Annotated in this window: 59 protein-coding genes and 1 pseudogene (2 of these 60 only partly in view); 33 read left to right on the forward strand and 27 right to left on the reverse strand. The window is 71.6% G+C overall.

Going from position 1 to position 55,015, the window contains the following annotated elements:
- A protein-coding gene (locus Q9R26_RS04615; protein ID WP_311226663.1) for an NAD(P)-dependent oxidoreductase crosses the window boundary here: on the forward strand, positions 1-17 show its 3' end. It extends 955 nt beyond the left edge of the window; only the last 17 of its 972 coding nucleotides appear in the window; the start codon falls outside the window, past its left edge; it ends in the stop codon at positions 15-17.
- A 9-nt stretch (positions 18-26) separates the two neighbouring features.
- On the opposite strand, the gene Q9R26_RS04620 is transcribed toward Q9R26_RS04615, so the two are convergent.
- From Q9R26_RS04620 to Q9R26_RS04635, 4 genes are all read right to left on the reverse strand, one after another.
- Positions 27-1,220 (reverse strand): MFS transporter, encoded by a 1,194-nt coding sequence (locus Q9R26_RS04620; RefSeq protein WP_311226664.1) that lies wholly within the window; start codon positions 1,218-1,220, stop codon positions 27-29.
- A 152-nt stretch (positions 1,221-1,372) separates the two neighbouring features.
- A complete protein-coding gene (locus tag Q9R26_RS04625; protein WP_182064482.1) occupies positions 1,373-1,576 on the reverse strand; it encodes a hypothetical protein in 204 nt (67 codons plus the stop codon).
- 67 nt (positions 1,577-1,643) lie between these two features.
- A complete protein-coding gene (locus tag Q9R26_RS04630; RefSeq protein ID WP_111028872.1) occupies positions 1,644-2,522 on the reverse strand; it encodes a helix-turn-helix transcriptional regulator in 879 nt (292 codons plus the stop codon).
- Between the two features lie 55 nt (positions 2,523-2,577).
- Positions 2,578-3,738 carry a PQQ-dependent sugar dehydrogenase gene (locus Q9R26_RS04635; RefSeq protein ID WP_311226665.1) on the reverse strand — a complete coding sequence of 387 codons (1,161 nt, stop codon included), beginning with the start codon at positions 3,736-3,738 and terminating at the stop codon, positions 2,578-2,580.
- A 110-nt stretch (positions 3,739-3,848) separates the two neighbouring features.
- Between Q9R26_RS04635 and Q9R26_RS04640 the strand changes: the two genes are divergently transcribed.
- From Q9R26_RS04640 to Q9R26_RS04650, 3 genes are all read left to right on the forward strand, one after another.
- The gene (locus Q9R26_RS04640) at positions 3,849-4,247 is read left to right on the forward strand and encodes a cupin domain-containing protein (protein WP_311226666.1); all 399 of its coding nucleotides are present in this window, start codon (positions 3,849-3,851) and stop codon (positions 4,245-4,247) included.
- Positions 4,244-4,915, forward strand: a complete 672-nt coding sequence (locus Q9R26_RS04645) for an SDR family NAD(P)-dependent oxidoreductase (RefSeq protein ID WP_311226667.1) — start codon at positions 4,244-4,246, stop codon at positions 4,913-4,915. Before Q9R26_RS04640 ends, Q9R26_RS04645 begins: the two co-directional genes overlap by 4 nt.
- A gap of 178 nt (positions 4,916-5,093) precedes the next feature.
- Positions 5,094-5,735, forward strand: coding sequence for a hypothetical protein (locus tag Q9R26_RS04650; RefSeq protein ID WP_311226668.1), 642 nt, complete (start codon positions 5,094-5,096; stop codon positions 5,733-5,735).
- A gap of 90 nt (positions 5,736-5,825) precedes the next feature.
- On the opposite strand, the gene Q9R26_RS04655 is transcribed toward Q9R26_RS04650, so the two are convergent.
- The 7 genes and pseudogenes from Q9R26_RS04655 to Q9R26_RS04685 all read right to left on the reverse strand — a co-directional run bounded on the left by Q9R26_RS04655 (position 5,826) and on the right by Q9R26_RS04685 (position 12,654).
- Positions 5,826-8,648: an ABC transporter permease gene (locus tag Q9R26_RS04655; RefSeq protein WP_311226669.1), complete on the reverse strand. Its 2,823-nt coding sequence runs from the start codon at positions 8,646-8,648 to the stop codon at positions 5,826-5,828.
- The gene (locus Q9R26_RS04660; RefSeq protein WP_027466859.1) at positions 8,645-9,373 is read right to left on the reverse strand and encodes an ABC transporter ATP-binding protein; all 729 of its coding nucleotides are present in this window, start codon (positions 9,371-9,373) and stop codon (positions 8,645-8,647) included. The genes Q9R26_RS04655 and Q9R26_RS04660 overlap by 4 nt, the downstream gene beginning before the upstream one ends.
- Positions 9,370-9,957: a PadR family transcriptional regulator gene (locus tag Q9R26_RS04665; RefSeq protein WP_182064477.1), complete on the reverse strand. Its 588-nt coding sequence runs from the start codon at positions 9,955-9,957 to the stop codon at positions 9,370-9,372. Before Q9R26_RS04665 ends, Q9R26_RS04660 begins: the two co-directional genes overlap by 4 nt.
- Before the next feature lie 178 nt (positions 9,958-10,135).
- Positions 10,136-11,017, reverse strand: a complete 882-nt coding sequence (locus Q9R26_RS04670; RefSeq protein ID WP_182064476.1) for an aldo/keto reductase — start codon at positions 11,015-11,017, stop codon at positions 10,136-10,138.
- Between the two features lie 90 nt (positions 11,018-11,107).
- A pseudogene (locus Q9R26_RS04675) lies at positions 11,108-11,680 on the reverse strand (YdeI family protein); the annotation flags it as partial.
- 65 nt (positions 11,681-11,745) lie between these two features.
- Positions 11,746-12,291: an acyl-CoA thioesterase gene (locus tag Q9R26_RS04680; protein WP_209132450.1), complete on the reverse strand. Its 546-nt coding sequence runs from the start codon at positions 12,289-12,291 to the stop codon at positions 11,746-11,748.
- 126 nt (positions 12,292-12,417) lie between these two features.
- Positions 12,418-12,654 (reverse strand): hypothetical protein, encoded by a 237-nt coding sequence (locus Q9R26_RS04685; protein WP_259578763.1) that lies wholly within the window; start codon positions 12,652-12,654, stop codon positions 12,418-12,420.
- A 111-nt stretch (positions 12,655-12,765) separates the two neighbouring features.
- Between Q9R26_RS04685 and Q9R26_RS04690 the strand changes: the two genes are divergently transcribed.
- Positions 12,766-13,752: an aldo/keto reductase gene (locus tag Q9R26_RS04690; RefSeq protein WP_071248528.1), complete on the forward strand. Its 987-nt coding sequence runs from the start codon at positions 12,766-12,768 to the stop codon at positions 13,750-13,752.
- Positions 13,753-13,823: 71 nt separating this feature from the next.
- On the opposite strand, the gene Q9R26_RS04695 is transcribed toward Q9R26_RS04690, so the two are convergent.
- Together Q9R26_RS04695 and Q9R26_RS04700 are read right to left on the reverse strand one after the other, a co-directional pair.
- Positions 13,824-14,306 (reverse strand): FBP domain-containing protein, encoded by a 483-nt coding sequence (locus Q9R26_RS04695; RefSeq protein WP_311226670.1) that lies wholly within the window; start codon positions 14,304-14,306, stop codon positions 13,824-13,826.
- A 168-nt stretch (positions 14,307-14,474) separates the two neighbouring features.
- Positions 14,475-15,215 carry a methyltransferase domain-containing protein gene (locus Q9R26_RS04700; protein ID WP_311226671.1) on the reverse strand — a complete coding sequence of 247 codons (741 nt, stop codon included), beginning with the start codon at positions 15,213-15,215 and terminating at the stop codon, positions 14,475-14,477.
- A gap of 38 nt (positions 15,216-15,253) precedes the next feature.
- On the opposite strand from Q9R26_RS04700, the gene Q9R26_RS04705 reads away from it, so the two are divergent.
- Positions 15,254-15,457: a hypothetical protein gene (locus tag Q9R26_RS04705; RefSeq protein ID WP_182064469.1), complete on the forward strand. Its 204-nt coding sequence runs from the start codon at positions 15,254-15,256 to the stop codon at positions 15,455-15,457.
- Positions 15,458-15,502: 45 nt separating this feature from the next.
- Here Q9R26_RS04705 and Q9R26_RS04710 read toward each other — a convergent pair whose 3' ends face one another.
- The 3 genes from Q9R26_RS04710 to Q9R26_RS04720 form a co-directional block, all read right to left on the reverse strand.
- Positions 15,503-16,414, reverse strand: a complete 912-nt coding sequence (locus tag Q9R26_RS04710; RefSeq protein ID WP_182064468.1) for a helix-turn-helix transcriptional regulator — start codon at positions 16,412-16,414, stop codon at positions 15,503-15,505.
- A gap of 427 nt (positions 16,415-16,841) precedes the next feature.
- Positions 16,842-18,116 carry a hemolysin family protein gene (locus tag Q9R26_RS04715; RefSeq protein ID WP_182064467.1) on the reverse strand — a complete coding sequence of 425 codons (1,275 nt, stop codon included), beginning with the start codon at positions 18,114-18,116 and terminating at the stop codon, positions 16,842-16,844.
- A gap of 160 nt (positions 18,117-18,276) precedes the next feature.
- Positions 18,277-19,389: a M23 family metallopeptidase gene (locus Q9R26_RS04720; RefSeq protein ID WP_209132444.1), complete on the reverse strand. Its 1,113-nt coding sequence runs from the start codon at positions 19,387-19,389 to the stop codon at positions 18,277-18,279.
- A gap of 162 nt (positions 19,390-19,551) precedes the next feature.
- Here Q9R26_RS04720 and Q9R26_RS04725 point away from each other — a divergent pair, with 162 nt between their 5' ends.
- Positions 19,552-20,046, forward strand: a complete 495-nt coding sequence (locus tag Q9R26_RS04725) for a hypothetical protein (RefSeq protein ID WP_071406257.1) — start codon at positions 19,552-19,554, stop codon at positions 20,044-20,046.
- 3 nt (positions 20,047-20,049) lie between these two features.
- Here Q9R26_RS04725 and Q9R26_RS04730 read toward each other — a convergent pair whose 3' ends face one another.
- On the reverse strand, positions 20,050-20,415 hold the full coding sequence (locus tag Q9R26_RS04730) for a hypothetical protein (protein ID WP_311226672.1): 366 nt from the start codon (positions 20,413-20,415) through the stop codon (positions 20,050-20,052).
- A gap of 193 nt (positions 20,416-20,608) precedes the next feature.
- Here Q9R26_RS04730 and Q9R26_RS04735 point away from each other — a divergent pair, with 193 nt between their 5' ends.
- A complete protein-coding gene (locus Q9R26_RS04735) occupies positions 20,609-22,819 on the forward strand; it encodes an NADP-dependent isocitrate dehydrogenase (RefSeq protein ID WP_311226673.1) in 2,211 nt (736 codons plus the stop codon).
- Between the two features lie 175 nt (positions 22,820-22,994).
- Here the strand turns inward: Q9R26_RS04735 and Q9R26_RS04740 are convergent, their stop codons facing one another.
- The gene (locus tag Q9R26_RS04740) at positions 22,995-23,450 is read right to left on the reverse strand and encodes a DUF3817 domain-containing protein (protein ID WP_182064463.1); all 456 of its coding nucleotides are present in this window, start codon (positions 23,448-23,450) and stop codon (positions 22,995-22,997) included.
- 79 nt (positions 23,451-23,529) lie between these two features.
- Positions 23,530-24,969 carry a DUF4832 domain-containing protein gene (locus tag Q9R26_RS04745; RefSeq protein ID WP_311226674.1) on the reverse strand — a complete coding sequence of 480 codons (1,440 nt, stop codon included), beginning with the start codon at positions 24,967-24,969 and terminating at the stop codon, positions 23,530-23,532.
- Positions 24,970-25,110: 141 nt separating this feature from the next.
- Between Q9R26_RS04745 and Q9R26_RS04750 the strand changes: the two genes are divergently transcribed.
- Positions 25,111-25,887 (forward strand): ThuA domain-containing protein, encoded by a 777-nt coding sequence (locus tag Q9R26_RS04750; RefSeq protein ID WP_259362657.1) that lies wholly within the window; start codon positions 25,111-25,113, stop codon positions 25,885-25,887.
- Positions 25,884-27,041 (forward strand): GAF domain-containing protein, encoded by a 1,158-nt coding sequence (locus tag Q9R26_RS04755; RefSeq protein ID WP_311226675.1) that lies wholly within the window; start codon positions 25,884-25,886, stop codon positions 27,039-27,041. The genes Q9R26_RS04750 and Q9R26_RS04755 overlap by 4 nt, the downstream gene beginning before the upstream one ends.
- A gap of 42 nt (positions 27,042-27,083) precedes the next feature.
- On the opposite strand, the gene Q9R26_RS04760 is transcribed toward Q9R26_RS04755, so the two are convergent.
- On the reverse strand, positions 27,084-27,527 hold the full coding sequence (locus tag Q9R26_RS04760) for a disulfide bond formation protein B (protein ID WP_311226676.1): 444 nt from the start codon (positions 27,525-27,527) through the stop codon (positions 27,084-27,086).
- 326 nt (positions 27,528-27,853) lie between these two features.
- On the opposite strand from Q9R26_RS04760, the gene Q9R26_RS04765 reads away from it, so the two are divergent.
- The 7 genes from Q9R26_RS04765 (at position 27,854) to Q9R26_RS04795 (ending at position 33,997) form a co-directional block, all read left to right on the forward strand.
- Positions 27,854-28,729: an aminoglycoside phosphotransferase family protein gene (locus Q9R26_RS04765; protein WP_182064459.1), complete on the forward strand. Its 876-nt coding sequence runs from the start codon at positions 27,854-27,856 to the stop codon at positions 28,727-28,729.
- 58 nt (positions 28,730-28,787) lie between these two features.
- A complete protein-coding gene (locus Q9R26_RS04770; RefSeq protein ID WP_209132432.1) occupies positions 28,788-29,399 on the forward strand; it encodes a hypothetical protein in 612 nt (203 codons plus the stop codon).
- The gene (locus Q9R26_RS04775; protein ID WP_311226677.1) at positions 29,396-30,118 is read left to right on the forward strand and encodes a DinB family protein; all 723 of its coding nucleotides are present in this window, start codon (positions 29,396-29,398) and stop codon (positions 30,116-30,118) included. Before Q9R26_RS04770 ends, Q9R26_RS04775 begins: the two co-directional genes overlap by 4 nt.
- Before the next feature lie 208 nt (positions 30,119-30,326).
- Positions 30,327-30,974 (forward strand): ABC transporter permease, encoded by a 648-nt coding sequence (locus tag Q9R26_RS04780; protein WP_182064456.1) that lies wholly within the window; start codon positions 30,327-30,329, stop codon positions 30,972-30,974.
- Positions 30,961-32,232 (forward strand): ATP-binding cassette domain-containing protein, encoded by a 1,272-nt coding sequence (locus Q9R26_RS04785; protein ID WP_311226678.1) that lies wholly within the window; start codon positions 30,961-30,963, stop codon positions 32,230-32,232. The genes Q9R26_RS04780 and Q9R26_RS04785 overlap by 14 nt, the downstream gene beginning before the upstream one ends.
- Positions 32,229-32,993, forward strand: coding sequence for an ABC transporter permease (locus Q9R26_RS04790; RefSeq protein ID WP_311226679.1), 765 nt, complete (start codon positions 32,229-32,231; stop codon positions 32,991-32,993). The genes Q9R26_RS04785 and Q9R26_RS04790 overlap by 4 nt, the downstream gene beginning before the upstream one ends.
- Positions 32,990-33,997, forward strand: coding sequence for a glycine betaine ABC transporter substrate-binding protein (locus Q9R26_RS04795; protein ID WP_311226680.1), 1,008 nt, complete (start codon positions 32,990-32,992; stop codon positions 33,995-33,997). The genes Q9R26_RS04790 and Q9R26_RS04795 overlap by 4 nt, the downstream gene beginning before the upstream one ends.
- A gap of 81 nt (positions 33,998-34,078) precedes the next feature.
- Here the strand turns inward: Q9R26_RS04795 and Q9R26_RS04800 are convergent, their stop codons facing one another.
- On the reverse strand, positions 34,079-34,708 hold the full coding sequence (locus Q9R26_RS04800) for a TetR/AcrR family transcriptional regulator (RefSeq protein ID WP_311226681.1): 630 nt from the start codon (positions 34,706-34,708) through the stop codon (positions 34,079-34,081).
- Positions 34,709-34,788: 80 nt separating this feature from the next.
- Here Q9R26_RS04800 and Q9R26_RS04805 point away from each other — a divergent pair, with 80 nt between their 5' ends.
- The 7 genes from Q9R26_RS04805 to Q9R26_RS04835 all read left to right on the forward strand — a co-directional run bounded on the left by Q9R26_RS04805 (position 34,789) and on the right by Q9R26_RS04835 (position 40,832).
- A complete protein-coding gene (locus Q9R26_RS04805; protein WP_311226682.1) occupies positions 34,789-35,535 on the forward strand; it encodes an ABC transporter ATP-binding protein in 747 nt (248 codons plus the stop codon).
- Positions 35,532-36,809, forward strand: coding sequence for an ABC transporter permease (locus Q9R26_RS04810; protein WP_311226683.1), 1,278 nt, complete (start codon positions 35,532-35,534; stop codon positions 36,807-36,809). The genes Q9R26_RS04805 and Q9R26_RS04810 overlap by 4 nt, the downstream gene beginning before the upstream one ends.
- A gap of 27 nt (positions 36,810-36,836) precedes the next feature.
- The gene (locus tag Q9R26_RS04815) at positions 36,837-37,364 is read left to right on the forward strand and encodes a GNAT family N-acetyltransferase (protein ID WP_182064450.1); all 528 of its coding nucleotides are present in this window, start codon (positions 36,837-36,839) and stop codon (positions 37,362-37,364) included.
- A 54-nt stretch (positions 37,365-37,418) separates the two neighbouring features.
- Positions 37,419-38,087, forward strand: coding sequence for a hypothetical protein (locus Q9R26_RS04820; protein WP_311226684.1), 669 nt, complete (start codon positions 37,419-37,421; stop codon positions 38,085-38,087).
- Between the two features lie 118 nt (positions 38,088-38,205).
- Positions 38,206-38,898 carry a hypothetical protein gene (locus Q9R26_RS04825; RefSeq protein ID WP_311226685.1) on the forward strand — a complete coding sequence of 231 codons (693 nt, stop codon included), beginning with the start codon at positions 38,206-38,208 and terminating at the stop codon, positions 38,896-38,898.
- A gap of 39 nt (positions 38,899-38,937) precedes the next feature.
- A complete protein-coding gene (locus Q9R26_RS04830; RefSeq protein WP_311226686.1) occupies positions 38,938-40,383 on the forward strand; it encodes an NAD(P)/FAD-dependent oxidoreductase in 1,446 nt (481 codons plus the stop codon).
- Positions 40,384-40,388: 5 nt separating this feature from the next.
- The gene (locus Q9R26_RS04835; protein WP_182064447.1) at positions 40,389-40,832 is read left to right on the forward strand and encodes an SRPBCC family protein; all 444 of its coding nucleotides are present in this window, start codon (positions 40,389-40,391) and stop codon (positions 40,830-40,832) included.
- Positions 40,833-40,903: 71 nt separating this feature from the next.
- Here Q9R26_RS04835 and Q9R26_RS04840 read toward each other — a convergent pair whose 3' ends face one another.
- Positions 40,904-41,722 carry a shikimate 5-dehydrogenase gene (locus tag Q9R26_RS04840; RefSeq protein ID WP_182064446.1) on the reverse strand — a complete coding sequence of 273 codons (819 nt, stop codon included), beginning with the start codon at positions 41,720-41,722 and terminating at the stop codon, positions 40,904-40,906.
- 95 nt (positions 41,723-41,817) lie between these two features.
- Here Q9R26_RS04840 and Q9R26_RS04845 point away from each other — a divergent pair, with 95 nt between their 5' ends.
- From Q9R26_RS04845 to Q9R26_RS04855, 3 genes are all read left to right on the forward strand, one after another.
- Complete coding sequence (locus Q9R26_RS04845; RefSeq protein WP_311226687.1) at positions 41,818-42,744, forward strand: NADP-dependent oxidoreductase; 927 nt, start codon at positions 41,818-41,820, stop codon at positions 42,742-42,744.
- A gap of 108 nt (positions 42,745-42,852) precedes the next feature.
- Entirely contained in the window at positions 42,853-43,047 is a 195-nt protein-coding gene (locus Q9R26_RS04850; protein ID WP_027466823.1) for a PspC domain-containing protein, read from the forward strand.
- Positions 43,048-43,104: 57 nt separating this feature from the next.
- Complete coding sequence (locus Q9R26_RS04855; RefSeq protein ID WP_311226688.1) at positions 43,105-44,511, forward strand: L-serine ammonia-lyase; 1,407 nt, start codon at positions 43,105-43,107, stop codon at positions 44,509-44,511.
- Positions 44,512-44,586: 75 nt separating this feature from the next.
- Here the strand turns inward: Q9R26_RS04855 and Q9R26_RS04860 are convergent, their stop codons facing one another.
- The 5 genes from Q9R26_RS04860 to Q9R26_RS04880 are packed head-to-tail and all read right to left on the reverse strand — an operon-like array spanning position 44,587 to position 49,328.
- Positions 44,587-45,423 (reverse strand): class II fructose-bisphosphate aldolase, encoded by an 837-nt coding sequence (locus tag Q9R26_RS04860; RefSeq protein ID WP_311226689.1) that lies wholly within the window; start codon positions 45,421-45,423, stop codon positions 44,587-44,589.
- A complete protein-coding gene (locus Q9R26_RS04865; protein ID WP_311226690.1) occupies positions 45,420-46,427 on the reverse strand; it encodes a PfkB family carbohydrate kinase in 1,008 nt (335 codons plus the stop codon). The genes Q9R26_RS04860 and Q9R26_RS04865 overlap by 4 nt, the downstream gene beginning before the upstream one ends.
- Entirely contained in the window at positions 46,424-47,542 is a 1,119-nt protein-coding gene (nagA, locus tag Q9R26_RS04870) for an N-acetylglucosamine-6-phosphate deacetylase (RefSeq protein WP_311226691.1), read from the reverse strand. Before nagA ends, Q9R26_RS04865 begins: the two co-directional genes overlap by 4 nt.
- Positions 47,539-48,450: an ROK family protein gene (locus Q9R26_RS04875; RefSeq protein ID WP_311226692.1), complete on the reverse strand. Its 912-nt coding sequence runs from the start codon at positions 48,448-48,450 to the stop codon at positions 47,539-47,541. The genes nagA and Q9R26_RS04875 overlap by 4 nt, the downstream gene beginning before the upstream one ends.
- A complete protein-coding gene (locus Q9R26_RS04880) occupies positions 48,450-49,328 on the reverse strand; it encodes an SIS domain-containing protein (RefSeq protein ID WP_262139515.1) in 879 nt (292 codons plus the stop codon). Before Q9R26_RS04880 ends, Q9R26_RS04875 begins: the two co-directional genes overlap by 1 nt.
- Positions 49,329-49,461: 133 nt before the next feature.
- Between Q9R26_RS04880 and Q9R26_RS04885 the strand changes: the two genes are divergently transcribed.
- The 6 genes from Q9R26_RS04885 to Q9R26_RS04910 all read left to right on the forward strand — a co-directional run.
- Complete coding sequence (locus Q9R26_RS04885) at positions 49,462-50,250, forward strand: DeoR/GlpR family DNA-binding transcription regulator (protein ID WP_027466817.1); 789 nt, start codon at positions 49,462-49,464, stop codon at positions 50,248-50,250.
- A 148-nt stretch (positions 50,251-50,398) separates the two neighbouring features.
- Positions 50,399-51,640, forward strand: a complete 1,242-nt coding sequence (locus tag Q9R26_RS04890; protein WP_311226693.1) for a Gfo/Idh/MocA family oxidoreductase — start codon at positions 50,399-50,401, stop codon at positions 51,638-51,640.
- Positions 51,641-51,663: 23 nt separating this feature from the next.
- Positions 51,664-52,989, forward strand: coding sequence for a sugar ABC transporter substrate-binding protein (locus Q9R26_RS04895; RefSeq protein ID WP_182064438.1), 1,326 nt, complete (start codon positions 51,664-51,666; stop codon positions 52,987-52,989).
- Between the two features lie 9 nt (positions 52,990-52,998).
- Positions 52,999-53,976: a carbohydrate ABC transporter permease gene (locus Q9R26_RS04900; protein ID WP_111028912.1), complete on the forward strand. Its 978-nt coding sequence runs from the start codon at positions 52,999-53,001 to the stop codon at positions 53,974-53,976.
- Positions 53,973-54,833, forward strand: coding sequence for a carbohydrate ABC transporter permease (locus tag Q9R26_RS04905; protein ID WP_247737303.1), 861 nt, complete (start codon positions 53,973-53,975; stop codon positions 54,831-54,833). The genes Q9R26_RS04900 and Q9R26_RS04905 overlap by 4 nt, the downstream gene beginning before the upstream one ends.
- Positions 54,830-55,015, forward strand: the beginning of a protein-coding gene (locus Q9R26_RS04910; RefSeq protein ID WP_311226694.1) for a hypothetical protein. Its footprint extends 588 nt past the window's final position; only the first 186 of its 774 coding nucleotides appear in the window; the start codon lies at positions 54,830-54,832; its stop codon lies off the right edge, out of view. Before Q9R26_RS04905 ends, Q9R26_RS04910 begins: the two co-directional genes overlap by 4 nt.

The raw sequence follows: 55,015 nt of genomic DNA on the forward strand, positions 1-55,015 counted from the left end.
ACCCCCTGCTCCGCTGATCCCCGTGGTCAGGCCCGCTCCAGCTCGACCACGAGCCCTCGGTTGCGGTGCACGACCCAGACCGTCGCGGCGAACCCGGCCAGCACCGCGGCGCCGATCGTGACCGCCGTCCAGCCCCCGGCGTTCCACAGGACCGACGCCATCGCGGAGCCGATCGCCCCGCCGATGAAGTTCGAGGTGACGAAGGCGGTGTTGAGCCGGCTGCGCGCGGCAGGGTCGACCGAGAAGAGCCGGGTCTGGTTGAGCACGTTCGCGGCCTGCACGGCGACGTCGAGCAGCAGCACGGCGAGCAGCACCACGACGATCGAGTGCGCACCGATCCCGGCGACGACCAGGGAGACGAGCAGGAGCACGATCGCTCCCCCGGTGACCGGGACCGACAGCCCGCGGTCGTGCAGTCGCCCGACCCGCTGCGCCGCGACCGCGCCCGCGAGCCCCACCAGGCCGACCAGCCCGATGCTGCTGGTGGAGAAGTCGTAGGGGTCGCTGCTCAGCAGGAACGTCAGCGCGGTCCAGAACATCGTGAACACGGCGAACACCGACGAGCTGATCACCAGCGTGACCTGGACGGTCCGGTGCGTCCGGACGGCACGGAACACCGAGCGGATGAGCTGTGGGTACGGCACCTTGCCACGGGCCTCGAGCTCCGGGACGGCCCGCCGCAGCAGCACGGCGAGGACGACCGCGACGACGGCGGCGAGCGCGTAGATCGCGCGCCACCCGAACGCGTCCGCGACCAGACCGCTGATCGTCCGCGACACCAGGATGCCGGTGAGCACCCCGGACGCGATCGTGCCGACCACGCGTCCGCGCTGCGCGGGGTCGGCGAGGTCCCCGGCCAGCGGGATGAGGAGCTGCCCGGCGACCGTGGTGATCCCGACCAGCGCCAGGGCGACCAGGAGCGTCGCGAAGGTCGGTGCGATCGCGGCGAGCAGCAGCGCGACGGCGGAGGCGACGAGCACCCAGGGGATCAGGCGCCGGCGGTCGAGGACGTCCCCGAGCGGCACGACGAGCAGGATGCCGACGGCGTAGCCGACCTGGGTCAGGGTGACGAGCAGCCCGGCGAGCGACGCCGAGGTGCCGAGCGACGATGCGATGTCGTCGAGCAGCGGTTGTGACCAGTACAGGTTGCCGACCGCTGCTCCCCCGGCGACGGCGAACAGCAGGGTCCGGCCGGTCGACGTCGAGTGGTCCGTGGTCATGCTGCGGGTGCTCCCTCGTCCACGGCGGCCAGGGCGTCCAACGTGCGCGGGTAGCCGATGAGCGGGACGAGCACGGTCAGGACGAACGTCATGTCCTCGACGCTCGGGCCGACCGCGGAACCGTGACAGGTGCTGTCCTCACCCCTCAGCCGTCACCGTCGCCGGAACAGCTCCCCGAGGTGCCACGGCCCGGGCGCGAGCCGGACGGCCGCCTCGGCTCGGACCCGGTCCTCGAGTTCGCGGTCACGGGTGAGCTCGTGGATCTCCTGCTCGGCACGCAGCCGGAACCGCAGGCGCTGCAGGCGACCGGGCGGGCTCGCGGGGGCGGCGGTCCGCAGGGGTTCGATGTCGTTCATGCGCTGATCGCACCCTTCGTTCTGGTGACTGTGGACACCCGGCACGGCGTGCGACACGACCACCGCATCAAGCGAGCTGGCGCGCCCGCTCCGCGATGCCCTCGGTCGCCGCCCACGAGGCCAGCACCCGCAGGGCGTCGGCCGTCGGACTGCCCGGCGTCGCCGGGTAGATGGTGAGGGCGAGCCCCGGGTCCTCGGCGAGTTCGAGCGTCTGGAAGTGCAGTTCGAGCGGCCCCACGACGCTGTGCCGGAACGACTTCACGCCGGCGTAGTGGCGTCGGACGTCGTGCGCTGCCCAGAGCTCGCGGAAGTCGTCGCTCCGCATCGACAGCTCGCCGATCAGCGCGGCGAGGTCCTTGTCGTTCGGCGTCCGGCCCGCTTCGCGCCGCAGGATCGCGACGTTCGTGTGCGCGGCCCGCTGCCAGTCCTGGTAGAAGTTCCGTGCCTGCGGGTCGAGGAAGATGAAGCGCGAGAAGTTCATCGGCCGCGCGGGTGCCGCGACCAGGTCCGAGTGCATCGCGAAGCCGAGCGCGTTCGCGGCGACGATGTCCTGCCGGTTGTTGATGATCATCGCCGGGGCGTCCGTGACGACGTCGAGCAGGTACTGCAGCTCGGGCCGGACGGCAGCGACGGGCACGACACGACCGGCGCGACGCGGGGTCTCGTTCTGGTGCTGCGACAGGTCGCGCAGGTGCTCCTGCTCGGCGGGGTCGAGCTGCAGGGCCCGGCCGATGGCGTCGAGCACGCTGTCCGACACCCCCTGCAGGTTGCCGCGCTCGAGCCGCGTGTAGTAATCGATGCTGACGCCGGCCAGGCGTGCGACCTCTTCGCGACGCAGCCCGGTGACGCGGCGGCGCGTGCCGAAGGTCTCGACGCCGGCCTGCTCGGGGGTGATGCGTGCGCGACGGCTGGAGAGGAAGTCGCGCGCTTCGTCGCGGTGGTTCATGCCGTCACGGTACTTCGCCCCGTTCGGCACGAGCGAGGGGCTGCGGGAACCCCTCTCACGTGCGCGTGAACGGGACGGAGACGATCCGGTCGTCCCCGCTCGACGGCGTCCCGCGGCCGTCGGTGTTGTTCGTGACGAACCAGAGCGTGTCCGACGGGCCCTCGAGCACCGTGCGGATGCGACCGAAGTCACCGGCGAAGTACTCGGTCGCCGTGCCGGGGTCGTCTGCGGGGACCGCCCGGAGCACCTCGCCCCGCAGGTTCGCCACGAACACCGTGTCGTCGACGACGGCGAGGCCGCTCGGGGACGCCTCGTCGGTGGACCACTGTTGCACCGGGTCGACGAACCCCTGGTCCTCGCCGCCGGTGCCCTCGACCTCGGGCCAGCCGTAGTTCGACCCGGGCTCGATCACGTTGAGCTCGTCGTTCGTGTTCTCGCCGAACTCGGACGCGAACATCGTGCCGTCCGACGACCACCCCATGCCCTGCACGTTGCGGTGCCCGAGGCTCCACACCGGCGAGCCGTCGATCGGGTTGTCGGCGGGGACGTCGCCGTCCGGGGTGAGCCGCAGGATCTTGCCCGCGAGCGAGTCCTCGTCCTGTGCGTCCGTGCTCGCGCCGGCGTCCCCGACGCTCGCGTAGAGCATGTCGTCGGGTCCGAACGCGATCCGGCCGCCGTCGTGGAACGAGTTCTTCGGCAGACCGTCGATGATCGTCGTCGCCTCGCCGAGTCCCCATGATCCGGCGCTCCCCGTCAGCTCGTACCGCTGGATCCGGTTGCCGTCGCCGGCCGTGGAGTAGACGAACAGGTCGTCGTCGTGCAGCGCGAGCCCGAGCAGGCCGCCCTCGCCGCCGTGGCTGACCCCCTCGACGGTGCCGACCCGGCGGGTGGTGCCGTCGGACCGCAGCTCGAGCACCCGGGCCGAGTCGCGCTCGCTGACCAGCGCGTCGCCGTCGTCACCCGTCAGGACCACCGACCAGGGGGCCTCCAGGCCGGTGACCACGTCGGTGGTGTCGCCGTCGAGTGCCACCTGACCGGCCGACAGGTCGGCTGGCGCGGTCGCACGCGCGGACGGCGAACCGCCGCCCCGGTCGGATCCGTCCTGCTCGGTTCCGTCACCGCTCGTGCAGGCGGTGAGGGCCAGTGCGGCGACGGCGGCGAGGCCTGCCACCGACCAGAGGCGGCGGCTGCGGGGCGTTCCGACGGGTGTGTCCACGATGATCCTCCCGGGGTCGTGGGTCGATCACACACGCTGCGTTCGGGAAACCCCTGAGGGGGTCTGTCGGCACCTCCCGACGGCGCGCACGGCGGCCTACCGTCGTCGACATGCAGATCGAACCGAAGCAGCCGACCGTCAAGAACCCGCCCGAGCAGTTCACCGGCGACGTGTACCTCGACGCCATCGCCTCGCCGAAGGAGCCCGGTCAGACGATGACCGTCGCCAAGGTCCGGTTCCTGCCCGGCGCCCGCACCGCGTGGCACGCACACGCCAAGGGTCAGACCCTGCACGTCACCGAGGGCGTCGCGCGGATGGGCACCCGGGACGGCCGCGTCATCGAGGTGCAGGCTGGACAGACCGTCTCCACGCCGGCCGGTGAGGAACACTGGCACGGCGCGACCCCCACCGACTACATGGAACACCTCGCGATGCTCGAGGCCGCCGACGACCCGGCGACGACCACCACCTGGCTCGAGCACGTGAGCGACGAGGAGTACACCGCATGACCACCATCGCCATCGTCGGGGCCGGCAAGGGCCTCGGCCTCGCCGTCGCCGAGCGCTTCGCCCGTGAGGGCTTCGCCGTCGCCCTGATCTCCCGCAACCAGGACCGCCTGGACGGCCTCGCCGCGGAACTGCGCGAGCGCGGCCACACCGCAGCCGGGTTCGCCGCGAACGTCCGTGACGGGGACTCCCTGCGCACCGCACTCGAGCGCGCCGCCGAGCAGCTCGGCGCCATCGAGGTGCTGCAGTACAGCCCGCTCCCCGCCAAGGAGTACATGCGCCCGGTGCTCGAGACGACCGCGGACGACCTGGTCGGCCCGATCGAGTTCTCGGTCTACGGCTCGGTCAACGCCGTCCGCCAGGTGCTGCCCGGCATGCGTGCGATCGGCCACGGCACGATCCTGTTCGTCAACGGCGGCAGCGCGGTCCGACCGGGCGCCCGGGTCACCGGTACGTCGGTCGCCTTCGCGGCCGAGAGCGCCTACGCGCAGCTGCTGCACGACGCCGTCCGCGACGAGGACGTCCACGTCGGCCAGCTCATCATCCCCTTCGGCATCGACGACGGGCAGCCCGAGCACTCCGGGGAGTCCATCGCCGACCGCCTGTGGGCGATCCACACGGAGCGCGGCGATTTCCGCACCTACGCGGAGGCGCTGCCCGAGCTCGCGTGAGCGGCATCGAGTGAGCAGAAGGCGACAGGTCCGGAGACGCGACCCGTCGCCTTCTGCGCACTCCCTGACGGACTGGAGGCCCGTGGCGACGCCGCCACAACCGCGGAAGGATGTGTCTGCGGATGGAGTCGCGACGACGACCCGCCGCGCTGTTCCATGATCCCGTTAGCGTCGGTCCGTGGATCCACAGTCCTTCGACGGTGCAGCCTGGGCAGCCCTGATGCTGCTCATGCCGACGTCGGTGCTGTTCGTCGCCGCGGCACTGCGGCGACTCGGACTCCCGCGGTGGACGTGGTCGCTGTACCTGCTCGGCGTAGCGGGAGGACTCGTGCTCCTGCACTCCGCCGGTCACACCCGGTACGAAGTACCGGAAACCGGATCCGGACTGAACTGGTGGGACTTCGGGCAGTTCGTCGGGCTCGGCCTCGGGCGGATCGGAGTCGGCGCCAACGCCGTCGTGGTGACGGCGTGGATGCTGCGCCGTCCTCGGCTGCACGACGACCAGCTCGACCGATGTGGGACTCGCCTGGTCGTCACGTCGTACCTGGCATTGGCGGTCGCATCGGCACTACCAGCGACGTGGTGGGCCGTCGGTCTCGGGATCGTGCCGCTCCTGATCGAACTGCCGATCGTGGTGGTGAGTTGGGCCTGCCTGGCCCTGGCGGTGGTCCTGGGAAGTCGCCGGATCCGGGGGACACCAGGGGCCGACCGGTCCTCCGATTCCACGTGGCCCGTCGACGCGATCGTGGTCGCCTGGCTCGTGGGGGCGCGGGCCGTCGGGCCGCTGTTCGCCGGGAGCGGTGTGCCGGTCACTTCGTGAGCAGAAGACGTCGAGTCCGAGCAGCCGACCCGACATCTTCTGCTCACGAAGCGCAGCGCACGGAGCGAGACGCGAAGCGCAGCGGGCGCGTCAGCGTGCCCGTCGCACGGCCGGGCGTCGCCGACCCCGTGACGTCAGCCACGCCCCGGCCGTCACCACGAGGGGCAGGCCGATCGCGAGCAGGGCCAGCACCGGCCAGTCCGGCACGAACGGCATGTGGTTCACCCCGACCGGACTCTCGGTGAACCGCAGGGTCAGGGCGCGGATCGGCAGGAGTCCGAGGAGCGTCCCGATCACCGAGCCGACCGTGGCCAGGATCGCCGCCTGCCAGGTCGACACCCCTCGGCGCAGGCGTGGTGCGGCGCCGACGGCGTCGAGCACCTCGTCGTCCCGCCGGCCGTCGGACCGGGCGAGCCCGATCGCGACCGCCGTCGCACCGATGGTGACGGCGGCCGCCAGTGCGAGCACGATCGCCCGGATGATCGCCCCATTGTCGACCGGACCGGCTTCGTAGGTGAACGTCGGGCCGCTCCACCGCGCACGGTCGTCCCCGCCGAAGCTCTGCCACGCCGAGCTCAGCTCGTCCCACTGGGCCGGCTGGATGTCGTGGGGCAGCGTCGTGACGAGCATGCCGTCGACCACGGGGACGCCGTACCGTTCGGCGGTCGCCTTCGTCATGAAGACGCCGACCTGGATCCGCGGGGTCTGCACGTCGAGCACCGCGGGGATCGAGACGCTGGCCGTCGGGCGGCTCCGCTCGGTGATGGGCTCGCTGTCCCACGTCCGGTCGTGGAAGGTGTCGATCCGGACCGCACCGTCGTGGGCGTACTCGGGCCAGAGCGACACCGCCCGACCGTCCTCGAGCGCGCTCCGGACGGCGGCTGACGGGCGGTGTCCGGTGAGCACGGCGTAGTCGTCCTCGGTGCCCGTCCAGATGTGCGGCGTCGACGCGCTCGCGGTGTCCAGGTAGTACGAGCAGCTCGTCGTGTCGTTCGCGGGGCAGTCGTACGCGCTCCAGCGGTGCGGGATCGTGATGGTCGATGGGGTGTCGCCCGGCTGCTCCTGCGCGACACCGAGCACCCGGATGCGGTCCTGGTCGAAGACCCCGGACACCACCTTCGCGGCGTGGGCCGTCAGTTCCGCGTCGTGGCGGCCGGTGCTCCCACCCTCCTTCGTCTCGGTCAGCACCTCGGCGGTCGCCACCCCCACCGCCGTCGTGTACTCGTACCCGCGGACGTACTGGGCGTGGCTCGACGCACTCCACGTGATCACGACCGATGCCACGAACACGACGCTCATCACGCTCGCCAGCACCGGCACCGTGCGGACCGGGTTGCGGCGGGCGTCGCGGGCGGCGAGTCGTGCGGAGAGCCCCGCGCGGGCGGTGAGCCGGGTGACCAGGGCGAGCAGCCACGGTGAGCAGACGGCGATGCCGAGCTGCATCAGGCACGGCCCGATCGCGACGCCGGCACCGACGACCCAGGCCCACCGGTCCTGCTGCACCGGGCGGTCGTTGAGCATGAGCACCCCGACACCGCACGCCAGCGTCATCACGGCGCCGAGGACCACGAGCAGCGGCCCCCAGACACGCCGACGACGGCGGGCCGGCCGGCTGACGGGCACCGGACGGAGCGAGCCCCGGAGCGCCGCGAGCACGTTGATGCGGGTCGCCGACCGTGCGGCGACGAGCGCGGAGACGAGTCCGGCGAGCACCCCGGCGGCGGCGATGGACAGCAGCAGGAGCGGCGGCACGTGCAACCCGGGGAACGACGCCACGTTGCCGTTGTCGATCAGCCGGAACGCGAGCACGCCGATCCCGGTGCCGGCCGCGACCCCGAGGACCGCGCCGACGAGCCCGAGCACCAGGCCCGACCCGGCGACGATCGTGCGGACGAACCGTTTGTCGCCACCGACGCTCGTGACGATGGCGTACGAGCGGGTGTCCGCCCGGGTGCCGACCAGGAACGCGGCCCCGGCGAGCAGGGCGACCTCGAACATCGCGAAGACACCGAGCAGTGCCATCGCGCCGAGGTACCAGCCGAGCGTCGAACTCGCGGTGCCACCGGGGAGCCGCGCGTCCGGCGGGTCGAGCACGACCGGACGCGACTGCACGACGATGCCGTGCGCGTTGAGCTGCCGGATCTCCGACCACGTCGGGGCGTCCGACGGCAGGTACACGGTGACGTCGGTGAGCCCGACGTCGTCGGTGGTGTCGGTCGTCGCGAGCGTCGTGCCCCACGGCAGGAACACCCCCTGCGACCCCGGGTCCGTCCCCAGGTCCGTCATCGTGCCGGTGATCGTGAAGCGCTTGGTGACCGGGTCGGTCAGGTCCACCGTGTCGCCGATCCGCGCCCCCAGGCGTGCGAGCGTGGCAGGCGTGACCATGAGCCCACTGCGCGTGGTCGGCGCGGAACCGTCGAGCACGTGCCAGTGGCCCTCGAGCGACGGGTCCCAGACGCTGCCCTCCACAGCGGTCAGTCCGACCGGGCCGTTCTCCCCCTGGAGCACGACGGGCGTGCTCCCGACCGGGATCGACAGTGCGCCGTCGGGTACGTGGGCCAGGACGTTCGTGAACGGCGAGTCCTCGTCCGACTCCGTGACGGGGCTGTTCCGCTCCGAGTCCGTGAACTCCCACTGCACCGGGTCCTGCACCATGCCGGGCAGGTCCGGGCCGGACACGCGCATCTGCGCCGATGCCTGGCCGAGGTCGTAGTCCAGCCGCTCGGTCACCGTGGCCTGCGTCGACTGCACCACGACGGCGACGGCGGCGAACCCGGCGGTCGGGATCCCGATGAGCGCGATGATCAGGGCCGCGCGGCCCGCCTTGGCGAACGCCAGTCGACGCCCCAGACGGAGCGCCGGTCTCAGGGCGAACGGCGTCCGGTCGGTCCCGGCACGCCGACCCCGGCTCACGAGGCGGTCCGGTCCGTCAGCGCCGCCTCGACGCCCGAGTACACGGTCTCGTCGACCACCCGACCGTCGCGCAGGAACACGATCCGGTCCGCCCAGGCCGCGTGCCGGGCGTCGTGGGTCACCAGGAGCGCACCGGCCCCGGCGTCGACGTGCCGACGGAGCATGCGGAGCACGACCTCGCCGGTCTGCGAGTCGAGGGCACCGGTCGGTTCGTCAGCGAGCACGAGCCGGCGCTCGCCGACCACCCCACGGGCGATCGCGACGCGCTGCTGCTGCCCGCCCGACAGGTCGTCGGGGTAGGCGTCGGCGCGGTGCGAGAGCTCGACGTTGTCGAGCGCGAGCTCCGCGGCACGGCGGGCCTGCGAGGCCTTCCACCCGTCGAGCTCGAGTGGCAGTGCCACGTTCTCGACCGCGGTCAGCGAGGGGATCAGGTTGAAGTCCTGGAACACGAACCCGATGAGTCGGCGGCGCAGCGCTGCGAGCTCCTTGGCGGGACGGTCGGACACGAAGGCGCCGTCGATCAGCACCTCACCGCTCGTCGGCGGCAGCAGGGTGCCGGCGCAGGCGAGCAGCGTCGACTTGCCCGAGCCGGAGGTGCCCATCACGGCCACCATCTCGCCACGCTCGACCCGCAGGTCGATGCCGGCCAGGGCCGTGACGGCCTTCGCACCGGAGCCGTAGTGCACGCTCACGGCGTCGAGCTGCAGGAGCGGTGCGGCGGTCACCGTGCGCTCCGGGCAGCGGCGTCAGCGTCAGCAGCACGGTCGGCACCGGCAGGCGCCGCAGGGTGCTCGTCCGGCCGGTACCGCGCGACACTCGACTCCACGTGGTCGAGCCAGCGCACCTCGGCCTCGGCCTGGAACACCATCGACTCGAGCACGAGCGACCACGCCAGGTCCGTCGACGGGTCGGTCGTGCGCTTCAGTCGTGTCAGGTCCTGCAGGTTCCGGATCGCGGCACCACGCTGCACCTGCACCAGCCGGGCGACGTCGACCCCGGGCACGGTCACGGCCAGGGCGAACTTGATCGCCAGCTCGTCGCGGCCGCGCTTGGCCGGCACGGGTTCGCTGAACCAGCGCGCCACCTCCGCGCGACCCGCGTCGGTCGCCGTGTAGACGACGTGTCCGTCGTCGTCGGCGTCGCCGCGGGCCACGAGGCCGTCGCGTTCCAGGCGGTCCAGGGTCGTGTAGACCTGGCCGATGTTCAGCGGCCAGCTCCCGCCCGTGCGGTGCTCGAACTCCCCCCGGAGCTGGTACCCGTAGCCGGGTCCCCCCACCAGCAGCGCGAGTACGCCCATCCGAACGCTCATGACACTTCCCCTGTCTCCGGGCCACCGTGGCCATACTGAGTATGCACATACCCGGTATGCCTCCGCAAGCGCGGATCTGGACAGGACTGGGAACAGACGGGAGGCGCGGTGCCAGCTGGCACCGCGCCTCCCGTCCGACCGGTCGTCGCGTTCGCGACCCGCGGTCGCGTCCTGAGGGTCAGTGCCCCAGCTTCGCCAGCTCCTCGAACTCGTCGTCGGTCAGCTCGACGGTGGCACCCGCCAGGTTGTCCTCCAGGTGCGCGACGCTCGACGTGCCGGGGATCGGCAGCATCACCGGAGAGCGCTTGAGCAGCCAGGCGAGCGCGAGCTGCGCCGGGGTGGCACCCTTGCGCTCGGCGATCTCGGTGAGCGGCGAGTCGTCGCCGGTCAACCCGCCGGTGGCCAGGGGGAACCACGGGATGAAGCCGATGCCCTGCTCCTCGGACCAGTCGAGCAGTTCCTCGGCATCACGCTTCTGCAGGTTGTAGAGGTTCTGCACGGAGACGATCGTGGCGATCTCCTGCGCGGCCTTGACCTCGTCGACGGAGACCTCGGACAGGCCGATGTGGCGGATCTTGCCCTCGTCCTGCAGCTTCTTCAGCTCGCCGACCTGGTCCTCGAGCGGGACCTTCGGGTCGATGCGGTGCAGCTGGAACAGGTCGATGCGCTCGAGGCCCAGGCGGCGGAGGCTCATCTCGGCCTCTTGCCGGAGGTACTCCGGGCGGCCGACGGGCGGCCAGACGTTCGGGCCGGTGCGGGTCAGGCCGGCCTTCGTGGCGATGACGACGTCGTCGCCGTACGGGTGCAGGGCCTCCTTGAGGAGTTCCTCGGCGACGTAGGGGCCGTACGAGTCGGCGGTGTCGAAGAAGTTCACGCCGAGCTCGACCGCGCGCTTGAGGACGCGGATCGCCTCGTCGTGGTCCTTCGGCGGTCCCCAGACGCCGGGGCCGGTGAGCTGCATGGTGCCGTAGCCGAGCCGGTTGACCTCGAGGTCGCCGCCGATGCGGAAGGTGCCGGAGGACGCGGCCGGACGGTTCGTGGTGTCAGTGCCTGTGGTCATGACCCCGGTGTACGCCCGGTGCGTTGCCGGTCGCTGAGTCGGTGTCCCCCGACCGCTGCCCGGGTTCGCAGGGGTCTCCGGACGGGTGGGCCGCGGGTACGGGGTCTCGCCGCGTTCGAGTCCGCCGACGAGCTTGGTGAGCCGGTTCGTCCGCACCGTGGCGTTCGGGGCGGTGGTGATGCGGTGCAGCACGGCGTACCGGTTCGTGGCGTCGAGCTCGGCGAACAGCGCGGCGGCAGCGGGCGCGGCGTCGAGCGCGGCCTGCAGGTCCTCCGGCACCGTGGCGGTGGCCGACCCGGCGTAGGCGCGGTCCCACCGGCCGTCGGCCTCGGCGCGCTCGATCTCGGCGTGCCCGCGCTCCCGCATCCGCCCCTCGGCGACGAGTGCGGCGACCAGGCCGAGGTTCCGCTGCGACCACAGCGAAGCCTTCCGGCGCGGGGTGAACCGCTGGCGGTAGGTGGTGTCGTCGCGTCCGCGCCGCTGCCCGTCGATCCAGCCGGAGCACAGGGCTTCGTCGAGGGCCGTGTCGTACGTCAGGGTCGTCGGCTCCGTGACGCCCTTCTTCGCCAGGACGAGCCACACCCCGTCGGGTTCGTGCTCGTGGTCGTCGAGCCAGGCACGCCATGCGGCGGTGTCCGGCAGCACCAGGTCGACGATGTCCATGCGGTCATCGTAGGACCGGCCGGCGACGTCGGTCCGGACCGGCCGACCTCGCCGATCAGCACCGTTCAGGCCGCGCTGCTGCTGATCCGGGTCGCGCTCGCCCAGTCGTGCACCCAGTCGGGCACGGTCAGGTCGCGGTCGGCCCCACCCGCCGCCTCGAGCAGGTCCGCGGTCGGGACCGTCCCGCCGGAACGCCGCAGGAACCGGGCCTGCACCACGGCGCGGGCCATCACGGCACCCTGTCGCACGAACGTCTGCTCCAGGTACACGGCACGGTCGTCGACCCCGAGCACGTGGGTCCGGAGCTCGAACCGCTGCCCGAGCGTCAGCGACCGCTTGTACGTGATCGTCTGCGCCGACACGACGGGGTACCAGCCGTGCTCGGACAGCGCGGCCCAGTAGCCGGAGCGGAGCATCAGGTCGAGCCGACCGAGGTCGAGCATCGACAGGTACTTGCCGTTGTTGACGTGCCGCAGCGGGTCGAGGTCGGTCGGGACCACCCGGAACGGCGTCCGCACCTCGTCCCAGAGCGACGCTCGGCGGCGTCCCCCGACCCGAGCGCGCAGGCGGGTGCGGAGCTGCAGCAGGAGCAGTCGGAAGTACAGGTTCACGGGTCGATCACACCAGTGCGCGGAGGACTCGTGCGAGCACCTTGGAGGAACCTCACGAAGCCGGCGGGCGACGTCGACGCACGACCAGCCGCTCCCGACAACAGCGGCGCGGTGGGCGCGGTCGCTTCAGCCGGGGAAGCCGCCGCCGGCACCCGTGATGCCGGGATGTGCGGACTTGGCGAGCCCCTCGGTCACGGAGTGCGCGGCTTCGGCGTCGGTGGTGGCACGTGCGCCGTCCCACGGGCCCGAGAGGTCGTCGAGCTCCTCGAGCGCCCGCCGCCGACGGCGGTTCTGCACCTCGAGCACGACGAGCAGGGCGCCGATGACGACGACCACGGCGATGACGATCCAGATGACGACCACGACACTCCCCCGAGCCCGGGGCACCTGCCCCGTTCCCCGCAGCGTAGCGGTGCGGAGGCGGGTACAGCCAGTGCCTCCCGCAGCCAGGGGGACCGGGAGTAGACCTGCAGCATGCAGACACGCAAGCTCGCAGACCTCGAGGTCGGCCCGATCGGCCTCGGAACCATGGGCATGAGCGCCTTCTACACGGGCGCCGGCACCGACGACGACGAGTCGATCCGCACCATCCACCGCGCGATCGACCTCGGCGTCACCCTGTTCGACACCGCCGAGGCGTACGGCCCCTACACGAACGAGGAACTCTTGCGCCGTGCGCTCGAGGGCCGTCGCGACGACGTCGTCATCGCGACCAAGTTCGGCCTGTACCACCACGAGGCCGGTGAGGAGACGCCGACGCAGCAACGCGGGATCTCCAGCAAGCCCGAGTCCGTGCGCGAGGCCCTCGAAGGATCCCTCCGCCGCCTCGGTACGGACCACATCGACCTCTACTACCAGCACCGCGTCGACCCGGCCGTCCCGATCGAGGACGTCATCGGCCAGCTCGCCGGGTTCGTCCAGGAGGGCAAGATCCGGCACATCGGACTGTCCGAGGCCGGTGCCGAGACCATCCGCAAGGCCCACGCCGTCCACCCGATCACCGCGCTGCAGAGCGAGTACTCGCTGTGGACGCGTGACCCCGAGGGTGACGTGCTCGACACCCTGCGCGAGCTGGGCATCGGCCTGGTCCCCTACTCGCCGCTCGGCCGCGGCTTCCTGACGGGTGCCATCACGAAGCCGTCCGACCTGGACTCCGACGACTTCCGCCTGGCGAACCCGCGCTTCCAGCAGGAGGCGTTCGAGCAGAACATGCGCATCGTCGACGCGGTCAAGGAGATCGCGACCGAGGCCGGGGCCACCCCGGCACAGGTGTCGCTCGCCTGGCTGCTGGCCCAGGGCGACGACATCGTCCCGATCCCCGGCACGAAGCGGGTCTCCCGCCTCGAGGAGAACGTCGGCGCAGCCGACCTGACCCTCACGGCGGACCAGCTGTCGCGCCTGTCGGCGCTGCCGGTCCCGACCGGTGACCGCTACCCCGACATGTCGACCATCGGTCGGTAGACGCACCACCTGACGGACGGGAGGCCCGTGACGGATCCGTCACGGACCTCCCGTTCGTCGTCGGTCGCGTCTCAGATCTCGGCGGCGAAGGACGCGGCGCGGAGCTGCAGGTCCTCGATGCGCTGCAGGCGCGCGGCCTCGACGTCGTAGCCCTCGTAGGCCGGCGGCGGCAGCTTCCGGACGTTCCGCGAGCACTGGAAGTCCTGGCAGACCAGGGTGCCGACCGTGTTGCCGTTCCGGCCGGCCGGGCCCGACCGCTTCGCGCTGTAGAAGGCGACGTCGTTCGGCAGCTTGACGTCCTGGCACCACGAGCACTGGGCACGGGAGCGGGGTGCGGCCTCGGCCTGTCGGAACAGGATGCCGATCAGGTCGCCGTCCAGGGTCGGCACGACGGCGTACGCGCGCCGCCCGATCTTCGGGTCGCGCCAGCCGAGGTAGTCGAGCGCGTCCCAGTCGAGCGTCTCGAAGCCGGCGGGCAGCGTGAGGTCGGACACCTCTTTGCGCGAGGCGTTGACGAAGGACGTGCGGAGGGTCTTCTCCACGATGGGGAGCATGGGTGATCGCTTTCGTGCGGGCCCGGGGCGTGCGGACGCACACCGCACCGGGCGGAGGAGGTCAGGGTTCGACGAGGGCGGCCGCACCCGAGGGCGCGACCGGGGGCCTCACGCCCTGATGCCGGCGATACGGGCGCCGACCACCTCCTGGAAGCTCACCCGACCAGCCTACGACCGGGTGTCAAGCCCGATCGGGTCCGCCCGCGGCCGGTTCGGCGTCGCCGTGACCAGGACGACCGAGCCCTCGTACGTCGGGCGGATCCGGAGCGACCCGTGCCGCCGGTCCCACTCCCCCGACTCCAGCGCGGTCCGGAGCGCGGCCACCGACCGCCGCACGGTGAACTCGTCGACCAGGCCCCACGCCGGGTCCGCCTGGCGCACGCCGGGGTCGAGCAGTCGCTCGGGGCGGGCGTAGTACGCCTCGGCGAACCCGTCGACGCACGTGAACGGGATCGGCAACGGGGTGCTGGTGACGGTGTCGTCGACCAGCGCGTCGGCGATCCGCGGCAGCGCCGGGTGGCGACGCGCATCGGCCGCCAGCACCTCGGGGGCGTACTCGGCGAGCCACGAGCGCTCGATGCGGTCCGGGTCGAACGTCAGGACCACGATCGGGCCCCGGGTCACTCGACGCACCTCGGCGAGCCCGCGCTCGAGGTCATCCCACTCGTGCAGCGAGAAGGTCGTCATCGCGGCGTCGAAGGTGTCGTCGGCGAAGGGCAGGTCCGCGCCGGGCTCCACGGTCCGCACGTCACGGTCGGTCGGCGTGTACGGAACGGTACCGGCACCGATGTCCAGCACCGTCCGGGCGTCACCGAGCGCCTTCGCGACCGCACGGGCGAACGCCGGTTCGGGCCGACGGTGCTGCCGGTGGTCCGCATCCCCCGCTGAGCCGTCCGTCGTCCTCGTCACGTCCCCACCCTACGAACCCGCGCTGCTGTGTTCGACGGATGCTCGCAGACAGTGGTCTCGGATTCGTCGTCGTCCTCTACGCCCTGTTCGTGCTGGCGCTCGCGGTGCTGGCCGTCGCCCTCATCGTGCTCGTGTTCGCCGCGATCCGCGTGCTGCGCTTGTCGGCGACGGAGCGTCAGCTGCGCATCGAACGGATGCGCTCGCCGGAGCGGTTCGACGACGACGTCCCACCTCAGGCCTGACGGTCCGACCGCGGCGCTGGCGCTCGCGCCCGTCCGCCGGCCGGGTCAGTCGACCGACTCGGACTCGGACGCCGACTCGCGCAGGGCCGCGTACTGCTCGGCGCGCTCCGTCGCGGCCCAGCTGCCGAGCAGCGCGAGCGATCGCTCGGACTCGCTGCCCGGTTCGGCCGAGTACGAGAACAGCGTCAGGCCGGGGTCGGCGACCAGGTCGAGCGCCTCGTAGGACAGCCGCAGCTCCCCCACGATCGGGTGGTCGATGCGCTTCTTGCCGGTGCGCTGCATCCGGACGTCGTGGGCGGCCCACCAGCCGCGGAACTCCTCGCTCCGGGTGGAGAGCTCGCCGACGAGCGTGATGAGCCCCGGCTCGCAGGGGTTCGACACGGCGGCGGTCCGGAGCACGGCCACGGCGTCCTTCGCGGTCTGCGCCCAGTCCGGGAAGAAGTCGCGGGCGGCCGGGTCGAGGAACGTGAAGCGTGCGGTGTTCACCGGGCGTCCGGGGCCGGCGAACATCGGTGCGTAGAGCGCACGGCCGAGCTCGTTCGTCGCGACGACGTCCCCGCGCTCGTTCCGCACCCAGGCCGGCGCACCGGTGATCGCGTCGAGCAGTCGCTGCACTCCCGGGCGCACGCGGGTCGGCACGTTCCGGTGCATGACCTTCGCGCCGGAGTTCGCCAGGCGCGTGAGGTCCCACAGGTGCGCACGCTCGTCCTCGTCGAGCTGCAGGGCGCTCGCCAGGCCCTCGAGGACGCTGTCCGAGACGCCCTTGAGCGAGCCGCGTTCGAGCCGTGTGTAGTAGTCGACGCTGACGCCGGCGAGCATGGCGACCTCGTGCCGACGCAGCCCGGGCACGCGTCGGACCCCGCCGCCGAACGACGGCATGCCGACCTGCTCGGGGGTGAGCCGCGCCCGCCTGGAGGACAGGAAGTCGCGGATCTCGTTGCGCACGTCGATACCCATGCGACGAGCGTACGTGCCCGTGCCGTGCATCCGGCAAGCGGGAGGGCCGCGGCGGGGCCGCCGGCCGTCTCTGATGGGTCGCGACACGTCGCGTGCCGTGCGCCGTCCCGTCGCAACCTGTCGGCTGGTGGCGCCGCAGGCGACGGCCTGTGACCGCGCGTCGGCGTCTGGCGGGGTGTTGCGACCGCCCGGAGCGGACGGGAGGCGCGGGGCGGCCCCGCCACGCGCCTCCCGTACGCCGTCTGGTCGCGTTCCGTTGCGTGACCGGCCGTGCCCGACCGGTCGCGACACGTCGCGTGCCGCCCGCCGTCTGGTCGCGACCTGTCGGCTGGTGGCGCCGCAGACGACGGCCTGTGACCGCTCGCCGGCGTCCCGCGGGGTGTTGCGACCGCCTGCCGCCACGGGCTTCCTCCGCTGGGGGGCGCGGTCAGGGCGCGGCGTCGGACCCGATGCGCACCCGCGCGACGCGGTGACCGTCCATGGAGGTCACCTCGAGGCGGTGGCCGCCAGCCAGGACGACGTCACCGACCTCGGGGACGCGGTCCAGCTGCACCTGCACGAGCCCTCCCACGGTCTCGTAGTCGCCGTCCGGCAGGACCGGGCCGCCGTCCGCAGCCAGGTCCTCGAGCACCGTGGCTCCGTCGACGCCGTCGTGCGCGAGCACCGACTCGTCGTACTCGGTGGAGTCCCACTCGTCGCGGATGCGGCCGACGAGGTCCTCGAGCAGCGCCTCGAGCGTGACCATGCCGGCGCTGCCGCCGTACTCGTCGACCACCAGGGCGATCTGGTGGCCGTCGGTGCGCATGTCCGCGATCGCACTCGACAGCGACTTCGTCTCCGGCAGGGCGAGCACCGGCCGGACGAGCGTGGCGACCGGGGCCGCGGGGTCGACCGGACGCAGCAGGTCACGGAGGTGCACGAAGCCCTCGACCTCGTCGCGCCCGCCGGAGGTCACGAGGTACCGAGTGTGCCCCGCCGCGATGGCCCGGTCGGTGGCCTCGGCGACGGAGAGACCGGCGTCCAGCGTCGAGACGTCGTACCAGGGGCGCATCGACTCGCGCAGGATGCGGTCACCGGCGTCCAGGGCGCTGCGGGCGATCCGGCGTCCCTGCTCGTCGACGCCGGTGTGCTCGTCGACCAGCCCGCGGAGCTCCTCGGTGCTCATCGACTCGCTGCGGGCGTCCGGGTCGCCACCGAGCAGTCGCACGACGGTGTCGGTGGACTTCGAGAGCAGCCAGATCACCGGCCGCATCAGCACGGCGAAGCGCTCCAGTGTCGGGGCGACGGCCATCGAGAAGCCCTCGGCACGCTGCAGGGCGAGGCGCTTCGGCACGAGCTCGCCGAACACGAGCGACAGGTAGGCGATGACGAGGGTCATCAGCACGAGCGCGACGGCTTCGGCCGTGCCCTGCTCGAGGCCGAGCCCCTGGAACAGCGGCGCGACGTCGGGTGCGATCGAGGACGCACCGTACGCGGCGGAGAAGAACCCGGCGACGGTCACGCCGATCTGCACGGCGGACAGGAAGCGGTTCGGGTCACGGCCGAGCTCGGCGACCCGCATCCCGCGGGGGCCGCGGCGTTCGAGCTGCTGCAGCTGGGATTCGCGGAGGGAGACGAGTGCGATCTCGGCGGCCGCGAAGACCCCGCCGACGAGCACGAAGAGGATGACGAGCCCGAAGGCGATCCAGGTGTCAGCGCCCATCAGCGGGCAGCCGCCTCGGATCGACGACGGGCGGGCGGTCTGTGGGGATCGTCCATGCCTGTGAGTCTGCACAGGCCGACTGGGACATCACCGTGCTGTCGCTCGACAGCGGCTGTGGATCCCGCGTCGCGACGGGTTCGGACGCTGTGGCGCGCGGTCCCTACAGGGTGAGCGAGCGGCCGATGCGGGCCTCGAGCCACGCCTTCGGGTCGATCGGCGTGACGCCGTCCATCAGGACCTCGAGGTGCAGGTGCGCACCGGTCGAGACGCCGGAGGACCCGACGAGCCCGATGAACTGACCGGCAGCGACGGTGTCGCCGACCTTGAGCGGCGAGGAGCCGGGGATCATGTGACCGTAGAGCGTGGAGACCTGACGGCCGTCGACCACGTGGTCGATGATGACCGCGTTGCCGTACGAGAAGTAGGTGCCAGAGACCCGGACCTTGCCCGCGGCGACGGCGCCGATCGGCGTGCCCATGCCCGGGGTGAAGTCGAGGCCCTGGTGCAGCGACGAGCACGCGCCGCACGGTGCCGAGCGGTACCCGAAGCCGGAGCTCATCTGCACCGGGCCGGGGAACGGCGAGCGGACCGCGCCGCCGAACGACACGGCGCCGCCCGCGGTCGCCGCGGTGTCGGCCGAACCAGCGGTCTTCGTGGAGACCGTCGAGCCGCCGCCGACGGTGAACCCGTCACGGTCGAACCCGGCGGCCGTGACCGCCTGGGTCACGGCGTAGTCCTGGGTGCGCACGACGGGCGCGATGGTCGAGGTGGCCATCGAGGTCCCGGCGCTCGCGTGGGCGGGCATGGCCGATGCGGCGAACATCGCGATGGCGGCCGCGGCGCTGGTGAGCGTGATGCGTCCGGCACGGGCCGACCGGGAGGCCGGGGGTGCGCTGGCGACGCGGGTCACCTTGGGTGCCGGGCGGCGGACGACGCGCTGGATGCGGTCGTCGACGTGCTCGGTGGTGGCGCGTGCGGCTGCGGAGCGGCGGCCGGCCGGCTCGGTGGCCGAGGACGCGAGGACGACGGCCTGCACGGGCGTGGTGACCTTCGCGGCCTTCGGCACCTTGGCCGGCTTCGCGGCCTTCGCCGGCTTGACGGCCTTCGCTGCCTTGGCCGGCTTCTCGGACCTGGCGGCCTTCGCGACCGGGGCGGTCTTGCTGCGACGGTGCGGTCCGCGGGCTGCTGCGCGCTCGGCCTCGAGGGCGGCGCGACGGGACAGGTGCACCACCGGGGTCTCCGGGTGCTGGTCGAGTTCGGGTGCAGTCGTCATGGCCGCCCACCATTCTGCACGACTCTGTCGCTTTGTACAGGCCCTTTCGTGATCTTTTCGTTACCGAGTGTGCTGGGAGGCCCCTGATCACCACGGCCTCGAGCGTCCCCCGGGCCATGCGCATCGATACGGTCAGGGGAAAGCGACGGAAGGACCCGCACCATGGCCCGATCGCCGCGTGAGCGGTACGGAACGGTCGACCTGGCGTCGGCCGACGTCGTGCTGGCCGGTACCCAGGAACTCCTGCCCGTGCTCCGGGCTGCGGCCGTGCGTGCCGGGATCGACGCCGCGCGGATGCGGGTCATCGGGGTCGACGACCTGCCGGACCCCGAGGAGACGTGGGACGCGGCGCTGGCCGTCATCGCCATCCGCCGTCCGGGTGACGACCCCGCGTTCCACCGGGCGCAGGCGGCCGCCGAGCTCATCGCGCCGATGCTCGCGCCGCACGCCGTCCGCATCGTCGTCACCGTGTCCGGGGTGACGCGGCTCGCACCGAAGCTCGAGCGCACCCTGACGTCCGAGGTCCTGCACCAGATCGATGCGGCGTCGGCGTCGTCCGGGTTCCGCCGGCCGTTCCGGCCCCTGCGCATGCGGCTCGGGCTCGCCGGGCTCCGTGCCGCCGGCGTCCGGGTGTTCCGCGTCTCGATCGGCGACTGAGGCTCAGGCTCCGTCGGGTCCGGAACCGTGGACGGCGCTCGCCTGCACCGACGGGTGTGGAGGAGTGGCGTGCGCGACGACGGAGACGCTGCCGACGGCGAGCACGAGCGCCAGCGCACCGGCGGTGCAGGCCGTCCCGACCCGCCGCAGCCGCGACCGGCTGCCTCGCTGGCGCGGTGCGAACCGCCCGGCGCTCCGTCGGGGTTCGGGGCCGACGAGCCAGGGCCCGGAGCCGTCCGGGTCGTACGAGAACGGGCCGGAGCCGTCCGGCGCGTACCGGTAGGGCCCGCTGCCGTCCGAGGCGTAGGCGGACCGCAGGTCCTCCGCGGTCCAGCCGAAGTCGTCCGGGGTCTGCCGTGTGGTGGTCATGCGCGCTCTCCCTCGCTCTGGTGCTGCGGGAGACCAGTCCACGCACCGTTCCTATGTGTCGACAGTGCGCCTCCAGGGTGTCGGCCGAGCATCTGCCGCGCGGACGCGGGGGCCATGTATCTTGATGTCGAGACATCCTGCGCCACGAGTACCGTGGACGTACCGACGGTCGAACAAGGGAGTACCCGCCAGCATGGCCAAGATCATCTACACCCTCACGGACGAGGCGCCGTTCCTCGCCACCCACTCCTTCCTCCCGGTCATCCAGGCCTTCGCCGGCACCGCGGGTGTCGACGTCGAGACCCGCGACATCTCGCTCGCCGGCCGGATCATCGCCCAGTTCCCGGAGCGGCTCACCGACGAGCAGCGCCTGGACGACGCCCTCGCCGAGCTCGGCGACCTGGCGAAGACCCCCGAGGCGAACATCATCAAGCTGCCGAACATCTCGGCGTCGATCCCCCAGCTCAAGGTCGCGATCAAGGAACTGCAGGCACAGGGCTACGACCTGCCCGACTACCCGGACGAGGCCACGACCGACGAGCAGCGCGACGTCCGCGCCCGCTACGGCCGCGTCCAGGGCAGCGCCGTCAACCCGGTGCTGCGCGAGGGCAACTCCGACCGGCGCGCACCCCTGTCGGTCAAGAACTACGCCCGCAAGCACCCGCACCGCATGGGCGCCTGGTCGCGTGACTCCAAGACGAACGTCAGCACCATGGGCGTCGACGACTTCCGGTCGAACGAGAAGTCGTGGATCGCCCCCGCCGACGACGTCCTGACGATCACCTTCGTGGCCGAGGACGGCACCGAGCAGGTCCTCAAGCAGTCGATCCCCGTGCTGCAGGGCGAGGTCGTCGACGGCACCGTGCTGCACGTGGCCGCCCTCGAGACGTTCCTGCGGGCGCAGATCGAGCGCGCCGCCGCCGAGGACGTCCTGTTCTCCGTGCACCTCAAGGCCACGATGATGAAGATCTCGGACCCGATCATCTTCGGGCACGTCATCAAGGCGTTCTTCCCGTCGGTCTTCGAGCGCTACGGCGCCGACCTGGCCGCCGCGGGCCTGACCCCGAACGACGGCCTCGGCTCGATCCTCGCCGGCCTCGGTGCCCTGCCGAACGGCGCCGAGATCGAGCGTGCCTTCAAGCAGGGCATCGCCGACGGCCCCGAGCTCGCCATGGTCGACTCGGACAAGGGCATCACGAACCTGCACGTGCCGAGCGACGTCATCGTCGACGCCTCGATGCCCGCGATGATCCGCACCTCGGGCCACATGTGGGGCCCGGACGGCGACGAGCACGACACCCTCGCCGTCATCCCCGACTCGAGCTACGCCGGCATCTACCAGGCCGTGCTCGACGACTGCCGCGCCCACGGTGCCTTCGACCCGTCGACGATGGGCTCCGTGCCCAACGTCGGCCTGATGGCGCAGAAGGCCGAGGAGTACGGCTCGCACGACAAGACGTTCGAGCTCCCCGGCGCCGGCGTCGTCCGTGTCACGACCGCCTCGGGCGACGTCGTCATCGAGCACGACGTCGAGCCCGGTGACATCTGGCGCGCCTGCCAGACCAAGGACGTCGCCATCCGCGACTGGGTGAAGCTCGCCGTCACCCGTGCCCGTGCCTCCGCGACGCCGGCCGTGTTCTGGCTCGACGAGACCCGCGCGCACGACGCGAACCTCATCGGGCTCGTCCGGAAGTACCTCGGCGAGCACGACACCGACGGCCTGCAGATCGAGATCCTCGCGCCCGAGGACGCCATGCGCTTCTCGCTCGAGCGCATCCGCCGCGGCGAGGACACCATCTCGGTCACCGGCAACGTCCTGCGCGACTACCTGACCGACCTGTTCCCGATCATGGAGCTCGGCACCTCGGCGAAGATGCTCTCCGTCGTCCCGCTGCTCGGCGGTGGTGGCCTGTTCGAGACCGGTGCCGGTGGTTCCGCGCCGAAGCACGTGCAGCAGCTCGTGCAGCAGAACTACCTGCGCTGGGACAGCCTGGGCGAGTTCCTCGCACTGGCGGTCAGCCTCGAGCACCTCGCCGACGTGACGGGCAACGAGCGGGCGAAGATCCTGGGCGAGACCCTCGACCGTGCCACCGGGACGTTCCTCGAGCAGGACAAGTCCCCGGGCCGGAAGCTCGGTTCGATCGACAACCGCGGCAGCCACTTCTACCTGGCGAAGTACTGGGCTGAAGAGCTCGCGGCGCAGACCCAGGACACCGAGCTCGCTGCGTCGTTCGCGGAACTCGCGGCGAAGCTCGGTGAGCAGGAGCACACCATCGTCGACGAGCTCGTCTCGGTGCAGGGGCACCCGGCGGACATCGGCGGCTACTACCGCCCCGACGACGCCAAGACGAGCGCGGTCATGCGTCCGTCCGCCACGTTGAACGCGGCGCTGGCAGCGCTGTAGCAGCGACCAGCCCACGGACGGGAGGCCCGGTGCCAGCTGGCACCGGGCCTCCCGTCCGTCCGTGGTCGCGTCCGCGGCCGCGTTCGGTGAGCAGGAATGGTCGGGTCCGCACCACGAACCCGACCATTCCTGCACACGAAGTGGGCGCGAGGGGACCCGGGTGACGCGCGGGGGGTCAGCCGCGGGACGGGACGGGCGGCCCGGCGGCGAGCAGCCCGGTGAAGACGAGGGCGACGGCCACGACCCCGATGCCCGCGGCCACGGCGGGCCGACGCACCACGAAGAACAGCAGGCGGTCCCAGAAGCCCGAGTGGGCGTCCGGCGAGCGGCGCCAGGAGCCCTCGAGCATGCCGCGGCGGGCGACCGCGACCTCGAACGGCACCGTGGCGTACGGCACGACGGCACTGGCCCAGCCGAGCACGAGCGCCCCGAGCGACCACCGCTGGTTCACCGCGACGACCGTCGTGACCACCAGGTACGCCAGGAACACGAAGCCGTGCACCCCACCGCCGATCCGGACGCCCCAGTCGCCGGCGTCCAGGCCGTACTTGAGCACCATCCCGAGGATGAGCAGGGTCCATGTCACGAGTTCGGCGACCGCGGCGGCGCGGAACAGGGAGCGCGGAGTCATGGCCTCCATGGTGGCGGACCCGGTTGACAGACAGCAGAACGCCCCGGGCCGTCCGACCCGGGGCGCGCTGCACGTCCGCTCAGTGCTGGACGACGACCGTCTGACCGAGGCGGTTCACGCCCGTGCTCGCGTCCCACGTGCCGGTGTTCGCCGTCTGGATCGCGAACGCAGGGTCCGCCGCCACCGAGGCCTCCGGCGCGGGCAGGGCGAGTGCGACGCTCCAGCGCCCGTCCGGCACGTCGGCGAGCGACGACCGGACGGTCACGCTCTGCCCCGGCTGCCAGGACGACGCGTCGGCGTCCACCGGCACGGTCACCCGGCGGTCGCCGTCGGTCAGGACGAGCTGCACCGGGCGGCTGTTGTACGGCGCCGCCCAGCCGTCGTTCCGGATCGACACCGCCACCGACGGATTCGCGCCCGAGGTGGCGGTACTCGACGTCATCGTGAAGCGGTAGCCGAGCTTCTTCGCGGCGTCGGTCATGCCGTCCGCGCCCCAGGTCGCCAGGACGTCCTTGTTGTAGTCGAGGTTGAGGTAGCTGTAGTGGTACTTCGCCATCTCGGCCGAGGCGGACGGGTACTCGGACCGCGGCGCGTTCACGGCGCAGGTCTCACCACCGACCGGGACGTACCGCGACTCCGCCGCCAGGTAGTCCTGGTCGAGCGACAGCGGGTTGCTCAGGAACGTGCCGAAGTCGTCCGGCGAGGCGAGGAAGCAGTCGTTGTGGTGCCCGATGCGCGACGCTGCCGACCCGTCGTGCGCCTGCGCCGGGGTGAGTGCCCCGGCCGTGCCGGACGGGGTGCGGAGCGCGTCCTGCTTCATCTGCATCGTCCGGACCTGGACCGAGCGGCTCGACGGCAGGGCCGCGAGCTCGGCCTGGAGCACCTGCCGTCGGGCGTCCTTGTCGGCCTCGGTCAGCACGCCCGGGTTCGCCGGGTCGCTGGCGAAGTGGTCGGTGTAGTAGCCCTCGCCCCAGAGCCCGATGAATCCCCCCTGCAGGGTCGGGATGACGTCGGCGTTCCGGCGGAGCGTCGGGGTGAGTTGCTCGATGTGCGCGAGGACGGTCGGCAGATCGGCGTCACCGTAGGGCGCCGAGTACGGGTACGAGCCACCCTGGACGTACGCGAACCGGGTGATCACACCCACGCCGGCTGCGCGTGCGGTGTCGTAGTCGTGCTGCACGAGCGCGAGCCAGGCCGGGCTGAGTTGCCGCTGCTGGACGAATGCCTCCATGTAGAACACCCGGACGACCTGCGTGACGCCCTCGGCCCGGTAGCTCCGGAGCGTCGCGGCGTCGAGCGGCGTGTACCCGGTGCCGTCGGCGCGGTAGTGCGTCTCGGTGGTGTGATCGAACCCGCGCGAGGGGTTCGGGATGACCGCGTCGCTCGCCGTGTAGGTCACGGTCGAGGTGGTCGCGGTCCGTTTCGAGTGGTGACCGGAGGGTGATGCCCACGCGGTGGTCGGTACGGCGAGTGCGAGTGCCGCCGCGAGTGCGACGGTGGTGATGGTGCGGTGCTGCATCGGACGAGCCCCTGTCCTCGGCGCGGACGGTGATCGATGCCCCCTGGCACCGACGCCCTGCGCGGATGTGATCTGAAGGTAGGTCAAACGATCAGAAAACGCCAGAGCCTGCGCGATCCGATCACGGGTAGCGTGGGCGACATGTCAGCGCCGACCGAGAACCGTCCCCTGAACATCGTCGTCTGGAACGAGAACGTGCACGAGACCCGCGGTGACGCGACGGTCATCGGGCACTACCCCGACGGCATGCACACCGTGATCGCCGAGGCGCTCCGACAGCAGCAGCCCGGGGCCGACGTCTCCACCGCCACCCTGCAGGAACCCGACCACGGCATCACCGCCGAACGCCTGGCCACCACGGACGTGCTGTTCTGGTGGGGGCACGCCGCCCACGACGAGGTGAGCGACGCCGTCGTCGACCTGGTCGTCGACGCCGTGCACGCCGGCATGGGCCTGGTGGTGTTGCACTCCGGCCACTACTCCAAGCCGTTCAAGCGCCTGATGGGCACGACCTGCTCGCTGAAGTGGCGGAACGACGGCGAGCGCGAACTCGTCTGGACCATCGCGCCCGAGCACCCGATCGCGGCCGGCGTGCCGCACCCGATCGTCATCGACCGGCAGGAGATGTACGGCGAGTACTTCGACATCCCCCGCCCCGACGAGGAGGTCTTCCTGTCGACCTTCGCGGGCGGCGAGGTCTTCCGCTCCGGCGTCGCGTACCGCCGGGGCCTCGGCAAGGTCTTCTACTTCTCGCCCGGCGACCAGGAGTACCCCGTCTACCACCACCCCGACATCCAGCGCGTGTTGTCCAATGCGGCGGCCTGGGCTGCCCCGGTGTCCGAGCGACGCGCCCTGACCGCCGACCCCCACCCGAGGGACTGGTTCCTGTCGGACGATGGGCGTAGACAGGCCGGGTGACCAACCATCTCGACGGTGCGGACAAGCGCACCGCGGTGATCGAGGCGCTCGCCATCTTGGGATCAGGACCCGAGGAGCGCTTCGACCGCATCACCCGCATGGCCCACGAGGCGTTCGACGTCCCGTTGACCTTCCTCAACCTCGTCCACCACGACCTCGTCACCACGCAGTCGACCTTCGGCTGGCACCAGGGATCGAGCGTCCCCGCCAGCGAGCAGTTCTGCGCGTCGACGGTGCTGACCCCGGAACCCATGGTGATCCCGGACGCGTCGCTCGACGCCCGGTTCGCCGGAACGGCGGCGGTGGCGGAGCACGGCATCCGGTTCTACGCGGGTGCACCGCTGACCATGGTCGACGGCACCCGTGTGGGCACCCTGTGCATCATGGACGCGGTTCCGCGGTCGTTCTCGGACGAGGACGTCGCCCTGCTGCGGGACCTGGCGCGGTGGGCGGAGCGGGAGCTCGGCATCGCCATCGACCGCGGGCGGGTGCGCCGGGTGCTCGACGGACTGGTGCCGGACCCGGTGGAGATCCCCGGGTACGACCTCGACGTGGTGGTCGCCCAGCACGACGAGGGCGGGGGTGACGTCGCCGACTGGCGCATCGCCCCGGACGGCGCCCTGCACGTCACCGTCGGCCGCGTGAGCGCCGCCGGACCGGCGTCTGGCCTGCTCGCCGCGACGGTCCGGGGTGCCGTGGCGGCACGGACCGGTTCGGCCGTGTCGGACGCGATCGTCGGCCTGGAGGCGCAGGTCACCGCCGACCTGTCGGCTGCGGACGCCGTCGGCTCGCTCTTCCACCTGCGGCTCGACCCGACGTCGGGTCACGTCGACTTCGGCGACGCCGGGCACGGCCTCGCGGTGCTCGTCCCCGCCGACGGACCGGCTCGCGTCCTGCACCCGCTCGACCTGCCGCTCGGGCTGCAGCCGGAGTCGATCCCCCGGTCGCCCGGCGCGCTCGACCTGGAACCCGGCGACCGGCTGGCGATCTGCACGCAGGGGGTCCTGACGTTGGACGGGCTCCGGCACCTGGACGACCTCGCTGCGCTGGTGCGCTCCGCCCCGGACGGGGCCACGGCGGTCGAACGGGTGCGCACGGCGGTCCCCACGGACGCCGCGGTCGACGTCACGCTGGTGGTGCTCACGCGGCACTGAGCGCGACACGTCGGACCGGTGCGGCGCGCTGCCCGGGGTGGGTCAGGAGCGGAAGCGGTCCTGCCGCGGGCGCGGAGTGGCGGTCAGCGCGACCACGAGCAGCGTGGCGAGCAAGGCGAACCCGGCGAGCTCGATGCCCAGGCCGGCCAGCTGCCAGTACGCGCTGCCGACGTGCTGCGGCTGTGTGATCGACTCCGGCCACCACGACTCGATGAGCGGGAACGAGCCCGGGAACGGATCGAGCCCGAACACGACGAGGCCACCGAGCAGCAGCACGACCCCGAGGCCGGCCATCGCCCCGCGCGACCGTCGGAGCATGTGCACCACGAGGGCCGCAGCCATGCCGGCGAGCCCGACGACGGCGATCAGGAACGCCAGCACCACGATGGTCTGCGGCGCGAGCGCGACCCAGTCCAGCACCGCGATCGGCAGCAGCAGCCACCGCCCCGTCCGTGCCCAGCGCGCAGGGTTCCGCCATCCGTCCATGGCGACCGACCGTAGGGCACCCGGCCGAACGCCTGCCGAATGCGGCCGGTGCACCCGGCGGCAGTGTTCGCTGACCACGCGCGACGTCGCTCGTCGGCCGCGTGGTGATTCGACTGCGACAACTCTGGACGGTCCTGCTGGACGCGTTCGTCACCGAACGGCTGCGTCCGGAGATCCCGCGGCTCGTCGCGCTCATCGCTCCGGAGTGACGCGGGTCCCCCCAGGGAAACACCCACGTCACCTCGCCTCCGAGACTACCGAGGAGGGTGTCGCGCCACCGGCCCCAGTTCGCGGGCGTGTGTCCGGCGGCCCACTAGCCTGACGCCGTGCCCACACCCGCTGCCGAGGTCGATGTCGACGTCCCGCTCGTCCGGTCCCTGTTGCGCGACCAGCACCCCGACCTGGCCGGGCTCCCGCTCGAGGTCGTCGCGAACGGCTGGGACAACGTCGTGCTGCGCCTGGGCGACGACCTGGCCGTCCGGGTCCCCCGTCGGGAGCTGGCCGCACGCCTCGTCGAACACGAACAGCGCTGGTTGCCCGACATCGCCGCCCGGGTCGGATCGGTCGTCCCGGTGCCGGCTCCCGTCCGCACCGGGCACCCGGCCCTCGGGTACCCGTGGTCGTGGAGCATCGTGCCGTGGCTGCCCGGCACGGCGATCGGCGAACGGGTGGCCGGGGTCCCCGTCGCCGAGGCGCTCGCCGCGTTCGTCGGGCTCCTGCACGTCCCGGCCCCGGACGACGCCCCGGCGAACCCGTTCCGTGCGGTGCCGCTCGCGTCGCGGAGCGACGCCGTGCTGACGCGACTCGACGAGCACGGCGTGCACCGGGCCGGAGAGCTGGCCACGCTGTGGCGGACCGCAGCCGCCGTGCCCGCGCACGCCGGGCCTCCCGTCTGGGTGCACGGCGACCTGCACCCCTTCAACCTGCTCGTCGACCCGTCGGACGGTGTCGACCGCCTGTCGGCCGTGATCGACTTCGGGGACGTCACCGCGGGCGACCCCGCCGTCGACCTCGCCACCGCCTGGCTGACGCTGGACCGGCCGGGACGTCACGCGTTCCGGGCACACGTCGCAGCCTCGGACACCACCTGGCTGCGCGCCCGGGGGTGGGCGGTCGCGCTCGCGTCCGCGCTGGCGACCGCCGACGAACGCGCCTTCCGGAGCGTCGCGCAACGGAGCATCGACGCGGTGCTGGACGACTGAGTCCTCGCGGGGCTATCGTGACCGCACCATCCGTGCACAGCCGATCGGAGGGGCCATCATGACCCTCGAGCTCCGCGTCCAGCACGACGTCGCCACCGACGCCTCCCCCGCCCCCGTCCGACCCGAGCGACACGGTCTCCGCGGTCTGCTCGACCGCATCTCGGACCGCCGCGCCGACGCCCGCGCGCGACGGGTCGACGACCGGGTACGCGAACTCGGCGAACTCGTCCACCTGCTCTCCGACGCACGCGCGGTCGTCGAACGCGGGTGGGTCCAGCACGCCTGGTTCGCCTACCTCGACGAGCACGGCCGCGAGCGCACGGCCTCCAGTGCCGCCGCGATGGACGTGCAGGGCAGGCCGCTCGTCGGCGCATGCCTGGTCGGCGCGGTCGTGTCCGCCGCCGGCGGACCGCACGCGGTCCACGCGCCCCGGGTGCAGCACGCGCTCGACGTCGTGTGGCACGCCCTCGCCCGCGAGGAGGGCGAGCCCGTGCTGTGGTGCCCCGCCCCGGACATCCGGATGGGGCGGGTTCGCGACCTGACGAGCTGGAACGACGCACCGACACGCACCGGTTCCGAGGTCGCCGGGCTGCTGCTGACGGCCGAACGGGTCGCCGTGCAGGAGTCGACGCGCCTGCAGGAGCTCCGGGTGGCACGATCGGGGGCATGAGCGACGTCGAAGCGATCCCCGAGGTGCACCCGGCGAGCACCAGCACGCTGGCGGCGAGCGGCAACGCCCTGCTGTCGGACGAAGGGTCCTCGCGGAACGCCGACGGCGCGACGGCCGCGGACGGCGCGGCCGCCGACACCGCGGTGAAGCGGACGCTGCACCGGTACCTGCAGAAGCACCGTGCGGCCCTGCTGGCCAAGCTCGACGGGCTGGCGGAGCGGCAGGCCCGCTGGCCCGTGACGCCCACGGGCACGAACGTCCTCGGGCTCGTGAAGCACGTCGCCGGGGTGCAGGCCCGCTACTTCGGCGAGGTGTTCGGGCGGCCGTTGCCGGACCAGCCCGCCTGGCTCGAGTCGGAGGGTGGCGAGGACATGTACGCCTCGCTCGACGAGACCATGGCCGACATCGTGGCCTTCCACCACCGGAGTGCCGCCCACGCCGACGCCACGATCGAGGCGCTCGACCTGAGCGCCGCCGGGACCGTGCCGTGGTGGCCGGAGGGGCACCGGGACGTCACCCTGCACCGGATCCTGGTGCACATGGCGTACGAGACCGCGCGGCACGCGGGTCACGCCGACATCGTGCGCGAGATGCTCGACGGCCTGGCCGGCGACGGTGACGGCAACCTGGCCGACAAGTCGCCGGAGGAATGGGTTCGCTGGCGCGAGCAGCTCGTCGACATCGCGGAGCGAGCGGGGTTGCGCGACCTCGACGCGTAGCCGAGCCCGCAGACCGATCGTTACCGTTCTCCCAGGGTTGCCGTGCAGTCCGTGCTCTGACCAGGGGTTGTTCTCCCAGCAGATGTGAGGGAAACGACCGTGTGCGCCGATGTGCGTTGTGCAACCGGTCCAGCTGCTGCGTAGCTTTGGCCGAGCTCGTGCCCCGATCTGTGGGCAGTTCAGCCGACCGGAAGGGGAGCGCCCACCCGTGTTCCAGTACGTCGTGGAGCGATGGAGCCAGATCTGGTTCGCATCGTGGCAGCACTTCTCACTGGTCGTCCAGTGCACGGTGCTCGCCACGGTCATCGCCGTGGTGCTCGCCACACTCGTCTACCGCAGCCCGCGCTTGACCGCGTTCGCGAACGGGGTGTCGGCCATCGGTCTCACCCTGCCGTCGTTCGCCGTCATCGGCCTGCTCATCGTCCCGCTCGGCTTCGGCGTCCTGCCGTCGGTCGTGACGGTCGTCTTCTTCGCCGCGCTGCCGATCCTGCGCAACGCGGTCGTCGGCCTGGCCGAGATCCCGCCCACCGTCGTCGAGTCGGCGCGCGGCATCGGCATGAGCCGGTTCCGCACCCTGCTGCAGATCGAACTGCCGATGGCGTGGCCGATCATCCTGAGCGGCGTCCGCGTCTCCGCGCAGATGGTGATGGGCATCGCCGCCATCGCCGCGTACGCGCTCGGCCCCGGGCTCGGCGGCTTCATCTTCTCCGGGCTGTCCCGCCTCGGCGGCGCCAACGCCCTGTTCTCCGTCGTGGTCGGGGTGGTCGGCGTCGTCCTGCTCGCCCTCGTCCTCGACCTGCTCCTCATCGGCCTCGGCCGCCTGACCATCTCGAGAGGTATCCGTGTCCAGCACTGACTCCGCCACCACCACCGCGCCCGACGGGGACGTCACCGGGCGCAGCATCCTGCTCGACGAGGTCACCAAGCGGTACCCCGGGCAGTCGAAGCCCGCCGTCGACGGCATCACGCTCGAGATCCCGGCCGGCAAGATCGTCATGCTCGTCGGCCCGTCCGGCTGTGGCAAGACGACGACGCTCAAGATGATCAACCGCCTGATCGAACCCACCCAGGGCCGGATCGTCGTCGGCGACGACGACGTCACCGGCATCGACGGCGACGAACTCCGCCGCCGCATGGGCTACGTGATCCAGGCCGGTGGACTCTTCCCGCACATGACCGTCGCGGCGAACATCGCGATCGTGCCGAAGATGCTCGGCTGGTCGAAGGAGAAGATCGCGGCGCGCGTCGACGAGCTGCTCGACCTGGTCTCGCTCGACCCCGACACCTACCGCGACCGGTTCCCCCGCGAACTCTCCGGTGGGCAGCAGCAGCGCGTCGGCGTGGCCCGGGCGCTCGCGGCTGACCCGCCCGTGCTGCTCATGGACGAGCCGTTCGGTGCGGTCGACCCGATCACCCGCCAGCGCCTGCAGGACGAGCTCCTGCGCATCCAGGAAGAGCTGCACAAGACGATCGTCATCGTCACGCACGACTTCGACGAGGCCGTGAAGCTCGGCGACTGGATCGTCATCTTCACCGAGGGTGCGCACATCGTGCAGTACGACACCCCGGAGCGGATCCTGGCCGAGCCGGCGAACGAGTTCGTCGAGAACTTCATCGGCTCCGGTGCAGGCCTGAAGCAGCTCACACTGAACCGCGTGCGCGACGTCGAGGTCGAGTCGGCCGTGACGTGCTCGCCCGGCGAAGAGGTCAAGGCCGTGCTGCAGCGCATGAACGAGGCCGGCGGGCACCAGCACGCCGTCGTCGTCGACCTCCGCCAGCGTCCGATCGGGTGGCCGTCCCGCCGCCAGCTCGAGCGCCTCGACCGCATCCCCGACGGCGTCGAGCCCGGCCTGCCCGTCGTGGGCGAGGCAGCGACCCTCAACGACGCGCTCGACACCATGCTCGTCTCGAGCGCCGGCGCTGCCCTCGTCACCGGCCGTCGTGACGCGTTCCGCGGGGTCATCACCGTCGAGACCGTGATGGAGGCGATCACCCGCTCGCGCGCGACCGCCGCCGGCGACCAGGCCTACACGCCGGTCGGCACGAACACGAACCCGATCGAGACCATGCCGTCGTCACCGGTGTCGGCCATGCCCACCGGAGAAGACCTGTGAGCGCAGTCGCCGCTGCCGGCCCCGCCACCGGTGCACCCACCTCGTGGAAGGGCCTGCTGTTCCAGCCGATCGCGATCCTGGTCGTCCTGGCCGGATTCGCGGTGTGGCTCGCGACGGCGGACCTGACCCCGACGGAGCGCACGACGCTCAACCCGGCGGACATCCTGGCCCTGACCGGCCAGCACCTCGTGCTGACGCTGCAGTCGACGGTCCTGGTGCTCGTGATCGGCATCCCGCTGGGCGTCGTGCTCACCCGCGGGCCGCTGCGCCGGGCGAGCCCGTACGTGCTCGCCGTCGCGAACTTCGGGCAGGCGGCCCCGGCCGTCGGCCTCATCGTGCTGCTCGCCGCCTGGCTCGGTCTGAACAGCTCGTCCGCCGTGATCGCGCTCGTGCTCTACGCGATCCTGCCGGTGCTCCGGAACACCATGATCGGCGTGCAGAGCGTCGACGACCGACTGGTCGAGGCCGGTCGCGGCATGGGCATGAGCGCCTTCAGCGTATTGATGCGCGTCGAACTGCCACTCGCGGTGCCCGTGATGCTCTCGGGCATCCGGACCGCCCTCGTGCTGCTCGTGGGCACGGCGAGCCTGGCCACCTTCGTCGGTGCTGGCGGACTCGGGCTGCTCATCACGACGGGCGTGACGCTGTTCCTGCCGAAGGTGCTCGTCGCCGGGGCCCTGCTCGTCGCCCTGCTCGCCCTCTCCATCGACTGGCTCGGCCGCGTGGTCGAGACGGTCGCACGACCGAAGGGACTCCGATGACCCGCCGCACCCGCACCCGGGTCGGAGCCGCCGCGTTCGTCGCCGGTGCCACCGCCCTCGTCCTGTCCGGCTGCGGCCTGCAGCCCGCAACCTCGTTCGTGCCCGAGGCCGGTGCCGGCTCCATCCAGCGCATCGACGACCTGCCGGCCGACGCACACATCACCGTGACGTCGAAGAACTTCACCGAGCAGCTCGTGCTCGGCAAGATCGCCGTGCTCGCCGCCAAGGCCGCCGGGTTCGACGTCACCGACGAGACGAACGTGCCCGGCAGCGTCGCGGTCCGTGAGCTGATGACCTCGCACGCGGCCGACTTCACGTACGAGTACACCGGTACCGCTTGGCTGACCTTCATGGGTCACACGAAGGGGATCCCGGACAAGACCGAGCAGTGGACGGCGGTCAAGAAGGAGGACGCCGGCAACGGACTGACCTGGCTCGAGCCGGCGCCGATGAACAACACGTATGCCTTCGCCGTCCGCAACGAGGCCGTCAAGGAGCTCGGCGACGTCAAGACGCTCTCCGACATCACCAAGCTGCCGGTCGACCAGCGCACGTTCTGCGTGGAGTCGGAGTTCAACTCACGTGCCGACGGCTTCAAGCCGATGCTCAAGAAGTACGGTCTGGAGCTCGGCGGTTCGGGGTCGAACGGGGTGCCGAGCAGCAACGTGAGCATCCTCGACACCGGCACGGTCTACACGGCCACCGACCGCGGGAAGTGCAACTTCGGTGAGGTCTTCACCACCGACGGCCGCATCAAGTCGCTCGGGCTGACGGTGCTCGATGACGACAAGGGGTTCTTCCCGGCGTACAACGTCGCGCCCGTCATCGACTCGAAGACGCTCGAGGAGTACCCGCAGCTCGAGGGGATCTACGACCAGATCTCGCCGAAGCTCACGGACGCCGTGCTGCAGGAACTCAACCGCCAGGTCGACGTCGAGGGGCGTGAGCCGGCCGACGTCGCCTTCGACTGGATGGTCAAGGAGGGCTTCATCACGAAGCCCTGACCGTTCTCGACGCACCCGCCTGACGGACGGGAGGCGCGTGGCGGCGCCGCCACGGGCCTCCCGTCCGTTCGTGGTCGCGTCTCAGGCCGCGGCGATGCGCGCAGCCGTGTCACGGATCGACGCGACCACCGCGGCCCGCACCTGTTCCGGTTCGGACCCCTCGTGCCGAGCGGCACTGCGCAGCCCCGTCATGCACATGCCGAGGAGCATCTCGGCCGCCTGCGGGGTCGCGGCTTCCGGGCCCCAGGCCGGGTCGCGTTCGAGGATCGTGCGCACGGCGCCGGTCATCGCCTCGGCGACCGTGGTCATCCGCGAGACCTGCCGACGCATCAACTGCGGGAACCGCACGATCACGGCCTTGCGCTCGAGCCGCTCGTGCTCGTCGCCGAACGACGACCCGAACACCAGGAACGCCAGGTCCACGACGGCCTGCGCCGCCGGCTCCCCCGAGACGGCCGCCAGGTGCGCCTCGAGGGTCGCGGGTTCGAGGTCGAGCTCGGTGTGCCCGAGGACCGCGTCCTCCTTGCTCTCGAAGTAGTTGAAGAACGTCCGCGGGGAGACGTCGGCCCGCGCGGCGATCTGCTCGATCGTGGTGCCGTCGACGCCCTGCTCGAGGGCCAGGGACCGAGCCGCCTCGGCGATGCGGTTGCGGGTCTCGATGCGCTTGCGGTCACGGAGACCGAGTTCTGACGGCGTCGCGGAGTCGGGCATGGCCTGACTGTAACCGGAACGTCACATGATCTACAGCAAACGCAAACTTGCAGTCGTGCACCGGACACTACGGTGAACCCATGACCACTCCCGTGCTCGAGGCCCGTGACCTCGCCAGGACCTACGGCCGCGGTGCGACGCGGTTCGACGCGCTCAAGGGGGTGTCGCTGGCGGTGCACCAGGGCGAGAGTCTGGCGATCGTCGGCAAGTCCGGCTCCGGCAAGTCGACGCTGATGCACCTGCTCGCGCTGCTCGACAAGCCGTCGGCCGGACAGGTGCTGCTCGACGGCACCGACGCGGCGACGCTCGGAGCGCGGCAGGTCAACCGCACCCGGAACAGCACCTTCGGGTTCGTGTTCCAGCAGTTCTTCCTGACGCCGAAGACCTCGGTGCTCGACAACGTCGTGCTCCCGCTCAAGATCGCCGGTGTCTCCGGAGCCGAGCGGAAGCGCCGGGGGATGGCGGCGCTCGATGCGCTCGGGCTGGCCGACAAGGCGAAGAACGACGCCAACGACCTGTCCGGCGGCCAGAAGCAGCGCGTGGTCATCGCCCGGGCGCTGGTCGGCGAGCCGAGCGTGATCTTCGCCGACGAGCCGACCGGCAACCTCGACACGAACACCGGACAGGTGGTCGAGGACATGCTGTTCGGGCTGCAGCGCGAGCGGGGGATCACGCTCGTCGTGGTCACGCACGACGAAGAGCTCGCCGCACGCTGCGACCGCAGCGTCAACGTCCGTGACGGACTCATCGTCGGCGGATCGGACGGCGTGCCCACGGCCGGCGCCGCCGTCGACCAGCAGGCCACGCACGGAAGGCACTCCGCATGAACTTCCTCGACCTGCTCCGCACCGCGGTCGCGAACACCTTCCGCTCGAAGCTGCGCACGACCCTGACCGTCATCGCGATCTTCATCGGCGCCTTCACGATCACGCTCACCTCGGCCATCGGCACGGGCGTCAGCAACTACATCGACAGCCAGGTCTCCTCGATCGGTGACGACGGCACCCTGGTCGTCACGAAGGCCGTAGACTCCACCTCGACCGACAGCGGCCCGGCGGAGTACGACCCCAAGGCGTCCGGTCAGAGCGTCGACCGCGGCCCGGCGTCGTTCTCGTACCTGTCGCAGTCCGACGTCGACGCGATCGAGAAGACCGACGGCATCACGAGCCTCCGCCCCGCGGTCGCCCTCGCCCCGAAGTACGCCGAGTACGGCGACCACGGCAAGTACGTCGTCTCGCTCACGGCCAACGCCGGCGAGCTCGACGCCGACCTGGCGAGCGGCAGGCAGCTCGACGACGAGACCGACGCCAACCAGGTGATGCTGCCGACCGACTACCTGAAGAACATGGGTCTCGGCAGCGCCTCCGCCGCCGTCGGCAAGGAACTCACGATCGCCGTCGACGACTACCAGGGCAAGGAGCACACGCTCACCGCCACCGTCGTGGGCGTGCAGAACGAGTCGCTGTTCGGCAGCGGAGCCGGAGCGAACGCCGCGCTGACCGACGCCATGCAGGCCGCGCAGGAGATCGGCAAGCCCGACTCGATCGCGACGTCCTACGCCAGCGCCACCGCGACGCTCGACTCCGACGCCTCCGTCACCACGGTCAAGGAGTCCCTGGCCGACGACGGGTTCCTCGGCCAGACCATCCAGGACCAGCTCGGCCAGTTCCAGACCGTGATCAGCGGCATCGTCGGGGTCCTGAACGCCTTCGCCGTCATCGCCCTGGTGGCGGCGGGCTTCGGCATCATCAACACGCTGCTCATGAGCGTGCAGGAGCGCACCCGCGAGATCGGCCTGATGAAGGCCATGGGCATGGGCGGCGGCAAGGTGTACACCCTGTTCTCGCTCGAGGCGGTGTTCATCGGGTTCCTCGGCAGCGCGATCGGGGCCGGTGTCGCGATCCTGCTCGGCACGGGCATCTCGAACGTCCTCGCCGGCACGGTGCTCAAGGACCTGCCGGGCCTGCAGATCATGCAGTTCGCGCCGAGTTCGGTCGCCACGATCATCCTCGTCGTGATGTTCATCGCGTTCCTGGCTGGCACCTTGCCGGCACGACGAGCCGCACGGCAGAACCCGATCGAGGCACTCCGGTACGAGTGACAGGCAGGGGTGCCTAGTGTCGGGACGGTGACGACGTTCGGACGCGACCTCGGTGACGGCTACACGCTGACACTGCGCGACCTGAGCACGGTCGACCCGGTGCTCACACTCGTGCACGCGAACACCGATCGTCTGCGGGCCGCGGAGCCCTGGGCCTGGGATGCCCAGACCCGCGAGACCATCGCGCTGCACACCGAGCGGCTGCTCGGGCAGTTCGCGATGGACCGCGCCTTGCCCTGCGTCATCCGTGCGGACGACCAGGTGGTCGGGGTGGCTTCGCTGACGTTCGACCCGTACCTGGGCCAGGCATCGCTCGGCTACTGGGTGGACGCCGGACAGGAGGGTCGTGGCGTGGTCCGGCGGGCCGCCTCCGTGCTGATCGGGGTCGCCCGGGCACGCGGGTCCGCACGGATGGAGATCCGGACCGCGGTCGACAACGCGCGGAGCCGAGGGCTCGCCGAGCGGCTCGGCTTCGCGCACGAGGGCACCCTGCGCGGCGCGCTGCCGCTCGGCCCCGAGCGTGTCGACGTCGCGGTGTACGGGTTGCTGCTCTGACGCCCGCCGCCCTCGTGCAGCCGGACCGACACCGGTCGCCGGTATCGTCGGAGCATGGCCTTGTTCGGACGACGCAACCACGACGTGCGCGATCGACCCATCAGCCAGGTCGAACTGAAGCGGGCGGTCGACGAGGGCTTCCTCATCGCGAAGGCCGCCGTCACCATCGCAGTGGCCAACCGCATCATCACGAACGCCCTGCGTGACCAGGGGTACTTCGATCACGCGCTCATCGCCGAGGCCACCCGCGAGGAACTCCACCGCATGGCCGAGGAACAGCGGGGCGACGCCGCACGCATGCGCGACATCCGCTCCACCTCGAGCAAGCAGAAGGGCCGTTCCCGCCACCAGCACGACTACCGGCGGGGCGACGACCTGAAGCTCCGGATGCGCGAGGCGACGTACGAGCAGCTCGCCACCATGCTCGACAAGCGCCGCGACGACCAGCACTTCGTCGACGGCATCGTGCTCGCCGCGCGGGCCCGGGCCTGGGACGACATCGGCACCACCGTCGTCGGACGCCTCGGTTGGGCCCAGCGCCCGGCGGACGACTACGAGATCGGCCGCGACGACCGGCTGCAGCAGATGCTCGACGAGGACTTCGCCGAGTTGCTCGCCGAACACCCCGTCGGATCGACCCCGGTCGACGCCGACGAGCCCGACGACGCCGACGGCGACCAGGACGAGTCGGACCCGGCCGATCCCGACACCTCGCGCACCTGACCGGTACTTGATATACCGCGTCGTCTTCGATACGCTCATCGAGTAACGCCCCAGGACCATTCGGCTCGCCGGACTCCTGGGGCGATTGCTGTCTCAGAGGGGTGCGACGAGGGGCGCGATGATCGATCCGGCCACGCTGCAGGCGCTCCCGAGGTTGCTCAGCGCAGCGCGCTTCGACCGCTACGCGGCTCGCTACGACGGCCGTACCGACCTCGCCGCCCGGCTCTACGCCTGGAACTCAGAGATCGCGTCAGCGTTCTGGAGTCCCGTCGGTTGCCTCGAAGTGTTCGTCCGGAATGCTCTCCACGACGAACTCCGCCGGGGCCGTCGTGACGACTGGTGGAACGACTCCGCTGTCCACCTGCTGGACCGCGAACGCCGAGCGGTCGACGACGCCACTCGAACCCTGCGTCGACGGGGCTTCGCCGATCCCGAACCGGATCAGGTGGTCGCTGCGACGAGCTTCGGCTTCTGGGTCGGCCTCACCGATGCGGGGATCCCCCGAGACCCGATCTGGAGCTACGAGACGGCGCTCTGGCAGCCCCGGCTCGTGCACGCGTTCCCCGGCCTGGGGGCGGTCCGACGCAAGCAGCTGCACCGGCGACTCGATGCCGTGCGGAGATTCCGGAACCGGCTCGCTCACCACGAACCCATCCACGATGCGCCGTTGGCGGCCATCCGTGACGACATCGTCGCGATCGCCGGAGCGATCGACCCCGACGCAGCGGCGTTCATCACCGGTGCGCACCGTATCGACGACGTCCTGGCTCGGAAGCGGGTGGCGGTGACGACAGGCGCTTCGGTGATCTGACCGACACCACACGCAGTCACGAGTCCCTAGGCTCGGTGCATGGTTGATGCGGTGGTCGTCGGAGCGGGACCGAACGGGCTCGCGGCAGCGGTGACGCTCGCACGCGCCGGACTGTCGGTCGAGGTCGTCGAACGGAACGACACGATCGGCGGCGGCGCCCGGACGGCCGAGCTCACCCTGCCCGGCTTCCTGCACGACGTCTGCTCCGCCGTGCACCCGATGGCCCTGCAGTCCGAGTTCTTCCGGCTGTTCCGGATGGAGGAGCGCATCGAGCTCCGCCTGCCCGAGGTGCAGTACGGGCACCCGCTCGACGGTGGCCGTGCCGGCATCGCCTACCAGGACCTCGACCGCACCGCCGCCGAGCTCGGGGTGGACGGGCCGGCCTTCAAGCAGCTGATGGCCCCGCTGGCGGAGAACGCCGACCAGGTCGCCGACTTCGCGACCGACGCGCTGCTGCACGTGCCGCGGCACCCTCTGACGGTCCTGCGCTTCGGCCTGCGGGCGCTCGAGCAGGGCACGGCCGCGTGGAACCTGCGCTTCCGCGGCGAGGCTGCCCCGGCGATGGTGTCCGGCGTCGCCGCGCACTCGATCCAGCACCTGCCGTCCCTGTCCACCGCCGCGGCGGCACTGTCACTCGGCTCGTACGCGCACGCCCGCGGCTGGCCGGTGCCGATCGGCGGCAGCCAGGCGATCGTCGACGCGCTCGCCGCGGACCTCGTCGCGCACGGTGGCCGCATCGTCACCGGGCAGGAGGTCCGGTCACTCGGTGACCTCACCCCGGCGAAGGCGGTGCTGTTCGACACGAGCGTGCCGGGCATGCTCCGGATCGCGGGCAGGCAGATCCCGACGCCGAAGCGGGGTGCACTCCGTCGCTTCCGGTTCGGCAACGCGGCGGCGAAGGTCGACTTCGCACTGTCCGACCCGGTGCCGTGGACCAACGAGTCGCTGCGGAAGGCCGGGACCGTGCACATCGGCGGGACCCGGCAGGAGATCGCGGCCGCTGAACGTGCCGTGGCGCACGGCCAGCACGCCGAGCGCCCGTACGTGCTCGGCGCGGAGCCGACCGTGGTGGACGCGACCCGCGCCCCGAGGGGCAAGCACGTCTTCTGGGCCTACGCGCACGTCCCGGCGGGGTCGGACGTCGACCCGACCGAGGCCGTCACCCGCCAGATCGAGCGGTTCGCGCCGGGGTTCCGCGACACGATCCTGTCGTCGAGCTCCCGCACCGCCGTGCAGATGGGCGAGTACAACCCGAACTACGTCGGCGGCGACATCGCCGCCGGTGCCGCGAGCTTCTGGCAGCTCGTCAAGCGCCCCGTCCTGTCCAGCGACCCGTGGCGGATGGGCGGCGGCATGTACCTGTGCTCCGAGTCCTCCGCGCCCGGCCCCGGGGTGCACGGCATGGCCGGGTGGCACGCGGCGAAGAGCGCACTCCGGCACACCTTCGGCCTGCCGGAGGACGTCGACCTCACCCCGGAAGGCTGATCACCATGGCGAAGAACGTCCGCATCTTCCACTGCTCCCCCGAGGCCGTCTTCGACGTCCTCGGCGACGGCTGGCTCTACCCGACCTGGGTGGTCGGCGCCTCGCGGATGCGTGGTGAGGACCCCGGATGGCCGGCCGTGGGCACCCGGATCCACCACTCGTTCGGCGTCTGGCCGTTCGTCATCAACGACACGACGACGGTCCTGGAGTACGACGAGCCGCGCCGGCTGGTCATCCAGGCCCGGGGCTGGCCCGTCGGCGAGGCCCGCGTCGAGGTCGAGATCGAACCGCACCCGCGGGGCTGCCGCGTCACCCTGCGGGAGAACCCGGTCGCGGGACCCGGATCGCTCGTCCCCGGGTTCATCGCGCAGCCCGGCATCTGGTTCCGCAACCGCGAGAGCATCCGCCGGCTCAGCTGGGTCGCCGCGGGGCGCGCGGCGAACGCCTGAGACGTCCCCGCGGACGGACGGGAGGCCCGTGGCGGCGCCGCCACGGGCCTCCTGACCGTCGCCGGTTGCGTCTACTGCGCCCGACTGAACTCGCTGGCACGCGCCACCTGGTCGTCGGTCAGGGCGACGCCCGTGTACCGCTCGAACTGGCGGGCGGCCTGCAGGGCGATGACCTCGGCACCGGTGATGACGTGCTTGCCGGCGGCGCGCCCTGCACGGACGAGCGGCGTCTCGGACGGGAACGCGACCACGTCGAAGACCGTGTGCGCCGCCTCGATCCGTTCCGGCGCGAAGGCGACCGCGTCCTGTTGGTCGCCGCGCATGCCGAGCGGGGTGACGTTGACGACCAGGTCGGTCTCCCCCGCCGCACGCTCGTCGGCCACCCACTCGTACCCGTACTGCGATGCGAGGGCCGGGCCGGTCTGCTCGTTGCGGGCGACGACCGTCAACCGGTCGAACCCGGCGCCGCGGAACGCTGCCGTGACGGCCTTGGCCATGCCGCCCGAGCCCCGGAGCAGCACACGCGAAGCCGGGTCGACCTGGTGCGATGCGAGCAGTGCGGCGATCGCCTCGTAATCGGTGTTCGACGCGGTGAGCACGCCGTCGTCGTTCACGACCGTGTTGACCGACTGGATCGCGGCGGCGGAGTCCTCGATGTGGTCGACCAGCGGGATGATCGCCTCCTTGAAGGGCATCGACACCGAGCAACCGCGGATCCCGAGCGCACGGATGCCGGCGACGGCGCCGGGCAGATCGGTCGTGGTGAACGCCTTGTACAGGAAGTTGAGGCCGAGCTCGTCGTACAGGAAGTTGTGGAACCGGGTGCCGATGTTGCTCGGTCGCGCGGCCAGCGACATGCAGACCTGCATGTCCTTGTTCAGGATGGGCATGCTCCCAGTCTCGCACCCTCTCCCTTCCTCGTCCTCCCGGGGATGGAGCGGTCCACACGGACCGGGTGCCGCGCTCCGGGGTAGCGTCGGTTCCGATGACTGAGATCCCGGAGACCATGCGCGCTGTCCGCTTCGACGAGTGGGGTGACCGATCGGTCCTGCACGTCGCCGAGGTGCCCGTTCCCGAGGTGACGCCCGGGCGGGTGCTCGTGCGCGTCCGCGCCGCGGGCATCAACCCCGGGGAGTCGGCCATCCGTCAGGGTGCGTTCGGCGGCGACCTGCCGTCCGGGCAGGGCACCGACTTCGCCGGCATCGTCGTGGCTGTCGGGGCAGAGGTGGACGGCGTCGACGAGGGCGAAGAGGTCATCGGCTGGTCGTGGGACCGCGCCAGCCAGGCCGAGTACGTCTCCGTGCCGGCAGTCCAGGTCGTCCAGAAGCCACGCCTGCTCGACTGGACCGTGGCGGGTGGCCTCGACGTCATCGCGACGACCGCGGCCGCAGCCGTGCGTGCGGTCGACCCGCGTCCGGGTGAGACCGTCGTGGTGTCCGGTGCCGCAGGCGGGGTCGGCGGCTTCGTCACCCAGCTGCTCGCGAACGAGGGCATCGACGTCATCGCCGTCGCCTCCGAGGCGAACCACGAGTGGCTCCGTTCGAAGCGTGCACGGCCGGTCGCGTACGGCGATGGGCTGCAGGAGCGCATCACCGAACTCGCGACGAACGGCGTCGACGCCGTGATCGACACCCACGGCGCCGAGTACGTCCGGCTCGGCATCGCCCTCGGCGTACCGGTCGACCGCATCGAGACGATCATCGCGTTCGACGAGGCCGCCGAGGTCGGGGCGAAGGCCTCGGGCAGCGCGGACACCGCCGACCCGGAGATCCTCGGGGCGCTCGCCATCGAGGTCGCGAACGGCGCCATCGAGGTGCCCGTCGCCGCGACCTACCCGCTCGACCGCGTGCAGGACGCCTTCGAGAAGCTCGAGCAGGGCCACACCCGCGGCAAGATCGTCCTCATCCCCTGATCCCAGGGCCGCTCAGGGCTGCTCAGGGCCGGTCCGGGGGTTTCCCCCACCACGCTCGGGGTGCGACCCGGATGCCCTCGACCGGCCGCGTTGCGTAGCGTCGTCGGTATGAGCACACTCTCCCGTCCCCGCAACGGTCGTCTGCTGGCCGGCGTCTGCGCCGGTCTCGCCGACCGCTTCAACCTGTCCCGCACCCTGGTCCGGGTGGTCTGGGTCATCCTGAGCTTCTTCCCCGGGCCGCTGTGGATCGCCTACGTCGTGCTGTGGTTCGTGATGCCGCCCGAGGGTGGTCGACGGCGCTGAGCAGCCCCGGGCGGCGGCGCTGAGCACCGGTCCGTCCGGACGGGTTAGTGTGGCGGCGTGCCGGTCTCCGTCTTCGATCTGTTCAGCGTCGGTGTCGGCCCCTCGAGCTCGCACACCGTCGGCCCGATGCGGGCCGGTGCCGAGTTCGCCACCCTCGTCCGTGGCCTGCCCGTCGCGTCCGTGGTGGTCGACCTGTACGGGTCCCTCGCGTCCACTGGGCAGGGCCACGGCACGCTCGGCGCCGTCGTCGCCGGGCTCATGGGGTCCCACCCGGAGACCGTCGACCCCGATGCCATGGTCCTCGCGCTCGACGCCCTGGAACGCGACGGTGTCCTGCGGCTCGACGGCGGTGCGAGCGTGCCGTTCCGCCTCGCCGACATCGTCCTGCACCCCCTGACGATGCTGCCCCGACACCCGAATGCCATGCGGCTGCGCGCCCGTGACGCCGCCGGTGCCGACCTGGCCGACGAGACCTACTACTCGATCGGTGGCGGGTTCATCGCGCGGGACGAGGCGGCCGAGCCCGCGGCGGACGCGTCGGCCGCGGTCGCCGGTGCCGCGATCCCGGTCGACGACGCCGTGCCGTACCCGTTCTCGAGCGGCGCCGAGCTGCTCGCCGCGTGTGCCGGTTCCGGCCTGCCGATCAGCGGCGTCGCCCTGGCGAACGAGGCCGTCACCCGGACGGACGTCGAGATCCGGTCCGGACTGCTGAGCATCCACGGCGTGATGGAATCGTGCGTCGACCGTTCCGTCCGCCGGGGCGGGTGCCTGCCCGGTGGGCTCGACGTCCGCCGCCGCGCCGCCACCTGGCACGAGCAGCTCACCCGCGAGGACCCCGACCACGACCCGCTCTTCGCCATGGAGTGGGTGAACCTCGTCGCCATGGCGGTCAACGAGGAGAACGCCACCGGAGGCCGCGTCGTCACCGCCCCGACGAACGGCGCAGCCGGCATCATCCCCGCGGTGCTGTACTACGCGCTCACCTACGTGCCCACGGTCGCCGAGGCCCCCGCCGCCGAACGCGACGACGCCGTCGTGCGGTTCCTGCTGACCGCCGGGGCGATCGGGTCGATCTACAAGGAACGGGCGTCGATCTCCGGCGCCGAGGTCGGATGCCAGGGCGAGGTCGGTTCGGCGGCGTCGATGGCGGCTGCGGGGCTCGCCGAGGTCCTCGGGGGCACGCCGGAGCAGGTCGAGAACGCCGCCGAGATCGCGATGGAGCACAACCTCGGGCTGACGTGCGACCCGATCGGTGGTCTGGTGCAGATCCCGTGCATCGAGCGGAACGCGATCGCTGCGAACAAGGCGATCAACGCCGCCCGGATGGCACTCCGTGGCGACGGGGTGCACCACGTGTCGCTCGACCAGGTCGTCGAGACGATGCGGCAGACCGGGGCGGACATGTCGTCGAAGTACAAGGAGACCGCGATGGGTGGGCTCGCGGTGAACGTCCCGCTCTGCTGAGCGTCGCCGACGCGCTGCTCGTTCGCGCGCGCTCGTTCGCGCGTGCTTGTCCGCTTCGTCTGCTCCGCTCGCGCGTCAGGCGTGCAGGAGCGTCAGCAGTCGTGCGGTCTCGGTGGCGATGGCATCCCGGCCCGCCGACACGTACTTCCGCGGGTCGACGACGTCCGGCCGCTCGTCGAGCACGGTGCGGAGCGCGCGGGTGAACAGGCCGTTCAGGTGCGTCGAGATGTTGATCTTCGTCATCCCGGCCTGCACGGCGCCGCGGAGTTCGTCGTCGGACAGGCCCGAGGACCCGTGCAGCACGAGCGGCACCGGCACCGCGGCACGGAGACGCTCGACGAGGTCACGGTCCACCGACGCCTCGCGGGTCTGCATCGCGTGCGAGGTCCCCACGGCGACCGCCAGGGCATCGACCCCGGTGTCGGCGACGAACGCCGCTGCGTCGGTCGGATCGGTCCGGACGCCCGGGGCGTGCACGCCGTCCTTGCCGCCGACCTCGCCGAGCTCGGCCTCGATCGCGACACCGGCGGCGTGACACCGCGCGGCGAGCTCGCGGGTCGCTGCCACGTTGGCGCCGAAGTCCAGGTGCGAACCGTCGTACATGACCGAGTCGACGCACAGGTCGACGCCGGCCGCGACCAGCTCGGGGTCCTCGATGTGGTCGAGGTGCACGAGGACCTCGACGTCGGCGGCCCGTGCAACCGCCTGGGTCGCGGTCATGATCGGTGCGAGGCCGCCGTGGTACCGGACGCAGTTCTCGCTGATCTGCAGGATCACCGGCAGTCCGGCCAGCTCGGCGCCGGAGACGATCGCCTCGGCGTGCTCGAGCAGCACCACGTTGAACGCACCGACCCCGCGACGGGCCGTCCGGGCGGTGTCGAGCAGGCCGGTGAGGGCGAGGTCGGTGATCATGCGGGGGTCCTCGTTCGGTCGTGGGCGGGAGCGGGCGGGGTGGACAGGAAGCGGTGGACGTCTGCCGGGTCGACCGCGCCGGCCACCGGCTGGAGGACGGCGGCGGCCCCGTGTGCGGCGGCGGACCGCAGGACTCGGAGCAGGGTGGTGTCGTCGGGGGCCGGAACGCTGCCGTCGGGCGCGGGGAGACCAGCACCGACGAGCACATCGACGAGGACACTGACGAGCCCGGCGGTGGCTGCGTCACCGGCGCCGGTCGGGTTGCCCGAGACCCCGGGGACCGCCGGCACCTCGAGCACGTGCTCGGCGGTGTGGGCGGCGATGCCGTCGGATCCGCGCGACACCACGACGACCGTCGCGCCGAGCCGGAGGAGCCGGAGTGCCCCGGAGCGTTCGTCGTCGGCGCCCGTGGCCTCGAGGAGTTCCTCGCGGTTGGGTTTGCAGACCGTCGCGCCGGCCGACGCGGCAGCCAGCAGTGCCGTTCCCGAGCAGTCGGCCACCGAGAGCGCACCGCGGCGGCGAGCGGCGGTGATCCAGCGGGCGACGACCGCGGGATCGGTGTCGCGGGGCAGGGAGCCGGACACGACCAGGGCAGCTGCGGGCGGGGCGCCGGTCGCATCGCCGTCGAGCAGTGTCTCGACAGCGGCGGAGACCCTGTCCCACTCGTCGGGGCTGAGCACGGGGCCGGGCTCGCCGAACATCGTCGGGTGCGCGAGGTCGTCCACCACCGTCACGGTCGTGCGGGTCTCGCCCCGGACGGCGACGTCGGTGTGGGCGAGACCGAGGTCATCGAGGGCGTGTGCGATCCAGTACCCGCCGTCGCCGCCGAGGGGCAGCACGGCGTGGGTCGGGACACCGGTCGCGGCGAGGACTCGCCCGACGTTCAGGCCCTTGCCGCCGGGGCGCCGCTGGACCTCGAGCACGCGCTGGGTCGCACCGATGCGCTGTTCGGCGACCCGGTAGGTCACGTCGACTGCCGGGTTCGGGGTGACGACGAGGATCACGCGACCACCGCCGTCGGCAGGGCTCGGACGCTGCCGCGCTCCGGGTCGAGCACGACCAGGTCGGCGGGGGCGCCCACACTGAGCGGTGCCGGAGCCCCGAGCAGGCGTGCCGCACGCGCCGCGGACGCCGCGACGACCTCGGGCAGGTCGGTTCCCGCGTGGAGCAGGAGGCGGACGGCGTCGGCGACCGTGATCGTGCTGCCCGCCAGCGACGAACCGTCGGCGAGCAGGGCGAGCCCGTCGCGGACGGTCACCGCAGATCCGGCCACCGTGTACGCCCCGTCGGGACAGCCGGTCGCGGCCATGGCGTCGGAGACCAGGACCATCCGGCCCGGAGCGCCGCGCTGCACGAGGGCGACGGTCACGGGGTCGAGGTGGTGGCCGTCGACGATGCACTCGAGCAGCACACGGTCGTCGGAGAGCGCGACCCCGACCGGCCCGGGCGAACGGTGGTGCAGCGGGGGCATCCCGTTGAACAGGTGGGTGACGAGCGAGGCACCGGCGTCGACCGCGCGGCGGGTCTGCTCGGCGGTGGCGTCGGTGTGGCCGATGGCGACGACGACCCCGGCTTCGACGAAGCGGGCGACGGCGTCGAGTGCACCCGGAAGCTCCGGCGCGAGCGTGACGATCCGCAGGGCGCCACCCGCGGCGTCGCAGTAGGTGTCGACCTCGGCGGGGTCCGGGGCGTGCAGCAGGTCGACGCGGTGCGCCCCGCGACGGGTGGGCGCGAGCCACGGCCCCTCCAGGTGCAGCCCGGCGAGCGTGCCGCCCGCGACGAGCGGCCGGAGCCGGGTGAGGGCCGCCACGGTGTCCGCGCGCTCGCCCGTGGCGACGGATGCGACCAGGGTGGTCGTGCCCCGTGACCGGTGGTGCCCGGCGGCGGCGCGGGCGTCCTCGGCGGAGCACCCGGCGAAGTCGTGCCCGAGCGCCCCGTGGGCGTGCAGGTCGACGAACCCGGGCACGATCGCGCCGTCGACGGTGACGGCGCTGTCCGTGCGCATCGGGGACCCGGTGCCGGTCGCCAGCACGGTGTCGTCGTCACCGATGACGAGCCAGCCGTCGTGCAGGTCTGCCTGGGCCGTGACGATGCGACGGGCTCGGACGAGGGTCGTCACAGCAGGACCCCGGTCTCGGTCTCGAGCAACGCGCGTGCGAGGATCCCTGCGCCGATCGCGCCGGCGGCGTCGCCGTGCCGGGCGGGGACGATGACGGGGGCACGGACGCCCTGCAGGCGCTCCGCGACGGCGTCGCGCAGCGGGTCGAGCAGCAGCGGGCCCGACTCGGCGAGTCCCCCGCCGACGATGATCGTGTGGTTCCCGGCGACCGCGGTCGTCCAGGCCAGCGCATCGGCCAGGACCGCGACGCAGTCGTCCCAGACCGCACGGGCTGCGGGGTCGCCCTGGCGGACCAGGAGCATGGCGGCGTGAGCGGACGACGCGCCGGAACGACGTGCGACTCCCCCCGCGGACGCGATCTCCTCGACGCGATGGCCCGCGTGCGGACCGGTCCGGATGCGGACCTGCCCGATCTCCCCCGCCCAGCCACCGCCGGACACGACGACGCCGTCGACCACCAGAGCGCTCGCGAGCCCGGTGCCGACCGGCACGAACGAGACCGACCCCCGCGAGAGCGCCGGGTCACCGGCCCGGACCTCGGCCAGGGCACCGGCACGGACGTCGTGTCCGAAGGCGAGCGGGAGGTCGATCCCCTGACGCAGGAGTCCGGCGCGGACGAGGTCACGCACCGGGACGTCGCGCCACCCGAGGTTGACGGACAGGTCGACGGTGCCACGGGTCTCGTCGACGACGCCGGGCGTCACCAGCCCGATCGCTCCGAGCGGCGCCCGTCGCGTGGCCTGTGCAGCCAGTTCGGCGACGACGGCGGCGAGGCTCCCGGCATCCGGGTCGTCGCGCGGCGTCGGCACCCGGGTCTCGTCGAGGACGAGTCCGTCGGCCGTCGTCAGCCGGGTCTTGATGCCCGTGCCGCCGACGTCGACCCCGAGCACCGCGCCTGCGCCACCCATCAGGTGAGGATGACCGACCGGGTGAGCGACCGGGGGTTGTCCGGGTCGAGCCCGCGTCCCTCGGCCAGGGCGACGGCGAACCGGTGCACCACGACGAGTCCGGCGATCGGGTCGAGGTCGTGCTGGACGAAGCGGGCGCCGGTGGCGGCGACCTCGTCGGCCAGGCCCTCGGGTGCCGTGCCGAGCGACCAGACGAGCCGGCCGGGCTGGGCGATCGCGATGGGACCGTGCCGGTAGTCCATCGCCGGGTAGGACTCGGCCCAGAACTGCGCGGCCTCACGCGTCTTGAGCGCGGCTTCGAACGTCAGGCCGACGGCTGCCCCGCGACCGACGAACGAGACCTGCTCGGCGTCGAGCAGGTCGTCGACGGGCACCGTCAGCGCGGTCTCGGCCTGGGCAGCGAGTGCGTCGACGTCGTCACCGAGGGACGCCCGCAGCAGTGCGAGCGTCGTGGTGGCGAAGCGGGTCTGGACGACCGAACGCTCGTCGGCGAAGGGCAGTGCGACCACCTGGTCGGCGACGGCCGCGGCGGGACTGTCGGCGACGGCCGTGATCAGGACGGTCCGCTGGGACGGCAGGGCCTGCAGCAGGTCGACGATTTCGGTGGTCGTGCCCGAGCGGCTGATCATGAGCACGCGGTCGTACTCGCGGGACGCGGGGTACTCGGACCCGGCGAAGGCATCGGTCACGCCGAGGCCCGCCTGCTCACGGGCGACGGCGTAGCTCATGGCGATGAACCAGCTCGTGCCGCAGCCGATCACGGCCACGCGTTCACCCGGCTGGGGGAGCACATCGACGAAGGTCGGCAGGAGCGCGGCGGCTGCACGCCAGGTCTCCGGCTGCGAGGCCAGTTCAGCGCTCACGAAGGTGTCGGTCATGGGAGCCTTCCGGGTCCGGATCGATCCGGGTGATCGATGATGAGGAAGCGTAGCGAGCGATCGTGCGCAAGGGAAGGGCAAAACGTCATTCTCGATCATCGCGCGACGGTGGTGACGCCGTAGGATGACCGTCATGACCCCCCAACAGCGGCTGAACGCCCTGCTCGAACTGGTGAGCGAACGCGGCAACGTGTCGATCGCCGAGATCGGGGAACTGCTCGGGATCTCCGCCGCGACGGCACGCCGGGACCTCGCGACCCTGGCGGACCAGCGGCTCGTCACGCGCACGCACGGGGGAGCCGCAGCACTCGGGGCCGGGTACGAGCTCCCGCTGCAGTACAAGATCGCCCGGCAGGCCGAGGCGAAGACCGCGATCGCCCGCGCGGCCGCCCGGTTGGTGCAGCCGGGGGAGACCGTCGGGCTCAACGGTGGGACCACCACGACCGAGGTCGCGCGTGAACTCGGCAAGAGCGAGCGGTTCATCCGCGCCGACGGCGAGTTCGGCATCACGATCGTGACGAACGCCCTGAACGTCGGGTACGAGCTGTCCGTCCGTGCCAACGTGAAGATCGTGGTCACCGGTGGTGTGGCGCGGCGGCAGTCCTACGAGCTCGTCGGGCCACTCGTCCGGGACACCCTCGACGAGTTCGCCCTCGACCTGGTGGTGCTCGGTGTCGACGGGCTCACCGGCCAGTACGGCGCGACCACCATGCACGAGGGCGAGGCCGAGGTCAGCCGCCACTTCGCCTCCGTCGGGCGACGGGTCGTCGTGGTCGCCGACTCGACCAAGATCGAACGGTCGACCTTCGCCCGGATCTGCCCGCTCGACCGCATCGACGTCCTGGTCACCGACCAGCCGGTGCCGGCCTCGTTCGCCGCCGACCTGGCCAGTGCGGGCGTGGAGCTCGTCGTCGCCGACTGAGCGCCCCCTGCGGCCACCCCGGAACGGGTCCGGACGTTTCGATCGTGTAAAACCCTCCCCGGCGCGGATGCGTGAGCGATCCGTGAGCGCCTATTGTGCATTCATGATCGATTCGGCATCATGGGCGTCACATTCACGCAAGGGAGCGATGAGCATGGGCGCTGACAACGCAGGACTCCGCGTCGCGGTGATCGGGATGGGCCAGCGGTCCGCCATCGCCCGCCACGTGGCCGAGGCAACCGCCGACGACCCGGCGCTGCAGGCGCGGGTCGTGGCCGTCGCGGACGTCACCGCGGCCGGCCGGGACCGCGGGCACGACGAGTACCCGGACGCCCTGGTGGTCGAACACCACCGCGACCTCACCGGCCACGTCGACGCGGCCATCGTCACCACGCCGGACTGGACCCACGCCGAGATCGCGATCGACCTGCTCCGCGCGGGCATCGCCGTCTACCTCGAGAAGCCGCTGGCCATCACGGTCGAGGACGCCGACGCGGTCCTGAACACCGCGGCGGAGACCGGGACGCCGCTGTACGTCGGGCACAACTTCCGACACGCCGCCGTCGTCCGCCTGATGCGCGACATCGTGGCCCGCGGCGAGATCGGCCAGGTCAAGGCCGTCTGGTGCCGGCACTTCGTCGGCAACGGCGGTGACTACTACTTCAAGGACTGGCACGCCGACCGCAGCAAGGTGAACTCCCTGCTCCTGCAGAAGGCGAGCCACGACCTCGACGTCATCCACGCGCTCGGCGGGGGTGACACCGCCCGGGTCGTCGGCATGGGGTCGCTGTCGGTCTACGGCGACGTCACCGACCGGCGCGACCGCAGCGGCGAGCTCATGGGGGACTGGTTCTCCCACGACAACTGGCCGCCGCTCGCCCAGACCGGGCTGAACCCGGTCGTCGACGTCGAGGACGTCTCGATGGTGATGATGACGCTCGACAACGGGGTGCAGGCCAGCTACGAGCAGTGCCACTTCACCCCGGACTACTGGCGGAACTACACCGTCATCGGCACCGAGGGCCGCCTCGAGAACATCGGCGACACCGGCGGTGGCGTCGTGAAGGTCTGGACGCGCCGCCGGGGCTGGGACACCGCGGGGGACCGCGAGTACCCGATCGACGGCGTCGAGGACGGTCACGCCGATGCCGACCTGCTCACCATGACCGAGTTCCTGCGGTCCGTCGCGTTCGGCGAACCGTCGGAGCTCTCCCCGATCGCGGCCCGTGCCGCGGTCGCCGCCGGCGCGCTGGCCACGCGCTCGCTCCGCAACGGGTCCGTCCCCATCGACGTCCCGCCCCTGCCGCCCGAGACCGTCGCGCACTTCACACCGAACGCCCCGCACTCCACCCCCTCCACCCCGCATCCCGCCCAGACCGTCGGCTCCTGACGGCCGTGCGAAAGGACACCCCGATGACCGCACACATCCCCACCCGAGGAACCGGCGTGCGCCGCGCACTCCTCGGCGCCGTCGCCGCGCTCGGCGCGGCAGCGCTCCTGGCCGGCTGCTCCTCGTCGTCCGGAGCGTCCGGCTCCGGCGGCGACTACGAAGCCGCGCCGAAGGACACCAAGGCGTCCCTGACCTACGCCGTCTGGGACGAGAACCAGGTGCAGGCGATCAAGGCCAACCTGAAGGGCTTCAACGAGGAGTACCCGGACATCAAGGTGAGCGTCGACGTCACGCCGTTCGCCAACTACTGGACGAAGCTGCAGACCCAGGGCTCGAGCAACACGCTGCCCGACCTGTTCTGGATGAACGGCCCGAACTTCCAGCTGTACGCGGCCAACGGCAAGCTCGCGCCGATCACCGGCGAGGTCGAGTCGGGTGACATCGACGCGTCGAAGTACTCGAGCGCGCTCAACGACCTGTACACGTACGACGGCACCCAGTACGGCGTGCCGAAGGACTTCGACACCATCGGGGTCTGGGTCAACAAGTCGCTGTTCGAGCAGGCCGGCATGGACCTGCCGTCCAAGGACTGGACCTGGGACGACTTCCAGCAGACCGGCGCCGAGCTGTCCGAGAAGCTCGAGTCGAAGGGCGCGTACGGGGCGGCGGGCGGCATGGACGGCCAGACGACGTACTACAACACCATCCTGCAGGCCGGGGGATCGGTCGTGAACGCGGACGGCACCGAGTCCGAGTACGCCACGAAGGCCTCCGAGGACGGCCTGCAGTTCTGGACCGACCTGATCGACTCGGGGGCATCGCCCTCGATCAAGCAGCTCACCGACACCACGGCCGACCAGTGGTTCACCTCGGGCAAGCTCGCGATGTACCAGGGCGGCAGCTGGTTCCGCTCCGCGCTGACCGGCACCGAGATGGAGCAGGACGTCGTCGCCTACCCGCTGCCGAAGGGCAAGGAACAGGCGACCGTCATCCACGGCGTCTCGAACGTCGTGTCCGAGGCGAGCAAGGACAAGGCCGCCGCCCAGGCGCTGCAGGTCTACCTGGCGGGCAAGACGGCCCAGCAGCAGCAGGGCGACATGGGCGCGGTCATCCCGGCGTACGAGGGCACGCAGAGCGCCTTCACGAAGACGATGCCCGACGCCGACCTGCAGGTGTTCCTCGACGCGGTGGACTACGCGAAGCCGCTGCCGGTGTCGAAGAACACCGCCGCCTGGAACACCCTCGAGACCACCCTGCTGCCGAGCGCCTTCGACGGGTCGAAGCCCGTCGACCAGGTGGCAGAGGACCTCGCACAGAAGATGGACGCCGCCCTCGCCAAGGAAAAGTAGGACCCGCGCGTGACGATCAACACCGAGCGGCCCCCGGCCGCAGCCGCTCCCGCCCGGACGACACGTTCGTCCGGGCGGGGTGCCCCTGCTCCGCGAGCCGACGGCGGCCGAGCGCCACGACGGACCGACGGCTGGTGGCCGTGGCTCTTCGTGCTCCCGTTGCTCGTCGGCGTCGGCACCTTCTACATCTGGCCGATCATCCAGACGTTCTGGTACTCGTTCACCAGCTGGGGCGTCTTCGGGGGCGCCACGTTCACCGGCGTCGCCAACTACGTCCGGCTCGTCGGCGACCCGCAGCTCTACCAGTCGCTGCTCAACACGGTGATCTACACCGTGATCGTCCTCGCCGGGATCCCGATCGCTGTGTGGCTCGCCAGTCTGCTGAACACCCCGGGGCTGCGGTTCGCCCAGTTCTACCGGGTGCTCTTCTTCCTGCCGTACGTCGCCATGCCCGCCGCGATCGCCCTGGTCTGGCGCATCATGTACAACGGCGACTACGGCATCGTGAACTGGTTCCTCGGGAACTTCGGCATCGACGGCCCGTACTGGATCTCGACCCCCGGCTTCGCGCTCATCGCGGTGAGCCTGGTCGGCCTCTGGTCGTCCCTCGGGTTCTCGATGATCATCCTCGGCGCCGGGCTCAAGGACATCCCGCCGGAGCTCTACGAGGCCGCGGAGCTCGACGGCGCGAGTCGGTGGCGGCAGTTCCGGTCGGTGACCGTGCCGTTGCTCAGCCCGAGCATCTTCTTCGTGGTGATCGTCACGACGATCTCGAGCTTCCAACTGTTCGACCTGCTGTACGCGATCCTCGGCAGCACCAACCCGGTGATCCCGAAGACGATGTCGCTCGTCTTCTACTTCTACAGCGCCGGGTTCATCGACAACGACAAGGGCTTCGCGGCCGCGATCGCCATGGTGATCTTCCTGCTCATCGGCATCGTCACGCTCGTGCAGTTCCGCGTCCAACGGAAGTGGGTGCAGGGATGACCGCCACCGTCACACCGCCCCGGGCCGCACGTCGGCCCGGCCGTCGCGGCGGCAGCCACTGGTGGATCCACGTCGTGCTCGGCATCGGTGGGTTCGCGATGGCCTTCCCGTTCCTGTGGCAGATCGTCATGTCGCTGTCGACGAACGCGCAGGTGCAGTCCGTCACACCGGTCTTCTGGCCGGGGGAGCTGCAGTGGCAGAACTACGCGCAGGTCTTCGAACGCCTGCCGTTCCTGAGCCAGCTCGGCACCTCGGTGTACGTCACGATCATCCGCACGGTCGCGCAGATCGTCCTGTGCACGCTCGCCGGGTACGCCTTCGCCCGGATGCGGTTCCGCGGGCGGGCGGCCCTGCTCGCGATCGTGCTGTCGATCCTGCTCGTGCCCTCGCAGGTCTACCTGATCTCGCAGTACCAGATCGTGCAGGGGCTCGGCTGGCTCGACACCCTGATGGGGATCGTCGCGCCCGGGCTGTTCAGCGCCTTCGGCACGTTCCTGATGCGGACCGCGTTCCTGAACATGCCGCCCGAGCTCGAGGAGGCAGCGCGGATGGACGGCGCGAACCCGTTCCAGACCTTCTGGCGGATCATGCTGCCCCTGGCCCGTCCCTCGATCAGCGTGCTCGCGATCACGACCGTGCTGTGGTCGTGGAACGAGCTGCTCTGGCCGCTCGTGGTCTCCACCCGCGCCGAGGACATGCCGCTCGCCGCCGGACTCGCGACGCTGTCGAGCGACCGCACGATCGACTACCCGGTGTTGATGGCCGCCAGTCTGATGGCGATGGCGCCGGTGCTCATCATGTTCGTCGTGCTGCAGCGTCGGGTGATGGACGGGCTCGCGTCGTCCGGTCTGAAGTGACCATCGCGACCCCCGGCCTGGAGGCCCGTGCCGCGTCCGTCGCGGTCCTCGCCGCCGCCGTGGGGTCACCGGACGACTCCGCGACGGTGGCGGCCGCACTGGCCGCCACCGTCGCCGACGCGGGGCCCGCGGCGCGGGACGCGCTGCTGGTGTCGGCGCTCCGCGTCGCGGTGCCGGACAGC

Source organism: Curtobacterium sp. BRB10, assembly GCF_031844325.1.
In the GTDB taxonomy this organism is placed as follows: Bacteria; Actinomycetota; Actinomycetes; order Actinomycetales; family Microbacteriaceae; genus Curtobacterium; species Curtobacterium poinsettiae_A.

Bases quoted from the DNA above. Each gene is read 5' to 3' on its own strand.
- Q9R26_RS04840 (WP_182064446.1), bottom strand. From the start codon at position 41,722: ATGCCCATCCTGAACAAGGACATGCAGGTCTGCATGTCGCTGGCCGCG.
- Q9R26_RS04620 (WP_311226664.1), bottom strand. From the start codon at position 1,220: ATGACCACGGACCACTCGACGTCGACCGGCCGGACCCTGCTGTTCGCC.
- Q9R26_RS04890 (WP_311226693.1), top strand. From the start codon at position 50,399: ATGAGCATGGGCGCTGACAACGCAGGACTCCGCGTCGCGGTGATCGGG.
- Q9R26_RS04845 (WP_311226687.1), top strand. From the start codon at position 41,818: ATGACTGAGATCCCGGAGACCATGCGCGCTGTCCGCTTCGACGAGTGG.
- Q9R26_RS04875 (WP_311226692.1), bottom strand. From the start codon at position 48,450: ATGGGTGGCGCAGGCGCGGTGCTCGGGGTCGACGTCGGCGGCACGGGC.
- Q9R26_RS04775 (WP_311226677.1), top strand. From the start codon at position 29,396: ATGAGCGACGTCGAAGCGATCCCCGAGGTGCACCCGGCGAGCACCAGC.
- Q9R26_RS04625 (WP_182064482.1), bottom strand. From the start codon at position 1,576: ATGAACGACATCGAACCCCTGCGGACCGCCGCCCCCGCGAGCCCGCCC.
- Q9R26_RS04805 (WP_311226682.1), top strand. From the start codon at position 34,789: ATGACCACTCCCGTGCTCGAGGCCCGTGACCTCGCCAGGACCTACGGC.
- Q9R26_RS04695 (WP_311226670.1), bottom strand. From the start codon at position 14,306: ATGCTCCCCATCGTGGAGAAGACCCTCCGCACGTCCTTCGTCAACGCC.
- Q9R26_RS04645 (WP_311226667.1), top strand. From the start codon at position 4,244: ATGACCACCATCGCCATCGTCGGGGCCGGCAAGGGCCTCGGCCTCGCC.
- Q9R26_RS04690 (WP_071248528.1), top strand. From the start codon at position 12,766: ATGCAGACACGCAAGCTCGCAGACCTCGAGGTCGGCCCGATCGGCCTC.
- Q9R26_RS04710 (WP_182064468.1), bottom strand. From the start codon at position 16,414: ATGGGTATCGACGTGCGCAACGAGATCCGCGACTTCCTGTCCTCCAGG.
- Q9R26_RS04880 (WP_262139515.1), bottom strand. From the start codon at position 49,328: ATGACCGACACCTTCGTGAGCGCTGAACTGGCCTCGCAGCCGGAGACC.
- Q9R26_RS04715 (WP_182064467.1), bottom strand. From the start codon at position 18,116: ATGGGCGCTGACACCTGGATCGCCTTCGGGCTCGTCATCCTCTTCGTG.
- Q9R26_RS04725 (WP_071406257.1), top strand. From the start codon at position 19,552: ATGGCCCGATCGCCGCGTGAGCGGTACGGAACGGTCGACCTGGCGTCG.
- Q9R26_RS04630 (WP_111028872.1), bottom strand. From the start codon at position 2,522: ATGAACCACCGCGACGAAGCGCGCGACTTCCTCTCCAGCCGTCGCGCA.
- Q9R26_RS04895 (WP_182064438.1), top strand. From the start codon at position 51,664: ATGACCGCACACATCCCCACCCGAGGAACCGGCGTGCGCCGCGCACTC.
- Q9R26_RS04665 (WP_182064477.1), bottom strand. From the start codon at position 9,957: ATGAGCGTTCGGATGGGCGTACTCGCGCTGCTGGTGGGGGGACCCGGC.
- Q9R26_RS04810 (WP_311226683.1), top strand. From the start codon at position 35,532: ATGAACTTCCTCGACCTGCTCCGCACCGCGGTCGCGAACACCTTCCGC.
- Q9R26_RS04760 (WP_311226676.1), bottom strand. From the start codon at position 27,527: ATGGACGGATGGCGGAACCCTGCGCGCTGGGCACGGACGGGGCGGTGG.
- Q9R26_RS04885 (WP_027466817.1), top strand. From the start codon at position 49,462: ATGACCCCCCAACAGCGGCTGAACGCCCTGCTCGAACTGGTGAGCGAA.
- Q9R26_RS04705 (WP_182064469.1), top strand. From the start codon at position 15,254: ATGCTCGCAGACAGTGGTCTCGGATTCGTCGTCGTCCTCTACGCCCTG.
- Q9R26_RS04750 (WP_259362657.1), top strand. From the start codon at position 25,111: ATGTCAGCGCCGACCGAGAACCGTCCCCTGAACATCGTCGTCTGGAAC.
- Q9R26_RS04670 (WP_182064476.1), bottom strand. From the start codon at position 11,017: ATGACCACAGGCACTGACACCACGAACCGTCCGGCCGCGTCCTCCGGC.
- Q9R26_RS04820 (WP_311226684.1), top strand. From the start codon at position 37,419: ATGGCCTTGTTCGGACGACGCAACCACGACGTGCGCGATCGACCCATC.
- Q9R26_RS04745 (WP_311226674.1), bottom strand. From the start codon at position 24,969: ATGCAGCACCGCACCATCACCACCGTCGCACTCGCGGCGGCACTCGCA.
- Q9R26_RS04825 (WP_311226685.1), top strand. From the start codon at position 38,206: ATGATCGATCCGGCCACGCTGCAGGCGCTCCCGAGGTTGCTCAGCGCA.
- Q9R26_RS04860 (WP_311226689.1), bottom strand. From the start codon at position 45,423: ATGATCACCGACCTCGCCCTCACCGGCCTGCTCGACACCGCCCGGACG.
- Q9R26_RS04640 (WP_311226666.1), top strand. From the start codon at position 3,849: ATGCAGATCGAACCGAAGCAGCCGACCGTCAAGAACCCGCCCGAGCAG.
- Q9R26_RS04850 (WP_027466823.1), top strand. From the start codon at position 42,853: ATGAGCACACTCTCCCGTCCCCGCAACGGTCGTCTGCTGGCCGGCGTC.
- Q9R26_RS04795 (WP_311226680.1), top strand. From the start codon at position 32,990: ATGACCCGCCGCACCCGCACCCGGGTCGGAGCCGCCGCGTTCGTCGCC.
- Q9R26_RS04835 (WP_182064447.1), top strand. From the start codon at position 40,389: ATGGCGAAGAACGTCCGCATCTTCCACTGCTCCCCCGAGGCCGTCTTC.
- Q9R26_RS04735 (WP_311226673.1), top strand. From the start codon at position 20,609: ATGGCCAAGATCATCTACACCCTCACGGACGAGGCGCCGTTCCTCGCC.
- Q9R26_RS04800 (WP_311226681.1), bottom strand. From the start codon at position 34,708: ATGCCCGACTCCGCGACGCCGTCAGAACTCGGTCTCCGTGACCGCAAG.
- Q9R26_RS04730 (WP_311226672.1), bottom strand. From the start codon at position 20,415: ATGACCACCACACGGCAGACCCCGGACGACTTCGGCTGGACCGCGGAG.
- Q9R26_RS04770 (WP_209132432.1), top strand. From the start codon at position 28,788: ATGACCCTCGAGCTCCGCGTCCAGCACGACGTCGCCACCGACGCCTCC.
- Q9R26_RS04720 (WP_209132444.1), bottom strand. From the start codon at position 19,389: ATGACGACTGCACCCGAACTCGACCAGCACCCGGAGACCCCGGTGGTG.
- Q9R26_RS04830 (WP_311226686.1), top strand. From the start codon at position 38,938: ATGGTTGATGCGGTGGTCGTCGGAGCGGGACCGAACGGGCTCGCGGCA.
- Q9R26_RS04740 (WP_182064463.1), bottom strand. From the start codon at position 23,450: ATGACTCCGCGCTCCCTGTTCCGCGCCGCCGCGGTCGCCGAACTCGTG.
- Q9R26_RS04905 (WP_247737303.1), top strand. From the start codon at position 53,973: ATGACCGCCACCGTCACACCGCCCCGGGCCGCACGTCGGCCCGGCCGT.